A 54,824-nucleotide genomic window follows, 5' to 3' on the forward strand; every position below is an offset into this window, starting at 1 on the left:
GCGGAACTGCCCGATGGTCTCCGAAGAGGACCCGACGTTCGACTCGGGCGAGTGAACTGAAACCAGTTACGCCGACGCCGAGCGATCCCGGCAACGGTTTCTGAACACTCTCAAGCGCCTTCGGCGCGAGTCGGCTCACATCGTGGGAATCGTCGAGGCGACGCGCCGGCGCGGGATCGAGTTCGGCCCGGGATCGCTCACCGGGGCGATAGGGGATTCGATTACCGTTATCCCGCTCGTGGTCGCGCTGGCGCTGCTGACCGACGTGTCGCTGCCGCACGCGCTCGCCGGCTTCGGCGTCTTCCAGATCGTCTGGGGGGCCCGGTACGGACTGCCGGTGTCCGTCGAGCCGATGAAGGCGCTGGCGGCGCTGGCGATCGCGGGCGCGCTGACGTACGCCGAGCTCGCGCTCGCCGGGCTGATCCTCGGAGGGCTCCTCCTTGCGATCGGGCTCACGGGGACGCTCGCGCGGGTGGAGCGCTGGATCGGCGAGCCGGTGATCCGCGGGGTGCAGCTCGCGGTCGGGCTGATCCTCCTACAGACCGGGGTCGACCTCGCGATCGGCGATCCATTCCTCGCGGCCGTCGGCGTGGCGATCGCCGCGCTCGCGGCCCTCGCCGGTCACCGAACGGCGAGCGCGCTCGCGGTGGCGGTCGCGGGCGTCGCGATCGCGGTCGTGGCCGTCGGCGTGCCGGCGCCGCAGTGGCCCGGGGCGCCGCCGACCCCGTCGCTGTCGGGGCTCGCCGCGGCGGTCACCCGGTCGACCGCAGACGGGGTCGTCGCGCAGCTCGCGATGACGATCGGCAACGCCGCGCTCGCGACGTCGCTCCTCTTCGCCGACCTGTTCGACGCCGAGGTGACGCCGGACGAGCTGTCGGCGAGCATGGGCGCGACGAACCTGCTCGCGGTGCCGCTCGGCGGGATCCCGATGTGTCACGGCTGCGACGGCGTCGCCGGCAAGCACGCGTTCGGCGCGCGCACCGGCGGCGCGAACGTCGTCCTCGGCGTCGGCTACCTCCTCGCCGTCCCGTTCGCGACGCCCGGCCTCCTCGGCGCGTTCCCGGTGGCGATGCTCGGCGCGCTCCTTGCGATCGTCGCCGTCTCGCTCGCGCGCAACGCCCTCGACTCCGAGAACGTCGCGCTCTCGGTCGCGATCGGTCTCGTCGCGTTGGCGACGAACCTCGGCGTCGCGTTCCTGCTCGGGATCGTCGCCCACCTCGCGTGGGAGCGCGTCGGAGACACCGGCGACGACTGATAAATGAACGGCGGTGCGGCGGCGCGTGCCGCCGAGCGCCCTGATAAGGGCGCGAGGGGCACGCGCGAGGGAGTCGCTGGCGCGGAACGCGCCAGCGACGAGGCTGGGGAGGCGTGAGGTTCGGTGCCGTGCGGTCGGGCGGGACTCAAAGGGGCAGTCGCGAGGCGGGCGCAGGCGACGGAAGCACTGGAAGGAGCGAGCACCGCGAGCGACTGAAGCGCGCAACGAGCGTGCGTCCGCCTCGCGGCTGGGGCTTTGGAAGCGTTCACCGTTGAGTGGGAAACACTCACGTATCGCCGAGCGGCTGGAGCTTTGGAAGCGTTCACCGTTGAGTGGGAAACACTCACGTATCGCCGAGCGGCTGGGGCTTTGGAAGCGTTCACGGCGCCGTCGACACCGACTGTTTTTAAGCGAACAGCATACGCGTACCGAGCGCAGTCAGGGGAGCTAAACCGCTCGATACCCTACTGAGATACATATATGCAGTTCTGTGACGACTGCGGCTCGATGATGGTCTCCGTCGACGGCGAGATGGTGTGTCAGAGCGACGACTGCGGCGGCACCGCCGAGCGCGACGAGGCGCTCGCCGCCGACTTCGAGTCGACCACGGAACAGACCGGCGACGAGGTGATCGAGACGGAGGAGGGCGCGAACTTCGAGGGGAAGCCGACCGCGACCGACGTGGTCTGCGACGAGTGCGGCCACGGCGAGGCGTGGTACACGATCAAACAGACCGGCGCCGCCGACGAACCGCCGACGCGCTTCTTCAAGTGCAAGGAGTGTGGGCGTCGCTGGCGCGGCTACAACTGAGACGGAACGCCGACCGGGCGTCGGACGGACGCCGACCGGACCGGTCTACGGGTCGATCCGCTCTATCGCGAAACTGCTGTGGCCGTGCGTTTCCAGCGACAGGTGCGTCAGCTTCATCTCGTACTCGACGCAGAACTCGTGAACCGCGGCGATGACGCCGTACCACCGCCCCGCGGGGACGTCGCCGAGGCAGTAATCGTGTCCGGCGATGACGCCGTCGGATTTCACTTTCTCCCTGGCGATCTCCAGTTCCCTCTGTGTCTGCTCGTACGTGTGGGTGGTGTCGATGTACACCCAGTCGAAGAAGCCGTCCTCGAAGCGGTCGAGCGCGACGTCCGGCCGCTCCGGCAGGACTTCCACGGTTCCGTCCGCGATCCGGTCCGCGTATCTGTTTTCCACCTCCTCCACGCTCCGGTCACTGAACTCCTTCGACCCCCAGACGTCGATCAGGTACAGTTCGTCGGGGTCCGTTATCGAGAGAATCCTCTCGGAGAGATCCCCCTCGTCTGTCCCCAACTCCGCGACTCGTCCGCCCCGCGGGAACGCTTCCAGCATGTCCTCTCGAGCCGGGACGACCTCGGCGTTTCGGACGTGTTCCTCCGAGAGCGTCTCGGGGACGGAGTCCCTCGCGTGAGGGGTCTTGACCCGATCCGGTTCGTAATATATCGAGGCGTACGCGCCCTTCAGTAAGGGATAGGCTCGCGCCGGTACGAGATCCGCGACCCGCCCCTTCAGTTCATCGAGAAGTGTTCTCACGGGTCACGATCGTCGTCTGTGGCGGGCTTATAATTGCCCCTTCGTTCACCGGGCGACACCGACGGTCGGTCCCGCACGGGGCACCGTCGCTTCGGGCGGGCGATCTACCGTCGCTCGTCGTATCGGATCGGTAGCGACTCGACGCCGTAGATGAACGAACTTCGCGTCGGCTCGAGGGGCGTCTCCGTGAGCCGCACGCGATCGACGCGGTCGAGTAGCTCCGAGAGCCCGACTTTGGCCTCGAGCCGAGCGAGCGGTGCCCCCAGACAGTAATGGGTGCCGTGGCCGAACGCGATATGCTGGTTGGGCGAGCGGTCAGGTCGGAACGTGTCGGCTGCGTCGAACCGGCGTTCGTCGCGGTTCGCGGAGCCGATCCAAGCGATGACCCGGTCGCCCGCTTCGATGGTCTCGCCGCGCATGGTCACGTCCTCTGTAGCGACCCGGCTCATGGCCTGCACCGGCGACCGGTATCGCAGCACTTCCTCGACGGCGCTCGTGAGCGCGCGGTCGTCCCCGCGCAACTCGTCGACCAGATCCGGGTCCGCCTCGGCGAAACACCGCACCGCGTTCGCGATGAGGTTCGTCGTCGTGATGTTCCCCGCGACGAGCAGCAGGATGCACATCCCGAGCGCCTCCTCGCGGGAGAGCCGTCCCCCCGCGTCGGACTCGGCGGTGACGATAACGGAGAGCAGATCGTCTTGCGGGTTCTCGCGGCGATCTTCGATCATTTCCAGGAAGTACTGGGCCATCTCCATCTGGGTCTGCTGCTGGCGTTCGGCGAAGGCGTCCGCGCCCTCATCGTCGCTTGCGGCCTCCACGATCGTGTCCGACCACGTCTTGAACCGGTCGCGGTCCGACGGCGGGACTCCGAGCAGTTCGGCGATCACCGTCACCGGGAACGGGTACGCGAGGTCCTCGACGACGTCCATCTCTCCGTGGGTCCCGACGGCATCGTCGAGCAACTCGCCCGCCAGCTCTCGAAAGTGGGGTTCGCGGTCGGCGAGCGTCCGCGGTTGGAACCACTCGTCGACGACACCTCGGAGTTCGTCGTGGCGGGGCGGGTCCTCGAACAACATCGTGTCGAGGATCAACCCCTCCCCCGGTCCTTCGGGTTCGACGAAGTCGTCCGCCTCCCGAGGGTCCGCCGAGAACACGTCGTCGTCGTCCAACACGCGCTTCACGTCCTCGTACCGGAAGACGTCCCACGTTCGACGGTCGGGATCGTACCGGACTGGCGACCGTTCGCGCATCCGCTCGTACCAGTCGAAGGGATCCAGCCACGACTCGCGGTCCTGTAGTTCTTCGGGGACGGCTTGGAGTCCCTGGGGACCTGCCGAACTCATACCCATGGCCTTGGGGACGAACGGGATAAAAATCTCGGGCGAGGGGCTCGTCGCACCGCGGCGGTTTCCGACTAACCCCTATTTACCGTCAGCCACCAGCCGCGGCTCGAAGAACGCCGCTACCGCCTCACCCACGTCCCCCGAGCGCCCCACGAAGAAGTGGTCCGATTCGAACGTTTCCGTCTCGATTCCCAGTTCCTTCGCCCGCTCGACGACCGGCTCCCAGTCCGCCGTCGAGTCGCGGGTCGCGTACAGGACCTGCGTCGGCACGCTGAGGTCGACGAGGTCGTCGAGCGCCGCGACCGCGTCCACGTCGGGATTCAGCCGAGCGGTCGGCGCGAGCGCGCAGACGCCGGCGAGACCGGGGCGCGAGGCGGCCGTCACGAGCGCGACCGCCGCCCCGAACGAGAAGCCGAACAAGCCTACCCGCTCGTAGCGCTCGGCCGCCCACGCGACAGCGTTGTCGGCGTCCGTGCTCTCGCCGTACCCCTCGTCCCAGTCGCCGTAGTCGAACCGGAGGCAGTCGATCCCGCGGCCGGTCAGCGCGTCGCTCACCGCCTGCAGTCGCTCGTCGCCGCGGTGGCCGCGCTGCTGCGGGTGCGGGGGACAGGCGACGACGACCGCGTCGGCGCGACTCCCGTCGCTCGCGGCGGTGTCGAGCGTGGCTCGAACGTCGCGGCCGCCGGGGATGAGGACGGTTTCGCTCACGGGCGCAGGGGTAGGGGCGGATGCACCGCCGCGTCAGGGAACCTGCGTCACGCGGTCGACGTTATCGAGCGCGGTCAGGTCCGCGGCGAGCGCCTCCTGATCGACGCCGGCCTCGTAGTAGAACACCAGGTCGAAGGTGCCGTCACGGAGGAGCTGCTGGCACTCCCAGACGAACTCCTCGCCGTCGAGGGTGAGCCCCTGGAACTGGTTCGACGAGAAGTTCGTGTCGTCGTTGCCGGCCTCGATGTACGCCTCGCCCTTGTCGGCGTGGTCGGCGATGACGTCGTTGGCGGCGACCGTGAGATCGTGCATCTCCAAGTCCTCCTGGCCGCCGAGCGTCGTGTGGACGATACAGCCAAGAAGCTCGATGTCGCCCGGTTCCAGCAGGGCCTTCGTCCGCGTGTAGAGGTCGGAGTCGACGGTTTCGCTCATACCCGTTCGTTCCGGCTCCGGTGATAAACGGGTGACGGTTCACACGTTCGGCACCTCTCCGGGCGGCGAGCGGGCACGCCGAGGACTCAGTCCCGCAGGCGAACGATCGCACAGTCGTCTCCCTCGTCCACGTCGACCAGCCCGTCGTCGGCGAGGTCGTCGACGAGCCCGCGGAGCCACTCTCGCCCGTGCTCGCCGTCGGGCGCGTAGTCGACCCGGATCCGGGGTCCGAGGTCGTCGAGCGGCAGCTCGTCGTACTCGCCGAGCGTCCGGACCACGCGCCCCCGGAACTGCCGCCGGCTCCCCTCGAAGCTCGGCTGCTCGGGCACGTCGGGCGCGGTGAAGTCGCCGGTCTCGTACGCGTGACACCACCCCCGCCACGGGCAGCCCGCCTCGTCGCAGCGCGGGGTCGTGCCGCAGGCGACGCCGCCGAGCTCCATGACCGCGTTGTTCCAGACGCGGGACTCGCCGTCGGGCATGACCCGCGAGGCGACCCGACCGAACGCCGCGTCGTCGTCCGGCACCGCGAACGCGCGGTGGAGGACGCGCTTCACGTTGGTGTCGACGACCGCGTCGCCGTCGTTGAACGCGAACGACGCCACCGCGTTCGCGGTGTACGGGCCGACGCCCATCAGCTCCTGCAGTTCGCCGGGCGATTGCGGGAACTCTCCTCCGTACTCTTCCTCGACCTGTCCGGCCGCCTCGTGGAGGTACTTCGCGCGGTTGTTGTAGCCGAGCGAGTGGTCGGACCAGAACGCGACCACGTCGCCGCGGTCGGCGGCGGCGAGGTCGACCGTCGTCGGCCACTCGTCGAGGAAGTCCTCCCACGCGGGGACCACCCGATCGAGCTGCGTCTGCTGGCTCATCACCTCGCTGACGAGGACCGCGTAGGGGTCCTCGGTGCGCCGCCACGGGAAGTCGCGGTGGTCGGCCTCGTACCACTCCACGAGCGCCTCGCGGACCGCGCCGAGGTCGGCCGGCAGTTCGGGGGCGTCGCCCTCGGCGAGCCCCTCCGTGCCGCCCCCCTCTCCCGCGGTCGCGTCCGAATCGCTCATTACCGTCAGTCGGGGCGGCGGTCGTTTATCGGTGCTGGTCCTCGCCGCGTCCGACCGGAGCCATCGAGCGCGGGTCGCGGTCCGGCCCCGGATACTCGCCGCCGACCGCCTCGGGATAGAGGTTCTCGGCCGAGAACACCGCCGCGAACGCCCGCGGCTCCCGGACGCTCACGGGGAGGCGGTCGCGGAGCCCGGCGGCGGCCTCCGCCCCCGTGAGCGACGGGTCGAGGCTCACGACCTGCATCGCGGCGCCGCGGTACGCCGACGCCAGCGCAGGGTGGTCGCCCGCGGGATGCGCCGTCGGCTCGCGCCACGCCTCGACCGCGTCGCGCCAGTCGGCCGCGAGGTCGGCGTCGGAGATCTCGGCGATCACCGCCTCGGCGTCGTCGAGCAGGGCGTCGCTGGCGACGAGCGTCGTCCACGAGTGCGCGCGAAGCGCGTCGAGCGCCTCGCGGGCCGCGCCGCCGACGAGGAGGTCCGTCGCGAGGACGTCCGCGTCGGCGACGACGCGGGCGGGGCTCGGCTCGCGGTCGGCGGGGGAGACGTCGGCGTCGCTCTCGGCGTCGCCGTCGTCGGACTCTCCCCCGCTCCCGGAGCCAGATCGGCGATCCGCGATCGCGACGCGCACCGCGTCCTCGGTCGCGTCGCGGTCGGCGGCCCGCTCGAACAGGTCGGCGAAGGTCATGGCCGGACCGTGGTCCGCCACGGGTATCGGCGTTGCGACTGCGCGAGCCGTCGGTCGCCCGCGACGCCCGCGGCGTCCGTCGAAAGCGTCCTGATCGGCAGGACCGGACCGCTCACTCGAGCCGGTCCGCGAGGTCGTGGAACCCCTCGATGACGAGGTCCGGCTCGGAACCCAGCTCCTCCGTCGGGAGCGTCTCCCCGGGGCGGGAGACCCACGCGGTCGACATGCCGGCGTGTTTCGCGCCCCAGACGTCGCGCATCCCGCCGCCGGAGGCGTGCAGTATCTCCCCGATCGGCGTGTCGGTCCGCTCCGCCGCGTGTTCGTAGATCCCCGCCTCCGGTTTGTACGTCTCCACCTCGTCGGCGCTGATCGCGTCCGTCACGACGTCGCCGAGGTCCGCCGCCGCGACCAGGTGCTCCAGCATCTCAGGCGAGCCGTTCGAGACGATGTACACCTCGTACCCCAGGTCGGCGATCCGCCCGATCCCGTCCCGAACGTCGTCGAAGATCGACAGCTCGTCCTCGTACACCGTGCGCCGGATCTCGTCGCGGGTCGCCTCCGGCACGTCGTGTCCGTTCGCTTCGAGGGCGTATCGGAGGCCCTGTCCGATGAGCTCCCAGAACGGCCGGTAGGCGTCGATGTCGTTCGCGATCATCGAGTACTGGAGGTACTGCGCGCGCCACAGCTGCGAGACGCTCTCGGCGTCGTCGAGGCCGTCGACGTGCGCTTCCAGCACCGCCTCCTGCGAGCCGATGTCCACGAGCGTGCTGTATGAGTCGACGGTGACGGTCGAGACGGAGTCGAGGTCCATGGTCGTGGTACTGCGGCCCACATCATAACCGTAGTGAATCCCGCCACGACGACGGTCGCACGGTCGCCGCGGGGCAGAGCGGGGCCGACCGCGTCGCGGACGGGACCGTGTTCGCGCGGGAACGGACCGGAGAAAGAGCCTAGGCCGAGATTTGAACTCGGGGTCTCGTCCTTACCAAGGACGCGCTTTACCGCTAAGCTACCCAGGCACGCAATCAGTCGTTGACCGGATTCGACTTTATGGGTTTCGATCCGCCGCCGAGTCGTCGCCCGATCCGAGGGGACGCCGGCGACGCCGTCGCGGGGTCGGGATTCGCCTTACCGGTCCGTCTTACCGGTCCGTCTTACCGGTCCGTCTTACCGGTCCGTCGCGCTCACGGCGCGGTCCGAGATGTCGGCGATCCGGTCGGCGGTCGCGTCCGGGAGCGCACGCCCCGGCGGCGGGAACTCGCCGTCGTAGTCGGCCGCCAGCTCGCGGGCGTACGTCAGTAGCTCTTCCGGCGGGTCGCCGCCGACGGCCGTGGTGCCGGCGACGACCGCCAGTTCGAGGGCGTCGACCTCCAGGTTCCGGTCGAGCGCGGCCGCCGCGGCGGGGTCGGTCCCATCGCGGTCGCGGAGCGTCTGGTCTCGGCCGAACGCGCGCACGACCTCGACCGCGGCGCCGGCCGCGTCGGTACACGCCAGCAGCGAGAAGCCGCGCGAGACGAGCACGTCGGCCGTGAGCACGTCCATGTCGGCGTCGATGTCGGTCTCGCTGGTGGGCGCGGTCAGCCACGGCTCCTCGTGGGCCACCGTGCGGGTGAGCCGCAGTCCCTCGTAGATAAGCTGCACGCCCGCCGCCCGGTCGACGAGCTCGTCGGAGCGCACGTCGGGGTCGACCGCCCGGGCCGTGACGAGCGCCAGAACACCGGGCGTCACGGCGGCGTCCAGAATACGGCTCTCGAGGGCCTCGCGCAGTTGCTCGGGCTCGACGTCCGCGAGCGCCTCGTGAGCGGCCTCACGCGCTCGCGCGGCATCGTCCATTGCCACGAGGTAGTCGAGCGAAGGGCAAAGACCTTTGGAAACCGCCGGGATACGACGGCGTGATCCGCACCAGCACCGACGGCCGCGTCCGCGTCGTCACGATCGACCACCCGGAGCGGCGAAACGCCCTCCGTCCCGAGGACCTAGACGCGCTCCGGCGGGCCGTCGACCGCGCCGAAACGCCCGTCACGTACCTTCGCGGCGCCGGCGACGCCTTCTGTGCCGGCGCCGACCTCGACGCCGTCGCCGGCCTCGACCGAGACGACGAGGCCGACGCGACGTCGTTCGCTCGGCGGGGACAGCGCACCGCCGCGGCGATCGCGGCGGCTGACACGGTCGTCGTCTGCGGGATCGACGGCGCGGCCCGCGGCGGCGGCGTCGAACTCGCGCTCTCGGGCCGCGTCCTCGACGCCGACGAGGCGCTCCGGACCGGGCTCGTCTCCCGGGTCGTCGACGACCCGCGCGCGGTCGCCGACGTCATCGCGGACGGAAAGCCGGACGCGCTGCGGACGGTCAAGCGACGGGTGCGTGACCGGCGGGACGACGCGATGCAGGCGGACGCGGAGGCGAAGGCGTTCGCCGCCCTCGTCCGGTCGCACGGGGCGGACATCGCGGCGTCGCGGACGGAGTGAGCCGCGCGGGCGAAGCGGTCCGACCCCGGCGCAGTCCCGATGTGACAGGTTTAAGTGAGCCTCCGACCAATCTGTAAGTGCGAAGCACGCACCGGTAGTGTAGTGGTATCACGCAACCTTGCCATGGTTGCAACCCGAGTTCAAATCTCGGCCGGTGCACTTCCGACTGACTCCGTCAGTCGACGTTCGTCTCACTTCGTTCGACGAACTCCCTCCGGTCGTGCACCGCCCTGACTCCCCGCTCGCGGGGAGTCTCGGCCGGTGCATTTTCTAACTGACTCCGTCAGTTAGCGTTCGCTTCACTCCGTTCAGCGAACTCGCGAACGAAGTGAGAGAAATCACCAACTCAGTCAGCTAGCGTTCGGTCTCCTACGCGAGCGAATCGACCCCGCGGTCACCCGGGGCTCCCGGCGGCGCGAACCTGTCCGCTTAACCGGACGTGTGTCGTTGTAGCGAGTATATGATTGAGGTCTTACTTCTCGTCGGTTTCGTGGTCGCGGCGTTCGTCGGGTACAACATCGGCGGCGCCACGACCGGTCCGGCCTTCGGGCCGGCCGTCGGATCGGGAGTGCTCTCGAAGTCGGGCGCCGCGGCGCTGATGTCGATCTTCTTCTTCATCGGCGCCGGGACGCTCGGACAGCGCGTCGTGACGACGCTCGGGGAGGACCTCGTCACCGGCGGGAACGTGTTCACGCTGGAAACGAGCATCGTGGTCCTCTTCTTCATCGGCGGCGCGCTGTTCGTCGGGAACTTCGCCGGCGTCCCCGCGTCGACGTCGATGACGGCCGTCGGGGCGATCGCGGGTCTCGGGCTCGCGACGGGCACCCTCGACCGGGCGGTGATGGGCGAGATCGCCATCTGGTGGATCGTCGCGCCCATCATCGGCTTCTGGGTGTCGGGCGTCGTGGGGCGCTACTTCTACCCGGCCATCGACAACTGGGTGGCGATAGACAGCACCGAGGGGGCGCTGTTCGAGTTCGACCGCTCCGGACTGGTCCCGAAGCCGGTGGCGGGCCCGAACACGACCCGGCGCGAGCTCTTCGGCGGATTCGTCGTCATCGCCATCGGCTGTCTGATGGCGTTCTCGTCGGGCACCTCGAACATCGCGAACGCGATCGCGCCCCTCGTCGCGCTCGACAACGTCGAGATGACGCCGATGATCCTGCTCGGGAGCGCCGCCGTCGCGGTCGGCGCGTTCACGATCGCCCGGCGGACGCTCGACACGCTCGGCAACGACATCACCGACCTCCCGCTGACCGCGGCGATCGTCGTCGCCTGCGTCTCCTCCGGGATCGTCATCAGCCTCTCGGCGGTCGGGATCCCGGCGTCGTTCGTCATCATCGCGACGATGTCGATCGTCGGGCTCGGCTGGGGGCGCGCGACCCGGACCGTCACTGTGCGGCAGGGGATCAGCGGCGAGAAGGAGCCGAAGGTGTCCGTCGGCGCGCTGAAGGCGGACGGGACGGGCAAGATCGGGGAGGGCGACCCGACCGACATCCCCTCGGCGTCGGACCTGTTCAACCCGAGCACGAGCGCGCGCGTCGTCCTGATGCAGAACGTCGTTCCGATCCTCTCGACCGTCGGCGCGCTGGTCACGTTCACGATCCTGTTCCGCTTCGTCTGGTAGGGCTCGACCGCTCTTCCCGCGCCGACCCGGCTACCGTCCGAACCGCCGCTGTCGGTCCTGGAAGTCGAGGACCGCGCGCAGGTAGTCGCGGCGCCTGAAGTCGCGCCAGTTCACGTCCGTGAAGTAGAGCTCGGCGTACACCGACTGCCAGATAGCGAAGTCGGAGAGCCGCTCCGCGCCCGTCTTGATAACGAGGTCCGGCTCCTCCGGGAACACGAGCCGGTCGGCGACGTCGTCCGCGTCGATCGACGCCGGATCGAGCTCGCCGACGTCGACGTCGCTCGCGAGTTCGCGGACCGCGGCCGCGAACTCGGCCTTTCCGCCGAGTCCGACGGTGATTCTGATGGGGGCGTCGTCGCCGTCTGCGCTACCCGCCTCGCCGTCCGCGCCACCCGCCGCGCCGTCCGCGCTACCCGCCTCGCCGTCTGCGCTCTGCTCCCCGTCGGCGTCGTCCGGCCCGCGAACGACGAACGGGGCGGGCGCGTCGAGCCGCCGGAGCTCTCTCGCGAGCGTCGGGACCACTGACTCGTCGAGCACCGAGACCGAGACGGTGACGCGCCGGGCGCCGTACTCCAGCGCCCACCCGAGCGCCTCGGAGAGGGTGTCGAACGCGCCGTCGGCGAGGAGGTCCCGCTCCGTGATGACGATCGCGACGTGCTCGGGGGGGTCCCCGTCGTGGAGTCGGTGGCGGACGGCGAGATACGCGTCGTACAGGTCCACGTGAGACGCTTCCGTCGCGGGAATTTAAAATCCCACGTCCGCCGACGAGGGGTTTAATTCGGCGTCGGCCCTATCTGCGTCGATGGCAGACAGCTACCGCGGGGTGTTCGGCGCGATCCCCTACGCGATCCGGCACACCGAGTCGTGGACCATGCGCGTCTACGGGGTGGTCGGCGCGCTCACAGCCGGGCTGATCGCGACAGTCGTCACCCTCGCGCTCGTCGTCTGGATGGCGGAGACTGCCGACGTGCAGAGCGGAACGTTCCTGTTCTCGCGGTCGCTGTACGTTATCGCCGGCTTCGCCGCGGTCGCGCCGCTGCTGGCGCCGCTGCTGTTCGTCGCGCGTCGCCACCGCCGCGGCGACCCCGTGCGGTCGGGATACGACCGGAAGATGGCGTACGGCGGCTTCCTGTTCCTCCTGTCGCTGTACGTCGGCATGGTGATCTCCGCGCCGGCGGCGCTGCGAGACCCGACCGAGTCCGCGGTCGTGAACGCCCTCTACGCGCTCCCGCGGCTCGCCGGCTTCGTCCCCCCGGCCGCCGCCGCGGTCACCGTGTTCGCGATCCACTACCGGCTCCGTGTCACCGGCGACGGCGCGGCCGACAACGCGGACAGCGCGGGCGAACCCCCGACTTCGGCGGACGACCCACCGGTCGACGACGACTGACGCGGCTCGAAACCCCGAAAAGGGTCGGCCACCTACCACGGAGCAATGACCGACGAGCCGGAGCGCACCGACGCGGATGGGCCGGACGACGCCGACGGGACGGAGCCGACGGACGGCAAGGAGAGCACGTTCCTCGTCACGCACGTCGAGAGCGGCTCGGCGGTGCTGAAAGACGTCCACGACGGACAGGTACACACGCTGAGCTCGAACCCCGGACTCGAGGCCGACGATGCGGTCGAGGCCACCGTCGCGCCCGATCCGCCGATGGAGGTCACGTATCGGGTGATCGACGTCGCGGAGCGCCGACGCCTTTCGATCGAGGAGAGCGAGGAGCCGCCCACCGTCCACGAGCGCGAGCTCGCGGCGGAGACGCCGACGGGAGAGCTCGCCCGTGAGCCGCGCGCGGGCGAGGGCGAGGTCCACGTGTTGACGCCGCCAGAGTCGGACACCGAGAGCGCGGTCGCCGACGTGATCGAGGACCGCGAGGCGACGCTCTCCCGCGCCGCCCGGCTCGGCGTGAACCGCGTCGAGATCCGGTCGGAGCCGGGCGTGGTCAGCGTGCGCTACATGCCCTGACTCAGTCGACTCCGGCGGCCGGGTCCGACGGACCGGCGGCGCTCTGCACCCGCCAGCCGCCGTCGACGTCGCCGGTACGCGCCTCGTAGTCGACGGTCGTCTCGGCCGTCACGGCCGCCGCGTCGACCGGGTCGCCGTCGACCTCGATCCGCTCCACGCGGAACGGCACGTCGAGGCTGTCTCCGCAGCACCCGACGTCGACGAACTCCTCGCGGACGTCGCCGACCGCGACATCGTCCATGACCCGCGCGAAGTACGACCGGTAGCGGTCCGTCTCGATCTGGTCGCGGCCCCAGTCGCTGAGCCCCTCGGGATACGAGAGGACGACGCGGGCCGCTTCGGGTGTACTCATGGGTGATGGTAACACGCCGTTCGGTTAGTTCGTTTCGGCGATCCGCGCCGCGCTCGCCCGAGCGGGACCGACCGAACGCGCCGGCTCGCGGCCGAGTGAGAAGGCTTATTCGCGCCCGCGCAGGAACCGGTATTTATGGTAGCGATCGAGGCACCGGAGGTCAACTACACCGAGTACTCGAACCGGCAGCTCGTGGCGATCCCGCTCGCCGTCCTCGTTCTCGCGCTCGCGATCATCTTGGGATGGTATCTCGTCACGGGAGCGCCGGCGAACCTGGGACTGGCGTTCACGGGCGGCGTCGAGCTCCGGATCGCCGACGACGGTGGTAACGTCGAGGAACGCATCGAAACAGAGTTCGACAGACGGCCCGACTCGATCCGGTCGATCCCCGCCGACGACGTGTACGTCGTCACCTTCCGCGCGGCCGACGAGGACCCCGAGGGACTGGCAGACGAGCTCGCGCAACAGGCGGACGACGCGGGGCTCGCCACGACCGCGGTCGACCAGGTGTCGCCGAGCTTCGCCAGCGACACGGCCCGGACCGCGGTGTTCGGGGTCGCGCTGGCGTTCCTCGGGATGAGCGTGCTCGTGTTCGCACTGTTCCGGACGTTCATCCCCTCGCTCGCGGTGGTCGCCTCGGCGTTCTCCGACCTGGTCATCCCGGTCGCGGTGATGAACCTGCTCGGGATCCAGATGACGCTCGGGACGATCGCGGCGCTCCTGATGATCATCGGGTACAGCGTCGACTCCGACATCCTGTTGAACAACTCCGTGTTACGCCGGACGGGCGACTTCTACGAGTCGGTGAGCCGCGCGATGCGGACCGGTGTCACGATGACGCTCACGTCGATGGCCGCGATGATCGTGATGGCGATCGTCGCGACCCTCTTCGGCGTCGACCTGCTGCGTAACATCGGGATCATCCTCGCGGTCGGCCTCTGTGCCGACCTGATGAACACGTACCTGCTGAACGTCTCGCTGCTCCGCTGGTACAAGTTCGAGGGGGTGAAGCGCTGATGTTGGAACCGATCAAGAACAACTGGCGCATCCTGCTGCTCGTCGTCGTCGTGGTCGGCGCGTCGGTCGCGCTGTTCGCCCCGCAGTTCGCCCCGGAGACCGCGCCGGGCGAGAACCAGAGCGAGGCGAGCCAGGGAATCACGAACCTCCAGTACGGGCTGGACCTGGAGGGCGGCACCCGCGTCCGGGCCCCCCTGAAGGGGTACACCGCCACCGGCGTCGACTTCGCCGGCGACAATCCCCCGGCGGTCGAACGGGCCGTCGCCGACGAGCTCGACGGGGTGCAGCTCCGCGACGTCGGATCGAGCTTCGGCGAGGACGAGCAGGCCGTCGAGGTCACCGACCCGTCCGTGAGCGAGGAGGAGTTCCGCGCGGCGATGGACGCCTCGGGCTACTCCTACGAGAGCATCCGCCCCGGCGTAACCGCAGAGACCCGCGACCTCACCCAGAGCATCATCGAGGGCAAGATCAACGAGGCGGGGCTCTCGGGCGGGAGCGTCCAGCAGGTCCAGTCGCTCACCGGCGAGTACTTCATGCTCGTCGAGGTGCCTGGCGAAGGCCGGAGCGACGTCGTCTCGCTGCTGCAGGAGCGGGGGACGGTCCAGATCGACATCGCGTATCCGAGCGATAACGGCACCGCCGTCGATGAAGCGGTGCTCACGCAGGAGGACTTCGAGAACATCGGGACGGCGTCGCAGCGGGACCGCGGCACGGGATCGTACGTCCCCGTGACGGTCAGGAACACCGCCTCCGACGGCCAGCCGTCGCCCGCGGAGCAGTTCCAGCAGGCCGTCGCCGACCGCGGCTTCGCCTCGGCGTACCAGTCCCAGGCGGACCGCTGCGAGTACAACCCCGAGACGGGCGAACTGGGGAACTCCAACCCCTGCCTCCTGCTCACGGTCGACGGCGAAGTTGTCAACTCCTTCGGGATGGACCCGGGGCTCGCCGACAGCATGGCGAGCGGCTCGTGGGCCGACACCCCGAACTTCGAGCTGACCACGCCCGAATTCACGACGGCGCAGGAGATATCGGTCAACCTGCGCGCCGGCGCGCTGCCGGCCGAGCTCGACATCAGCGGGGAGGGGACCTCCAGCACCATCTCGGCCGCACAGGGGGAGAACTACAAGAACTACTCGCTGGTGACGGGGATCCTCGCGGTGTTCGCGGTCGCGGGCATGGTGTTCCTGCGCTACCGCGAGCCCGCGGTGGCGCTGCCGATGATCGTCACGGCGCTCGCGGAGGTGTACGCCCTGCTCGGCTTCGCCGCGCTCGTGAGCTATCCGATAGAGCTGGCGGTCATCGCCGGCTTCATCGCGGTCGTCGGGACAGGCGTCGACGACTTGGTGATCATCGCCGACGAGGTGATGAGCGAGGGCGAGGTGAACTCACGAAAGGTGTTCAACTCCCGGTTCCGCCGGGCCTTCTGGGTCATCGGCGCCGCCGCCGCGACGACGATCGTCGCGATGTCGCCGCTGATGGTGCTCTCGCTCGGGGACCTCTCCGGGTTCGCGATCTTCACCATCCTCGGCGTCCTGATCGGGGTCCTGATCACCCGGCCCGCCTACGGCGATATCCTCCGCCGTCTGCTGACGATCCGGTGAGGGGACGCGGGAGCGACGCGGTGCCGCTCCGCGTCGCGTGCGGATCGCCGGCGCGAATCGAGAGCCGACAAACTATTGTTTTAGACCGATCTAACCGCCACGTGACGACCGACGACCGCCCCGAACCGATCGACCGGACGGATCCGCGGACCGATCCGCGGACCGGAACGACGGCCGCCGGACAGGCGGGCGCTCGCGATCGGACCGCCGCGACCGGCGAGTGCGGGGGATCGGGGGACGCATGAGCTACTCGGAGATACTGATCGTCGCGTTCGTGGCCCAGCTCGCCGTGCTCCCCGGCGAGAAAGTTCAGTTCATGATCGCCGCGCTGTCGACGCGCTACGACCCGAAGGTCGTCGTCGCGGCCGCCGCGTCGGCGTTCGCCGGGTGGACCGCGATCGAGATCGTCTTCGGGCAGGCGCTGCAGTCGGCGCTGCCGGGGGTGGTCCTCGACGTCGTGACCGCGGCTCTGTTCTTCGCGTTCGCGTACCTGCTGTACCGGTCGATGCCGGATCGCGACCCCGGACGGGTCGCGTCCAGCGACGGCGGCACGGAGCCACCGGCCGCCGGCGCCGAGACGCCGGACTCCTCGGCGGCCGACGCCGACTACGCCGACCTCGACTCGGTTTCGCTCCCCGGTCCGCTCGACCGGTACGAGGGGTCGTTCGGCGGCTTCCTCCCGATATTCGTGCTCATGGCCACCGGCGAGTTCGGCGACAAGACGCAGTTGGTCACGATCGGGCTGGCGGTGCAGTACGGGGCGACCTCCGCGATATGGGTCGGCGAGATGCTCGCGATCGTTCCGATCAGCCTCGCCAACGCGTACTTCTTCCACACGTTCGCCCACCGCTTCGACGTGCGGCGCGCACACATCGCGTCCGCGGTGCTGTTCGCCTTCTTCGGGGCGGACACCGTCCTCTCGATCGTCGCCGGCTTCTCGGTCTGGGAGACGTTCATCGGCGCCGTGAGCGAGGCCGTCTCGGCGCTCGTCTAGAAGTCGTCGAGCCCCGACTGCTCGGCGGCCGCCAACACGTCGTCGCAAGTCGACCACGTCCGGCGCGCGCACTCCGGGACGTCGCCGTTGTCGGCGACGTACGCCCGCAGGAACGACCGCGTCGTCGGGTCGCTCGGGTAGCCGCTCCCGACGGCCTCGTATCCCGGATACCCGTCGTCGATCGCCGCCATCCGGTCGTCGCGCGCGACCTTCGCGACCACGCTCGCCGCGCCGACGACCGGGTCGGCCTCGTCGGCGCCGTGGAAGGCCTCGACGTCGACCGGAGGGAGGGCGGCGGACTCGTCGCCCTCGGAGTCGACGACCACTCTTCCGCCGTCCTCGGGGTCACCGCCGCCGGTATCGTTACCGCTGAGGTCGTCACCGCCCTCGGCGAACGCACCGAGCCGACGCGCGAACCGCGCCTCGCTGGTGTCTCCAGCGTCGGCGACGACGCGGACCGGTTCCGCCGGACGTTCCACGCCGGTGACGCCCGCTATCTCGCCGAGCGCGGCTCGCACCGCCCGCGCCTGCCCGCGGACCGTGAGCGTGTTCATGTCGGTGTCGGGCCGGTCGATCTCCGCGGGCTCCACGAACGCGACCCCGACCGCGACGCGGTCGCTTCCGCGCATCGTCTCGGCCATCGCCTCGCGTCGCTCGGGGGAGAGCCGCTTCGAGTCGTCGACGTCGGCCGGGAGGCTCGCCGGGTCGGCGAACACGGCCGCCGAGACCATCGGTCCGAGCACGGGCCCCTTGCCGGCCTCGTCGACGCCGAGGTACACGCGTCGCTCGTCGTCGTCGAACGGTAAATACGTTCAGAAAGCGAACGGGCTCAGTCGATGAGGACCGCGTTGACCTGCCCGGTCTGGCCGGGACGCGAGGTGACGCGGGCGCGGCCGGCGGACGTGTCGATGACGGCGCCCTTGGTGACGATGTTCCGTCGGGCGTAGTTGACGTTCGAGGGGTTGTCGACGACGTTCTCGATCTCGGCCTCGCTGACCTCGCCGCCGTCGGCGACCTGCGCGACGTTCGTCGAGAGCGCGCGGACCTTCCGCTCCGTGCCGCGGGAGTCGATGTACTGGACCCGCGTCTCGCCGACGGTGGTCTCGGCGGGCTCTCGGCCGAGCTGGTGGCGCTTCTTGTTCGAGGCGTGCTTGAGTCGGCCGCCCGTCCGCTTGCGCGTGGAGCGTCCCTGGTCTTTCATACAGGTACGAACAGCCAGCGAATACTTGAACCGTTCGACTCGACTCGGTCCCGAGGCGGCGCGTGACGGGTCGGACGGGACGCGACGGCCCCGCGCACGGATTCGCCGGGAGCGCCGAACGCGGCCGCGGGGACCGGCACGCGAGTCAGCGCGAACCGGCGAGCGGGGTCACGCGAACCGGCGCTCGAACTCCCGGATCCCCTCGTCGGTGCCGACGACGACGAGCTCGTCGCCGTCGCCGATCCGCGTGTCGGGACCGATCTCGGTCAGGGTCTCTCCGTCGCGCTCGACCGCGATGACGGTGCAGCCGGTCGCCTCGCGCACGTTCGCCCTGCCGACCGTCCGCCCGACGAGCCGCGGCACGCGGCTCTTGACGACCTCCACCTGCTGGTCCAGGGAGAGCACGTCGCGTCCCTCGATGACGGTCGAGGCGGACATCCGGCCGGTGACGGTCGCGAGAGAGAGCACGTAGTCGGCGCCCGCGCGGTGCATCTTCCGGACGCTCGCGGCCTCCTCGACCCGTGCGAGGATCTGCGTGTTCGGCGCTAAATCGCGGATCACGAGCGTCGTGAACTCCGTCGTGGTGTCTTCGGGCAGCGCGAGCACGACGGTCCGCGCCGACTCGACGCCCGCGGCCCGCAGCGTCTCCGGCTCGGTGGCGTCGCCGACCACGTCGACGCCCTCGGCGTCCGCCCGGTCCACGACCGTGACGGGCAGGTCTGCGTCTTCGAGCGTCTCGGCGACGGTCCGGCCGACCTGCCCGTACCCGATCACCACGGTCTCGCCCGCGCCGAATCGCCGCGTGGCGGAGTTCGTCAGCTCGACGAGCCGCTCCAGCTGATCCGGCCGCCCGGAGACGAGCAGGACCGTCCCGGCCGACAGCGTCGCGTCCGGCGGGGGCGCCGCGTCGAACTCGCCGTTGAACCACACGCCGATGACGTTGACGCCGGCGCGTTCGCGGATCCCGCTATCGCCGAGGGCCGACCCGGCCAGCGGACTCCCGTGCGGGACCGACACCTCCGCGAGCTGCAGCGAGTCGCCGATGGCGACCGCCTCGCCGAGATCGGTCTGCAGCGCGGTCGTCACCTTCGCGGCGAGGCTCTCGCCGAGCAGCGACCGCGGCGAGAGCACCTCGTCCGCGCCGGCGAGGCGGTGGTACCGCTCGCGCTCCGGGTCTTCGACGATGCTGATGACCCGCACCTCCGGCGACAGCTCCTTCGCGGCGAGCACGATGCTCGCGTCGACCTTGTCGGAGACGTCCGTTATCAGCGCCCGCGCGTCGGGCAGGTTCGCGGCCGCCAACCCGTCCGTCGACTCCGGGTCGGCACGGATCGCGGTCTGCCCCGCTTCGTGGAGCCGTACCGCTCGGTCGTTGTCCGGCTCGACGATCGCGTACGGTATGTCCTTGGAGTCGAACTCCTCGATGAGCGCCATCGACCGGGAGGTGTCCGAACAGACGACGACGTGACCCGACAGCGCTCCGTCCACCGACGTGGGGGCGCTCGTCGAGAACGCCTCTTCCAACAGCGGCGTCACCACGACCGGCAGCGCGCCGATCAGGAGGACCATCCCGACGAGGTCCATCACCGCGATGAACGCGTTCAACTGCTGGCTCTCCCAGGGCGCGTCGCCGCCGAATCCGGTGGTGGTGAACATCTCGATCGAGAAGCGCAGCGCCTCGATCATCGTGCGCGGGTCGCCCTCGTACACCCGCATCCCGTATCGGTAGGCGATCGCGGTGAAGATCAGCACGAAGAGGACGAAGGCGAAGTACCCGACGACGCGTCGCTTCCACGAGTCCATCGGTCCGTTGTACGCCGCCCACCCACAAAAACGGGCCGCGTCCGGCCGCGTGACGGATGCGGTTGCGGTCGCGACCGCGGCCGGGCCGAAGTTCGATGGTTTAAGACACGGGGGGCCCAACTGGGGAACATGGTGCGGGACCCGTCGCGCGAGGAGGATCCGCCGTCGGTCGACGACGTGCTGGACGCACTGGCCGACGACGCCGCGCGCCGGATCGTGACGGCACTCACCGAGCCGAAGACGGCGAGCGACCTCTCCGAGGAGTGCGACATCCCCCTGTCGACGACGTATCGGAAGCTGGAGAAGCTCACCGACGCCTCCCTGCTCCGGGAGTCGACGGACATCCGCCGCGACGGGCAACACACGACGCGCTACTCCGTCTCGTTCGACTCCGTGACGGTCTCGATCGACCACGCGGACGACGAGGCGGACGAGTCGCGCGATCTCACCGTCGAGTTCTCCCGTCCGGAGCGCACGCGGGACGAACGGCTGGCCGACCTGTGGTCGGAACTGCGAGAGGAAACATGACAACGCACATCGACCTCGCCATCATCGTGGCAAAGACCGCCATCCTCGTGCTCGGTGGCAGCATCACCTACTACGCGCTCCGCGCGTACGGCAGGACCGGCGACCCCTCGCTGCGCGCGCTGGGGCTCGGCTTCGGGATCGTGACGATCGGCGCGCTGATCGGCGGCGTCTCTCACCAGATTATCGGCGCGTCTCTGGCGGCGGGGATCGCGATCAACAGCCTGCTGACCGCGGTCGGCTTCGGCGTCATCGTCTACTCGCTGTACGTGGAGTGACCCCGCTCGCGGGGCCGCTCCGGATTAGACGTCGAGCCGGGAGAAGTGGGGCCGGTGGACGTCGAGCCCGGTGGATGTCGAGCCCGGTGGAGGTGTCGACGTCCGACGAACCCCGCTTTCGGTAGCCTTTTGCGGCGCTCCGCCCTCGGACCGCCTAATGAGCGACGCACGCGAGGAGCTCTCTCGCCGGATCGCCGGCGAGATAACGCTCAGCGACGACCCCGGAGCGACGCTCCGGAAGTGGCGGACCGACTTCGACGTCTCACAGACCGAGCTCGCCGAGCAGCTCGACGTCTCCTCGTCGGTGATCTCCGACTACGAGAGCGGGCGTCGGGAGAGCCCGGGGATCGGCATCGTCCACCGGATCGTCGACGGCCTCCTCGATATCGACGAGCGGCGCGGAGGCGGGCGCCTCCGACAGTACGCCCGCGTGCTCTCGGCGGGCTTCGAGAGCGACATCGTCCACGCCCTCCGCGAGTACTCGACCGCGGTGCCGGTCGAGGAGTTCTACGAGGCGATGGACGCCACGGAAGTCGTTCGCGGCGACCAGGACCACGTCAACGGTCACACCGTCATCAACTCTATCGAGGCGATCACGCGGCTCTCCAGCGAGGAGTTCTACCGGCTGTACGGTCAGTCGACGAACCGCGCGCTCGTGTTCACGGGCGTGACCCGCGGCGAGTCGCCGCTGGTCGCCCTCCGGGTCGTGAGCCCGACGCCGAACGCGGTCGTCCTCCACGGCATCGAGTCCGAGGACCTCTGGGAGCACGCGGCCGACCTCGCCCGCGTCGACCGCTTCTCGCTGGCGACGTCGACGCGCGACCTCGACGACTGCCTGGCCGACCTGCAGGCGCTCTGAGCGCCCCGGCGAGCTGTCTCCCGGCCTCGGGACCTGACCCGCCCGAACCGCGGGCCTGAAACCGCCGGCGCTCCTTCGACCGCGTATGACCGACGAGTACGCCGAGCGGCTCCGCGCCAACCGCCGCGAGAAGGACGAGTTTTTCGCCGAGCACCCGCAGTCGCCGATCCCGCCCGAGCACCGCGACGGGTTCGACGGGCTCGACTACTTCCCGCCGGACGAGGACTACCGCGTCGAGGCGACCGTGACGGTCCACGGCGACCCCGAGCCCGTCGAGATGGAGACCACCGCGAGCAACCCGGTCCGATACCTCAGAGTCGTCACCTTCGCGTTCGAGGTCGACGGCGAGGAGCACGCGCTCGCCGGCTACCGACAGGAGGGCGAGGACGGCGAGATATTCGTCCCGTTCCGCGACAAGACGACCGGCCAGCAGACGTACTACCAAGGCAGGTACATGGAGCTCGAACCGGAGGGAGAGCTCGCCGACGGCGACGTCGTCGTCCTCGATTTCAACCTCGCGTACAACCCCTTCTGCGCGTACAGCGAGACGTTCGCCTGTCCGCTCCCGCCCGAGGAGAACTGGCTGGAGATCGTCGTCCCGGCCGGGGAGCGCGCACCGGATATCGAGTAGTCGGGGGCTCGTCACCGCCGCGTCGCCGTCGGCGGCGACGCGGCCCACCGCACGTCGCCGCGCGGCGTTCGGTGCGCTGAAACCGCGCTCGGAGCCGACCGCTTTCGAAGGAGAGACTCGACGCTCGATGCGGAGTAGAGAAGACGAGAGAGGGTCGTTCGCGCCGCGCTACCGCTCTAACTCGACCGTCAGGTCGGTCGCGATCCACGCGTCCGTGTTCCCCTGCTCCGTGAAGACGGTTCGATCGGGCGAGCAGCGGCTCGCCGCGACGATCGGCCGTGCGTCCGTCGACTCCTCTGTGCCGTCTTCGATCCGGTCCTCGGCGCTGCGCCCGATCCGGTCCCCAGTGCTCATTACCAGTCTGTCAGAGGCACGGGTGGTTATAGGTTTCGGTCGGCCTAAACCCTCGCCGCGATCGGGGCGATCCCCGCACCGGTGCGATCGCGGCGATCCGCGCGGGGAATCGGAGCGCATTACCAGCCGGCGGCACTCCGGTGTCTCGATGACGGATTCGCTCTTCGCGCCGCTCACGCTACGCGACACCGAGCTCCGGAACCGCGTCATGCTGTCGCCGATGTGCCAGTACTCCGCGGACGACGGGTTCGCGAACGACTGGCATCGGATCCACCTCGGCTCCCGCGCGGTCGGCGGCGCCGGCGCCGTGATGACCGAGGCGACCGCGGTCGAGGAGCGCGGTCGGATCACCCCGGGCTGTCTCGGGATCTGGTCCGACGAACACGCCGACGCGATCGAGCCGATCGTCGACTTCGTCCGGTCGCAGGGCGCGACGCCCGGTATCCAGCTGGCCCACGCCGGCCGCAAGGCCTCCCACCGCCCGCCGGCCGAGGGCGGCGATCCGATCCCCGCGGACGACCCCGCGGGCTGGGAGACGATATCCGCGACCGACGAGCCGTACCCGGACGGCGACCGCTCCGAGACCGGCGAATCCGCGGCGACCCGCCGGATGGACGGTGACGACATCGCCGACGTGACCGAGTCGTTCGCCGACGCCGCGGCGCGCGCGCTCGACGCCGGCTTCGAGATCGCCGAGGTCCACGCGGCCCACGGCTACCTGCTCCACCAGTTCTGCTCGCCGGTCACCAACGACCGCGACGACGAGTACGGCGGGAGCTTCGAGGACCGGACCCGACTCCTCCGGGAGGTCGTCGCGACCGTCCGAGACGTCTGGCCCGAGGAGAAGCCCGTCTTCGTCCGGATCTCCGCGACGGACTGGCTCCCCGACCGCGACTCGTGGGATGTCGACGACTCCGTGCGGCTGGCGCCGCTGCTCGCCGAGCCCGGCGCCGACCTGATCGACGTCTCCGGCGGCGGGATCCACCCCGACCAGCGGATTCCGGGGACCGGACCGGGGTACCAGGTGCCGTACGCCGAGGCGATCCGCGAGGGAACCGACCTGCCCGTCGCCGCCGTCGGCGGGATCACGGAGCCGACCCACGCCGACGCCCTCGTCCGGAACGGTCGGGCCGACCTCGTCGCGCTCGGCCGCGAGCTGCTCCGGCACCCGTACTGGCCGCTGGAGGCCGCCCACGAGCTCGGCGCGGACGTCGAGTGGCCGGTGCAGTACCGCCGCGGCCGGTTCGACTGAGGTCGGGTTCGACCGGGTCGACTGCGATCGGTCGCGGCCGATTCGACTGAGGCCCCCTCTCACGCTCCGGGAAGACTTATTCCGCTCCCGCGAGCCGACCGCGTATGGAGTACCGACCGTTTCCCGAGGAGCGCGCCGACGAGTTCGGCGCGTTCATGCGGTACGCCTTCGCTCCCGCGGACGGCCCCTACGACCCCGACGAGGCCGACGACCACGACACGATCGCCGAGCGGCGCGGTCTCTTTAACGCGGCCGACGACACCGTCGTGGTCTGCGCGCACCACCTTTTCGCGCTGCGGATCCGCGGCGCCGACCGCGAGGTCGCCGGGCTCTCCGCGGTCGCCTCCTCGCCCGAGCACCGCCGCCGGGGACACGTCGCCCGGCTGCTCCGCGAGTCGCTCGCGGAGTACCGCGACCGCGGCGTCGACGTCTCGGTGCTGTGGCCCTTCGAGTACGCGTTCTACGCGAACTACGGCTGGGCGACCGCGAGCCGCTACCGCTATCTCACCGCGCCCCCCGAACAGCTCGGCTTCGTCGACGACCTCGTCGCGACGACGGGCGACGCGGCCGGGGCCTTCCGCCCGCTCGACGAGGGCGACTTCGCGGCGGTCGAGCCGGTGCTCGCGGCGACGGCGGACCGCTACGACCTCACCATGGACTGGACCGAGGAGTGGTGGCGCGAGCGGACCCTCTCGGGCTGGACGACCGACCCGTTCGTCTACGGCTGGGAGCGCGACGGGGACCTCCGCGGGCTCTGTCGGTACGAGTTCGACGACGACCCCGACGACGCCGGGGAGACCGTCATGCGCGTCTCCGACGCCGCCGCCGTCGACGACGAGGCGTGGTTCCAGCTGCTGCGGTTCTGCCGCAACCACGACTCGCAGGTCGCCGAGGTCCGGGTCCGAGCGCCGCCGGACGCCCCGCTGCTCGACCTCGTCGAAGACCCCCGCGCCGTCGACTGCGAGGTCCGGACCGGGCCGATGGTCCGGCTCGTCGACGTCGCCGGCGCCGTGGAGGCGCTCGACCCGGACCCCGCCGTCGAGGCGACGCTCTCGCTCGCGGTCGTCGACCCGCTCGCGGCGTGGAACGACGCGACGTTCCGGGTCGCGGTCGTCGACGGAGACGTCGCGGTCGAGCCGCTCGACGCCGCGCCCGCGAGCCCGGACGCGACCGTCGACGTCGGCGCCCTCTCGCAGCTGTACGTCGGCTACCGCTCCGTCGACGAGGCGGTCCGAGCCGGGAGACTCGCGGCCGGCGACGGGACCGACTTCGACGACGGCGTCGCCGCCGCGCTCCGCGGCCTGTTCCCGCCGCGGACGACGCACCTCCGCGAGGGGTTCTGAGTCGCCGCGTCGGCGACGTCACGCGCCGGGACGCGACCGTCAGCGCCGGCCGGGCTTTTTATCCGCGCGCCGCGTACTCGGTGGTATGAGTTCCCGCGACGATCGACGCGACGACGAGCTCGAGGAGCGGCTCGACGAGCTCGAAGACGTCCTGACCGAGCTGCGGCGCGACCTCGGGGAGAGCGAGCGGGACCGACGGGGGCCGCCGCGACCGCCCCGCCTCTCCGAGCTACTCCGGTTCACCGAGCAGTACACGATCCCGACGGTCATCGCGCTCCTGGAGACGACGATCAAGTCGCTCGAACTGCTCCGGGGGACGCTCCGGCTCGCCGACCCCGGCCGGAGCCTCGCCGACGAGTCCGGCGCGACTGCCGACCGCCTCGCCGACGTCCGCGACGGCGCGAGCGCCGGCCTCGCCCGGTCGCTCTCGGAGCTTCGGACCGCGCTTTCGGAGGCCGACCTCCCGGAGGAGGCCGCCTCGCGCTCGATCATCACCGACGCCCGCGACCTCACCGCCGAGATCGAGTCGCGGATCGAGGAGGGCCGTCGGGAGGCCGACGCCGCGCGGCGACCCGGGCGGGACGACGACCGCCGGAAGGACCGCGGGGCGGGCGGCCCCGAGTCCGACGCCCGAGACGGTGGCCGCGCCCGCGACGACGACTCCCCCGGCCGGGACCGCGGCGTTCGGATCGACGTGACCGACCCCGACGCGGAGCCCGAAGCGAGCCGGGCCGACGAGGAGACGGAGGACGACCCGGCGCCCGAGGTCGACGTCGAGTCCGAGCTTGAGTCGATCAAGCGACAGATCGACGGCGACGAGGCGGACGACGCCGACGCCGTTGCCGAGGCGGACGCGAGCGATGACGCGGGTGCCGGTTCGGACGCCGGCGACCCGGCCGACGCCGACGGCTCCACCGATGACGACCGGGACGACGCGGCCGAGGAGGGCGACGGAGACGGCCGCGACGCGAACTGACCCGCTCGCCTCCCGCGCCGCTCTCGCCGTTCGTTTTTAAAAGTCCACGCCGAGCCGGTCGGCGACGCGCTCCGCGGAGTCGACGAGCAGGGCGTCGTCGTCGGTGAACACCTCCAGCGCGACGGTGCCGTCGAACTCGTCGAGTTCGGCCGCGACGGCCCCGTAGTCCACCTCGCCGGCGCCGACCGGGAGGTGGGTGTCGCCGCGGCGGCGCACGTCGTGACAGTGGAGGTGCGAGACCCGGTCGCCGTGGGCGCGGAGGAACCGCGTTATCGCCCTGTTGTCGCCCTCCATGTACGCGTGTCCCACGTCGAAGCAGATCGGGGTGTCAGTCTCCCGGGCGATGTCGCCGAGGACGGAGAGCTGGAGCCCCGCGTGCTGGTGGCCGACGTTCTCGACGACGACCTCGACGCCCGCCTCGCGGCCGGCGTCGGCGACCCGTCGGAGCTGGTCGGCGGCCGTCTGCCGGAACTCGATGTCGTCGCGGTCGGCCGACGTCGCGTGGAGCACCGCCTTCTCCGCGCCGAGGTCGCCGGCCGCCTCCAGGAGGCGCCGCTGGTAGTCGACGATGGCGTCGTTGACCTCGGGGACGTAGCTGGCCAGTCGCTGGCTGTACGGGAGGTGGACGAGCAGGTCGCGGCCGGCGAGCGCGTCGGTCAGCCGCCCCCGGTCGATCTCTCCCGGGACGAGCGTCGGCTCGCCGACCCCGAGCTCGCAGAAGTCGAACCGCGACGGCGACGCCGCGAGCCGGTCGAGGTCGTCGCCGACGGTGAGACCGATCTCCATGTCGGCGGTGGGTGCGGCGGCGATTTATAAGTAGTGGCGCTGGCGGTGCGGCCGGCGGTGTCGCCGGGGCGGTCGCGGATCGATCCCCGCCTCAGTCGCCGAGGCGGTCGCGGATCGATCCCCTCCTCAGTCGTCGAGCGGGTTCTCGACGTCGATCTCGCCGGAATCGATCTCTGCTTCGACCTCGCGAACCGCGGTCACCATGTTCTCCATCTTGCCGTACGCGATCTCCCGGGGCAGGAGCTTCAGCCCGCAGTCGGGCGAGATCGTGAGCTTCTCCGGCGGGACGACGCGGAGCCCCTGCCGGACGTTCTCCTTGATCTCCTCGACGGACTCGATCTCGGCCGTGTGCGCGTCGACGACGCCGAGCGCGAGGTCGGGCTCGAACTCGGGGTCAGTGAACGTCGGGATCTGCTCGAAGTCGCCGTTACACAGCTCGACGTCGAACTCGTCGATCGGGTAGTCGTTGATCTCGGGGTAGATCCGCGAGTAGTCGCCGTAACAGACGTGGAGCCCGATGCGGACCTCCTCGTCGATACCCGAGACGATCCGCTCTAAGGCCTCGCCGACGATGGCGTGGTCCTCCGGCGTCGTCGCCAGCGCGGGCTCATCGATCTGGATGTAGCGCGCGCCCGCCTCGACCAGCTTCTCGACCTCTTCGTTGACGAGGTCGGCGAGGTCGTAGACGAGCTCCTCGGTGGAGGGGTACGCCTCGTTGAACGCCCAGAAGCCGAGCGTGTACGGCCCCGTGATGGGGACCTTGACGGGGCGCTCGGCGACGTTCGAGGTGAAGTCGAACTCGTCGACGAGCCACGGCTCGTCGTACTCGACCTCCTCGACGACCGACGGCTTGTCGAAGTAGTTGTGACCCCACACCTTCACGGGGCCGTTGAACTCGTAGCCGTCGATGCGGTCGGCGAAGAACTCCACCATCTCGTTGCGGCGCATCTCGCCGTCGACGACCGTGTCGAGCCCGGCGCGCTCGTGCTCGTGCGTGATGAGCCGACAGGCGTCGTCGTGGGCCTCCTCGAGGTCCGCGGCGTCGAACTTCGAGTCCGGGTCGTCGACGAGCTCGTCCGCCCGGTTCAGCCACTTCGGCTTCGGGTACGAGCCGACGACGGTCGTCAGCAGGAACGCGTCGTTCGGGTGGTCGTTCGGGCGGAACTGTTCGCGGTTGGCGTCTGGGTTTCGGACCATTAGTCGAGCACCTCCGCGGCGGCGGCGAGCGCGTTCAGCTTCGCGCGGTACTTGTTGGCGGGCAGGTAGAACAGCTCCGTATTAGGGGTGAGGTAGGTCCGGTCGAACCCCTCGGCGGGGATCTGCGACTCGAACCACTCGACCCGCTCCGCGACCGTCTCCGGCTCCTCGACGAGCGTGTTCTGCCCGTCGACGAGCCCGAGCGCGAGCGAGTCGGTGGAGCCGAACTCCTGGACGTTGTACACCGTGTCGTCGCGGTCGCCGGCGACGAGGTCGAGCCCGAGCGCGTCGGCGCCGGCCTCGTCGACGAGGTGCGCGTACAGCTTCTCGCCGAGCGCGCCGTACGAGGTCTGTACCACGACGTCCGCGTCGGTCGCGTCGGCGACCGTCGCGATGGCGTCCGTCGCGGTCGACTCCGCTCCCTCGGCGGGCGGGTTCGTCACCAGCGACGGTTCGAGGAGGAACAGCGTCTCGTGGGCGGGGAACGCCTCGACCTCGCCAGCGAGGAACTCGGCGATCGCGGCCTGGAACGCCGCCTCGTCGCCGTAGTGCTCGTCGCTCGCGAGGTCGGCCAGCGAGTACGGACCCGGCAGCGTCGCGGCGAGGGGCGCCTCGCCGTCGATCAGGTCGGCCGCGGACTCCAGCTCGCGCGCCACGTCGCCGGAGAAGTCGAGGTCGGCGACCACGCGGGGGTCGCGGTAGAAGTTGTTGTTGTCGTAGTACCGCACGATACCGCCGGTCTCGACGCCGTCGTGCACCGTCAGCGGGTGCGCGATCATGTCGTCCCAGCGGCCCTGCCCCTCGACGACCCGGTCGAGGCCGGCGTCCAGCTGGTCGTCGACGAACTCCGCGCGGACCTCGTCGTACTGCTCGACGATCGCCTCGCTCTCGTCGCCGCTCAGTAGGTCGCCCTTCTGGTGACCCTTGAGGTCCGAGAGCGTCTCTTTCGCCCAGTCCGGGAGCGGGTACAGTCCCGGCGTGGCCGCGACACGTTCAGTCATCACCAGTGGTTCGATATGCCGCCGTATAATATTTGCTAATGCGTATTATGCCCGGTAGTTATTAGCGGCGGTCGGCCGAACGGTTAAGCCGACGGTCGGGGATCGGTACCCATGACCGTCGTCTCCCTGTTCCCCTCCGCGACCGAGCTGGCGGCCGCGCTCGGCGCGACGCCCGCCGCGGTCTCGCATCAGTGCGACCGCCCGCCCGCGGTCGAGGACCGGCCGACGCTCACCGGGCTCGTCCGCGACCTCGACGCCGACCCCGCCGACCTCGACCGAGTCGCCGCCCACGACGACACCTACTACCTCGACGGCGACCGACTCGCCGCGGCCGACCCGGACGCGGTCCTCACGCAGGGCGTCTGCGCGGTGTGCGCGCTCGACGCCGGGCTCGCGCGCCGCGCGGTGGAGCGGCTCGACCTCGACGCGGCGGTGCTCGACGTCCACGCCGACGACCTCGCCGATGTCCTCGCGAACGTCGAGCGGGTCGGCGAGGCCGTCGGCCGTCCGGCGGCCGCGGCCGCGCTCCGCGACGACCTCGACGCCCGGATCGACGCCGTCGCCGGCGCGGTCCCCCGGGCCGACGCGACCGCCTCGGCCAGCACGACCCCGTCGACCGCCTCCCGCCCCCGCGTCGCCGTCCTCGACTGGACCGACCCGCTGCGCCACGCCGGGCTCTGGGTCCCCGACCTGATACGGATCGCCGGCGGGGAGGCCGGGCCCGTCGCGGCCGGAGAACGGTCGCGGAAGATCGGGCTCGACGAACTGCGCGCCTTCGACCCGGAGGTCGTCGTGATCGGTCCCTGTAGCGCCGACGTCGGCGAGGCCCGGCGCGCGGCCGCCGACCTGCTGGAGCGCGAGTCGATCGGCGACGTGACGGCGGTGCGCGACGGGCGGGTGTACGCGATGGACGGCACCGCCTACCTGAACCGCCACAGCCACCGCGTCGTCGACACGCTGGAGGCGCTGGCGGCCGTGATCCACCCGGACCGATTCGGGGAGTACGGCGAGAAGGTGCGGCGCGTCGGCTCGGGTGCCGTCGGGAACTCGACGAGCGGCTAGCGCGGCTTATTCCCGTCGGTCGAGCCGCAGCACGGAGAGCGTCTCGAACGGGAACGACTCCTCGACGGCGACCTCGTGGTCGAAGCCGGCGTCGTCGATCAGCCCGAGCACCTCCTCGTAGCCGGTCAGCGAGGAGACGAGCAGCAGGACGACGCCGCCGGGCGCGAGGACGCGCCCCACGTCGTCGAGGAACGGCTCGATCAGCTCCCGCCCCGACTCGCCCCCGGAGAGCGCGTGCTCCATCCAGTCGCCCCACTCGTTGTCGGGGTCGGTCGGGAGGTACGGGGGATTGAAACAGACGGTGTCGAAGCCGTCCGCGCGGAACGGGGCACAGAGATCGGCGACGACGGCCTCGACGCCGCGTTTGCGGGCCTCACGCGCCGCGTGCGGGTTGAGGTCGGTGCCGACCACGTCCAGGTCGCGCTCCGCGGCGATCCGCGCCGCGACCCAGCCGGAGCCGGTGCCGACCTCCAGCACGCGGCCGCGAGCGGCCTCGACCGCGGCCTCGGCGAGGAGGCCGGAGTCCTCGGCGGGCTGGTAGACGACGGCGTCGTCGACGCCGCGCCGCGCGGCGAGGTCGGGCCCGGGATCGGAGTCCCCGTCCGGCACGCTCCCGTCGCTCACTCGTCTGCCCCCTCGGCGGCGTTGCCGGACCCGGCACTCGCGTCGTCGCCTCCGTCACTCGACCCGTCGGCCGGCTCGCCGCCGTCGCTTCGGTTGCCGCCACCTCGGGTCGCCGCCCGCCCCTCGACCGACGCGTCGAGCTGCGGGCCGGACGCGCTCTCTTCCCGGGCGGAGAGCGTCTGCTGCGGGAACGGGATGACGATCCCCTCGGCCTCCAGCGCGGACTTGATCGCGCCCATCGCGGCCGTCTGGGTGCGCCAGCGCTTCCGCATGCTCGGGTTCCGGATCCAGTACCGGGCGCCGAAGACGACCGCCGAGTCGTCGAACCGCTTCGTCACGGCATCCGGCTCGGGCATCGCGGCGATGTCGTCGACGCCGGCGATCGCCTCCTCGATCACCGCCGCCGCGCGCTCGAGGTCGGTCGCGTAGTCGACGCCGACCTCGACCTCGATCCGCAGGCGGTTCCGGCGCGACCGGTCGATTATCGAGCCCGACCGCACGTCGTCGTTCGGCAGCGTGACCATCTCGCCGTCGAAGGACCGGAGGCGCGTGCTCATGATCGAGATCTCGGTGACCGTCCCCTCGTGGTCCCCGACCTCGACCCAGTCGCCGACCTCGAAGGGGCGGGAGAACATGAGCACGAACCCGGCGAGCACCGCGCCGAGCGTCTGGCGGGCGGCCATCCCGACCACGATCCCCAGAAACCCCGCGCCGACGAGGAGCCCGCCGACGTTGTCCGTGAACAGGCCGACCACGACGAGCAGCGCGAGGGTGTACACCGTCAGCTGCGTGAGCCGCCGGACCACCTCCTCTTGATGGTCGGTGAGGACGGTGCTGTCGGCGGAGATCTCGCGGATGACGCCGCCGAGGAAGTCGGTGACGGCGTAGGCGCTCGCCAGCAGCACCACCGCGATCACGACGTTCGACAGCTGGTCCGTGATCGCGGCCGCCTCGAACGCGTCGAGGAGCGCGCCGCTGCGGTCCCACACCGCGAGCAGCGAGATCGCGCCGACGGCGGTGGCGGCGCCGACCGACGCCGAGAGCAGCAGGCGCTGGGTCGAGGTGAGCTCGCCGTCGCGCCGCTTCGCCCACGCGGTGAGCAGCCGCACGCCGAAGACGGCCGCGATGATGAGGACGGAGGCGAGAGTGCGCTTGACGTTCTCGGTCAGGGCGTCGTACACGCCCCCCGCCGGACCGGCGGCGTCGCCGCCGGCGGTCAGCAGTTCCGGGAGGGTCGCGGCGGAGAGCGGGCTGACGGAGAGCGGGCCGACGGAGAGCGGGTCAACGGGAAGCGAGCCGACCGCCAGGACGGCGTCTACGAGCGCCATCCCCGCGATCACACCTCGGTCGGCGCGCCGTGCTCGCGGGCCAGCTCCGCCAGCGCGGCGAACGCGCTCGGCTCCAGCGTCCCGGGTCGCCGGCGGAGCAGCTCCTCGTCGGCGGCCTCGACGACCGCGTCCGGGTCGTCCAGCCCGGAGATGTGGCCGGTGTTCCGGATCGCGTTCCGCACTGTCTTGCGCCGCTGGGTGAACAGCGCCTTCACGAACCGGAGGAAGAACGCCTCGTCGCCGACCGCGTAGTCGGGGTCCCGGGGCGTACACCGGACCACGGCGCTCTCGACCGCGGGCTGCGGGTCGAACGCCTCCTTCGGGACGCGCTCGACGATCTCGACGGCGGCGTAATGCTGCGCCGAGACGGAGAGCCGGCCGTACTCGGACTCGCCCGCGGACGCCACCATCCGGTCGGCGAACTCTGCCTGGAACATCAACACGAGCGGCTTCCTCTCGGGGAGCAGTCGGAAGGCGATCTCGGAGGAGACGCCGTACGGGAGGTTGGCGACGCAGGCGGTGAACGGCGGGAGCTCCACGTCGAGCGCGTCGCCCTCGATCACGTCGAGGCGACCGTCGTCGACCGCGGTCGCGAACTCCTCGCGGAGGAAGTCGGCGAAGGTCCCGTCGCGCTCGACGACGGAGAGGCGGCCGGGAGCGTTGCCGTCGCGGTCGGCGCGGTCGCCGTCGCCGACACGGTCACCGTCAGCCGCGACCGCCGCCGCCAGCAGTCGGTCGGTGAGCGCGCCGGCGCCTCCGCCGATCTCCAGCAGGTGGCTCGCGTCCGCGTCGTCCGGAAGGTACCCCGGGATTCGGTCGAGGACGCGGTCGTCGACGAGGAAATGCTGGTCGCGGTCGGGGTTCGCGCGCTCCCCGGCGCGCCGCGCGAGGGCGTCGGGGTCGCGGTCCCCGTACGCCGCGCCCTCACCCGTCGATAGGTCGGTCATGGCCGCGATAGGCCGGCGCTCCGGGTAAAAGTCCCGTTTCGAGGCTCACTCCTCGCGCCCGGCGAACGTCCGGTACTTCAGGTCGTCCTCGCGGACCTCCTCGACGACGCGTTCGACGATCACCTCCCGCGGGCGGTGGAGCCCCGAGACGCGCTCGGACACCTCGTCGAAGCTCTCGAAGGGACCGCGCTTGCGCTCGTCGAGGACGTTGTTCCGGAGCTGCTTGCCCACCCCCGGAAGGAGGTTGAGCTGGTGGAGCCGGAGCGTGATCGGTCCGGCCTCGTTGTAGAAGTCGACGAAGCGCTCCTCGTCGGACTCGACGATCGCCTCGACGGCGTACTCCACCTCCGCGGCCGCGTTCCTGGTGAGGTCGTCGTACGACACCTCGCGGTACCGGCCGACTGCCGGGCCGTCGAGCGCGACCCGGTCGCTCACGGAGACGTCGGTGTCGTCGTCGACCGAGAGCTCGTACAGGCGGAACGAGTCGGTCCCGAGGCCGTACGCGATAGGGGACTTCCGCGACGGGGGCCGGTCGTCGTCCGGCCGCCCGTTCGGCAACACGTCCAGCAGGACGGCGGCGGGACCGTCGTCGGCGTCCGCCGCGTCGGGCGCGTCGGCGTCGGGATCGCTCATACACGTTTTACGGCGCCGAACGGTGAAAAAACCGCTGCCGCGTCGGGCTATCGCGAGAACTCGATCGCGGCGCCCTGCCCGAAGCCGACGCAGAGGGTCGCGAGTCCGCGGTCGGCGTCGCGCTTCTCCATCTCGTGGAGCAGCGTGACGGGGAGCCGTGCGCCGGAGGCGCCGAGCGGGTGCCCGATGGCGATGGCGCCGCCGTTGACGTTGTACCGCTCCTCGTCGACGCCGAGCTCGCGCCGGGAGTACTCGCACTGCGAGGCGAACGCCTCGTTGAGCTCGACCAGGTCGTAGTCGTCGATGGTCGTCCCGGCGCGGTCGAGCAGGCCCCGCGTCGCGGGCACCGGACCGATCCCCATCACGGTCGGGTCGACGCCGGCGACGTTGTTCGTGCCGACCTCCGCGAGCACGTCGAGCCCGTGGTCCTCGGCGAACGCCTTGCTCGTCACCAGCGTCAGCGACGCGCCGTCGGAGATCTGCGAGGAGTTCCCCGCGGTCACCGTCCCGTCGCCGGTGAACGCGGGCGAGAGATCGGCGAGCTTCTCGGCCGTCGTGTCCGGGCGGATCCCCTCGTCCGCCTCGACGAGTCCGTTGTCCGTCTCGACCGGAACGATCTCGTCGTCGAACCGGCCCGAGTCGGTCGCCTCGGCCGCCCGCTGGTGGCTCCGGGCGGCGTACTCGTCTTGCGCCTCGCGGCTCACACCGTACTCCTCGGCCACCTTCTCGGCGGTCATCCCCATCTGGAGCTGAAAGACGTTGTACTGCTCCGACAGCTCGGGGTGCAGGTGCTGGTAGGAGTCGCCGTCCATCGGGACGCGGCTCATGTTCTCGACGCCGCCGGCGACGACGCAGTCGCGATTCCCGGCGGCGATCGCGTCCGACGCCGAGATGATCGCCTGCATCGAGGAGGCGCACCAGCGGTTGATCGAGGTGGCGGGCACCGACTCGCCGAGCTCCGAGAGGAGCGCGATGACGCGGGCGACGTTGTTGTCCTGCTCGGTGCGCTGCTGGGCGACGCCCCACATCAGGTCGTCGACGTGGTCGCTCGTTAACCCCGTCTCGTCGAGCGTGTGGTCGATGAGCGTCGTCGAGAGGTCCTCGCTCCGGACGTCTTCGTAGACGCCTCCGTCTCTCCCCTGCGGCGTCCGATATGCGGCGGCGATCACCGGCGTGGTCTCATCTGTCATGAACGATCACAGACCGGTAACGCTCTTAAATGGTCATGGAACCGGCGGAAATATACCCGGAGTTTACGGTTTATCGCATCTGTTGATATTTGAACACATTCAGCACGACCGATAACCGAACGCCGCCGACCGAACTCGACAGAGCCTTTTTTACTTACGTTCGCAAGTAGTTACCATGGTAACTGACGCGATCGTCGAGTCGGTCGAAAGCCGCCGGGACCGGCTCACCGACCTCGCGCTGGACATCTGGGATCACCCGCAAACCGCCTTCGAGGAGACGTACGCCGCCGGTCGACTCGTCGAAGCACTGGAAGAGCGAGGGTTCGACGTCGACGTCGGCGTCGGCGGTATCGAGACCGCCTTCGTCGCCCGGTACGGCGACGGCGACCCGGTCGTCGGAACGATGGGCGAGTACGACGCGCTCCCGGGGCTCTCCCAGCGCGTGAGCGCGACCCGCGAGCCGGTCGAACGGGGCGGGAACGGCCACGGCTGCGGACACAACCTCTTCGGCGTCGGATCGCTCGGGGCCGCCGTCGGGGTCGCCGACCTGATCGACGAGGGGGTCGACGGAACCGTGGTGTACGTCGGAACCCCCGCGGAGGAGGCCGGCGCCGGAAAGACGTACCTGACCCGCGCGGGCGCGTTCGACGACGTCGACGCGGTCGTCTCGTGGCACCCGGGGTGGTTCAACGCGCCCACGAAGGCGTCGTGTCTCGCGGTCGACGCCTTCGAGGTGACCATGGAGGGGACCTCCTCGCACGCCGCCGCCGCGCCGGAGGCCGGGCGAAGCGCGCTCGACGGGATCCAACTGCTCAACACCGGCGTCGAGTACATGCGCGAACACGTCCCCGACCCCGTCCGGCTCCACTACGTGATCACCAACGGCGGCGACGCCCCCAACGTCGTTCCGCCGGACGCGACCGCGGAGTACCTCGTCCGCGCGCCGAGCCGCGACCTCGTCGAGTCGGTGACCGAGCGGTTCCGCCGCGCCGCCGAGGGCGCCGCCCTGATGGCCGACGTCGACGTCGAGATAACGAAGACGAGCGGGGTGTACGGCGTGCGAGCGAACGAGACGCTCGGCGACGCCATCTACGAGACGATGGCCGACATCGGCTCCTTCTCGGTCTCGGACGAGGCGCTCGCGTCGGACCTGCGCGACTCGCTCGGGGACGTCTCCGACGCGCTCGAGGAGCTCCCGCCGGAGGTCCGGGACCGCGCGGCGGACCGGTCGTACTTCACCGAGCCGATCGAGGCGCCCGACGCCGGGGAGGTCGGGGCCTACTCGACGGACTCCGGCGACGTGAGCCAAGTCGTGCCGCTCGGTCGGATGCGCACCGCGACGTGGCCGGTCGGCACGCCGGCGCACTCGTGGCAGGCGGTCGCCGCCAGCGGCTCGACCGGCGTGGACGGCATGCTGTACGCCGCGAAGTCGATCGGCGGAACGCTGGGCCGACTGCTCACGGACCCCGAGCTCCTCGCCGACGTCGTCGACGAGTTCGAGCGGCAGGGCGGCGCCGACGAGTACGAGTCGCCGATGCCGGACGACGCGGATCCGTACGAACTGCTCGGCGTCGAGCGACCGACGTTCGATCCGAGCGACGGCTCCGCCGGCGACTCCTCGGGCGCGGAGGCTGCCGACGACGACTGAGCCGCGTTCAACGGCCCCGAGTTACTCCGAGAGGAGCGGCTCGCCGGTCATCTCCGCGGGGCGGTCGAGCCCGATCAGGTCCACGAGCGTCGGGGCGATGTCGCACAGCGACCCGCCCTCGCGGACCGCGCGCCCGCCGTCGTCGCCGTCGGGGGTCAGGTAGACGAACGGGACCGGGTTGAATGTGTGGGCGGTGTGGGGGTCCTCGGGCGTCCCCATGTCGTCGGCGTTGCCGTGGTCGGCCGTCACGACTGCGTGCCCGCCCGCGTCGGCGACCGCGTCGAGGAGCCGGTCGAGCCCCGCGTCGACCGCCTCGACCGCCTCGACGGCGGCGTCGAAGTCGCCGGTGTGGCCCACCATGTCCGGGTTCGCGTAGTTGAGGACCATCAGGTCGGGGTCATCCTCGTCGATGATCGCGATCGCCTCGTCGGTGAGCTCCGGCGCCGACATCTCCGGCTGCAGGTCGTACGTTGGAACGTCCGGGCTCTCGACGATCTCTCGGAGTTCGCCCTCGAACGCCACCTCGCGTCCGCCGTTGAGGAAGTAGGTGACGTGCGGGTACTTCTCCGACTCGGCGATCCGGAGCTGCGTGCGCCCCGCGTCGGCGACGACCTCGCCGATCGTGTTCTCGGGGATCTCCGGCGGGAACGCGACCGGGAACTCGAACGTCTCGTCGTACTCGGTCGCCGTCGTCATCCGGACGTCGGGCTGGTCGACCTCGGACCCCCACTCGGGCCGGGTGTCCGTGAGCAGCCGGACGAGCTGGCGGGCGCGGTCCGCCCGGAAGTTGAAGAAGATCACGGCGTCGCCGTCGGCGAGCGCGGGCTCCTCGTCGACGAGCGTCGGCTCGATGAACTCGTCGGTCACGCCGCGCGCGTGCGCCTCGGTCGCGGCCTCGACCGCCGTCTCGGCCCGGTGGGGCGCCTCGCGCTCGACGATCGCGTCGTACGCCTTCCTCGTCCGCCCCCAGTTCTCGTCGCGGTCCATCGCGTGGTACCGGCCCGTGACGGTCGCGACGCGGCCGGTCCCCCGCTCCTCGGCCTTCGCCTCCACCTCGGCGAGGAAGCGGTCGGCGATCTCCGGGGCCGTGTCGCGGCCGTCGGTGAACGCGTGGGTCGTCGCCGGCACTCCCGCGTCGGCCGCCGCGTCGATCAGCGCGAGCAGGTGCTCGACGTCCGAGTGGACGCCGCCGTCGGAGACGAGGCCCATGAGATGCACCCGCCCGCCGGTCGACTTCGCGTGTTCCAGCGCCCCCGCGATGGCGTCGTTGTCCGAGAGCGACCCCTCGGCGAGCGCGTCCGTGATCCGGGTGTACGCTTGCTTGACGACCCGCCCCGCGCCGATGTTCAAGTGGCCGACCTCCGAGTTCCCCATCTGCCCCTCGGGGAGCCCTACGCGCCGCCCGTGGACGACGAGTCGCCCGTCCGCGCCCCGCTCGCTCGCGTCGTCGAACGCCGGGGTGTCGGCGGCCGCGACCGCGTCTCGGCCGGCCGGTCGCCCCGAGGGATCGACCGTCTCGCCGTCCTCGCCGTCGCCGCCTCCCGCGCCGCTCCCGAGTCCCCAGCCGTCGAGGACGATGAGTGCCGTCTCCATACCCCCCGTTCCGCTCCGCGGGGTAACTACCCTTCGCTCCGGGCGAACTCCCGGCGGCGACCGGCCGGCGGCGACGGTTCGGCGGCGACTGTTCCGTGGCGATCGCCCGTCGGCGACAACGTGGCCGCGGGGAACGACCCCCGGGAGGCGACCCGGTCGGGTCGCCCTCCGTAAGTCAGCCTTTTACGCTCTCGACGCTAACTATACGTTAATGGACTCCGCGGTACTGCTCGATCTCCTCGGGAACGAGAACCGGCGGCGCATCCTCCGGCTGCTCGCCACCAAGCCCTGCTACGTCACGGAGATCTCGGAGTACCTCGACGTGAGCCCGAAGGCCGTCATCGACCACCTGCGGAAGCTGGAGGAGGCGGGCCTGATCGAGTCGACGACGGACGACCAACGCCGGAAGTACTTCCGGATCACCCGCAGCCTCAGACTGGAGGTGAGCGTCTCCCCGTACGGGTTCGGCGCGAAGAGCGCGTACCCCGCCAAGAACAGCCTCGACATGTCCGGCCGGTGTCCCCACCTCACCATCGAGGCGCCCGACGGGTCTGGCGCGTCGAACGACATCGGCGACCTCGCGGGGGAGTACGCCCGCCTTCAGGACCTCGACCGCGAGCTCTCGCTGGCCCAGCGGTGGGTGCAGGGGCGGGTCGAGGACACGCTCGCGAAGATCGACGAGCGGCTCGGCACCGAGGCCGACAGCCGATTCTACGCCGCGATCCTCGCCGCGGTGATCGAGACGGACGGCACGCCCGCGGCCGTGGCCGAGGAGGTCGGCGCCCGCGAGGAGACCGTCGACGACGCGCTCGGGCGCCTCGCCGACGTCGGCGTCCTCGCCCGCGAGGCCGCCGGCGACGACGACCGGTACCGAGTCCGGTAGCGGGTCGGCGTTTCGGGCTCTCCCTGCACGTCCGGCCGCTTCCGGAACCTTTTGAACCGCGCCCGGAGGAGGGGGCGTGTGAGCCGAGCACGGGACCTCGCGCTGTTCCTCGTCCTCGCCGCCGTCTGGGGGTCCGCGTTCATGGCGATCAAGGCCGGATTGGCGTACTTCCCGCCGGTGCTGTTCGCCGCGCTCAGGTACGACATCGCCGGCGTCGTCATGCTCGCGTACGCCGCGTACGCCGTCGACGACCCGGTCCCTCGCGGGCGAGACGAGTGGGCCGTCGTCGCTGTCGGCGCGACGCTGATCATCGCCGGCTACCACGCGTTCCTCTTCGTCGGCGAGAGCGACCCCGCCGTGACGAGCGCCGTCGCGGCCGTGATCGTCAGCCTCTCGCCCGTGCTGACGACCGTCTTCGCCCGCGCCTTCCTCCCGTCCGAGCGGCTGACCGTCGTCGGGGTGATCGGCCTCCTCGTCGGCCTCGTCGGCGCGGTCGTGCTGGCCGCGCCCGACCCCGCGAACCTGACCGGCGGCGGCACGGTCGCGAAGTTCCTCGTGTTGCTCGCGGCGGCCTCGTTCGCACTCGGATCGGTGCTCACCCGGGCGTCGGACGCCGACCTCCCGATCGAGACGATGGAGGCGTGGTCGATGCTCGCGGGCGCGCTGTTGATGCACCTGCTGTCGGTCGGGCTCGGCGAGTCGGTCGCCGACGTCGCGTGGACGAGGGAGGGCGTACTGGCGCTGGCGTACCTGTCGGTCGCCGCCAGCGGGCTCGGCTTCCTCATCTACTTCGACCTGCTCGACCGGCTCGGACCGATCGAGATCAACCTCGTCTCCTACGTCGCCCCGATCTTCGCCGCGCTCGCCGGGTGGGTGTTCCTGAGCGAGGGGATCACGGTCAACACGGTCGCCGGCTTCCTGATCATCTGCGTCGGGTTCGCCCTCGTGAAGCGGGCGGCGCTGCGGTCGGCGCTCCGCGAGTACGGGATCGCCGCGTGAGGTCGCGCTCCCGGCCGCTCTCCCGCCCGCCGCCGGGGGATGCGAACAGCCCTCACACTCGGCGATCCTTTTAGGCGTTCCCACGAGACGGGCCGCCATGTTCCCCGAGACGATCGAGACGGACCGGTTGCGACTGGAGCCCCGACGGCCCGAGAACGTCGACCTCGACGCCTGTTACCGGATCTGCTCGTCTGACCCCGCGATCGACGAGGTGACCGAACACGTCACGTGGGACCCCCACGAGACGAAGAAGGAGACACGCGAGTTCCTCGAACGCGGCCGCGAGCGCTGGGAAGACCACGAGGCCGCGAGCTACGTCATCCGCCCCCGCGAGGGCGAGGAGGGCGCCGGCGATATCGCCGGCTTCGGCGGCTTCTCCGTCGACTGGGAGCGGCGAACCGCCGAGCTCGGGACGTGGCTCCGCAAGCGGTTCTGGGGGCGCGGCTACTCGGGCGAGCGCGCCGCGGCGCTCGTCGAGGTCGCCTTCGACGACCTCGACCTGGAGGTCGTCGCCGTGAGCCACCACCCCGACAACGACAACTCGCGGCGGGCGATCGAGAAGTACATCGAGCGCCTCGGCGGCCGCCGCGAGGGCCGCCTGCGGAACACCCTCACCTTCCTCGACGGGAGCGTCCACGACGAAGTCCGTTACACGATCTCACAGGCGGAGTGGCGCGAGGCGACGAGCTGACGCGCATCCGTTGTTTCGGCGCCTGAAACGAGTTTTTTACTTGCTCATCGCGAGCCAACAAACACTTACCACGGCCGAAACGACTGCGGGTGCATGTCAGTCACCGACCGAACGAGCGGGACGAGCGGAATCGTCGGCGGGGCGGCCGCGGGCGCCGCCGCCTACGTCCTCGGCTACCTGTTCGCGTACGTCACGCAGGGGAGCGCGATAGAGGACCAGCTGGCGGGGTTCAACGTCTTCGCCGACCTGTTCGGCGGCGATCCCATTCCGACGTGGAAGGCGGTCGGGTGGGTGTTCTACAACGGCCACTTCGCCGACACCCGAGTACCGTCGCTGGTCGGCGGCTCGCAGATGACGAACATCATCTCGCAGGCCGACGGCGGCTCGCTGACGCTGCTGTTCGTCGTTCCGCCCGTCCTGCTGGTCGTCGCCGGACTCGTCGCGAGCCGGATCGCTGGGGCGACGGAGCCGGTCGACGGCGCGCAGGCCGGCGCGTCCGTCCTCGTCGGGTACCTCCCGCTGGCCGTGATCGGCGCGTTCCTCTTCCGGCATGCGGTCCGAGAGGCGACGATCGCCCCCGACCTCCTCACGGCCGTGCTGCTCGCGGGCGCGGTATACCCGGCGGCGTTCGGCGCGATCGGCGGCGCGGGCGCGACGCTGCTGAGCGACTGAGAGAGTCGAAAGAGCGGTCGGTCGTTTTCTCGGCGTTCAGTAGTCGCCCTCGTCGGGCTCGACGCGGTCGCCGTACTCCCGGACGGGATCGACCGGCCGGCCCTCGTCGGTCTCCGGCGCGACGTAGTCAATGAACGACTCGACGTCGGGCTCGCGGACGCGGACGTCGACGTCGATCTCGCCGAGCTCGTCCGGCTCGCCGACGGCGAAGTTGACGACCCCCTCGAACGCGGCCTGCTTCTTCAGCGAGAAGGCGAACCCCTCGTCGGTGCTGTTGCGCAGGAACACCCGGCGGGCCGTGTCGAGGATCTCCTGCTCGTGGAGCACGTCGGAGAAGGCGTCGAGGGTGTGCGCCTCGGCGACGAGACTGCCGTCCTCGTGGACCGGCTCCGCGTCCGGGAACACGTTCCGGACCGCGTCGAAGACCCGGTCGGTCACCTCCGTGTCGCGGACCGGGACCTCGATCCGCACGTCGACGCTGTAGATCACGCGCCGTCACCTCCGGCGTTCGCGGTCGCCGTCGACTCCGCGCTCGCTTCCTCGCCCGACTCGCCGGCGACGCCGAGCGCCTCGCGGACGCGACTCCGGAACTCGTCGAGCGTCCCCGTGTTGTCGATCTCGACGTCGGCGCGGTCGAGCGTCTCGCCGAGGCCGAGTTCGATCTCTCTCGCGTCGCGCTCGCGGAGGGCCTCGAGGTCGGAGTCGGAGTCGTCTCGTCCCCTGTCGTCGAGGCGCTCGGCGCGCACCTCGAAGGGGGCTCGGACCGCCACGAGCGTGAAGTCGTCGCCGAACGCCTCGCGGAAGCGCTCCAGCTCGACGGTGGAGCGCAGCCCGTCGACGAGGACGGCGTCGCGGTCGCTCTCGGCGGCGGCCTCGCGGATCAGCGGGAGCGTGCGGGCGGCGATGGCGTCGTCGCCCTCCTCCTCGCGGAGCGCCCGCGCGATCCGGCCGTGGTGCTCGGCGGGGTCAAGCCCGCGGCGGCGGCACTCCGTCCGGATCACGTCGCCCATGACGACGACCGGGATCCCAGCCGCCTCGGCCACGTTCGCCGCCTCCCCCTTCCCGCTTCCGGGGAGCCCGACGGTTCCGATAACGTTCATTGACGCGGAGTAGTCTCGTGTCGGACTTAGGTCTGCTGTTGGCGCCGCCCGCCGGCGCGAACCGTCGGCGTTTTTTATATCGGGCGGTAGAGGAAGATGTGAGGGCACATAGCTCAGCTCGGATAGAGCGTCGGACTTCTAATCCGACGGTCGTGGGTTCGAATCCCACTGTGCCCGTACAGCGAGAAGCGGAGCGACGAGCGAACCGGCACGCAGGGGATTCGAACCCTGGGAGTCGCGCGCAGCGAGCGAAGCGAGGTGCGAACGGAGTGAGCACCTCGGTAAGCGAGCAGCGGAGGCGCGAGCAGCGAGCGAGCACGTCTGATATCGGTTCGAATCCCACTGTGCCCGTTCCTCACTTCGTTCGTCACGGGCACAGTGTACGCCCCCTCGCTCCCGTCGGTCGCCCGCGGGAGTCCCACTGTGCCCGTACCCCGCTTCAGTGAAACCGCCTCCCGTTACGCCCGTGAGAGACACGCTGAGGGCCTCCAAAACGGCGTTTCCGATCAAGCGTGTCGCTGCGCGCGACCGCGGTCCCGTTCGGGTCGCGCTCACGCGTACTCCGCCGGAAGGCGGTCGGACCGCCGACGCAGACGCGCAGGACGTCGATATCGACGCTCGCACCGTCGCCGACCGCGCGCCGCTCCGCGGTCGTAACGTAACCGCTACCGGTATCTAAAAACAGTTTTGTGGCCGGTGACGTTTACTCCGACAATGGACCGGCGGCGCTACGTGGAACTGGTCGGTGTCGGCGGCGCCCTCTCGCTCTCGGGTTGTCTCGGCGGGACGCCGGCGTCGGCCTCCGAAACGGCCGATTGCGGAACGAACGGGAAGACGCTGACGGTCGCGACGGCGACGACGACCCGGGACAGCGGGCTCCTCACGGAACTGGTCCCCGGGTTCGAGGAGTCGTTCGGCGTGACGGTGGACGCGATCGCCCGCGGCACCGGCGGGGCGCTCCGGACCGCCCGCAACGGCGACTGCGACGTGGTTCTCGTCCACGCTCGGCCGCTGGAGGACGAGTTCGTCCGCGCGGGACACGGGATCAACCGGCGCGCGGTCATGGTGAACGACTTCCTGCTGGTCGGTCCCCCGGACGACCCCGCCGGCGTCGCCGGCGCCGGCCCGGCCGAAGCTGTCGCGGCGATCGCCGGGAGCGAGGCGTCGTTCCTGTCGCGGGGCGACCGCTCGGGGACGCACCTCCGAGAGCGCCGCCTCTGGCGGGAGGCGGGGATCGACCCCGCCGGCTCCTGGTACCGCGAGTCCGGCCAGGGGATGGGGAACACGCTGGTGATGGCCGCGCAGTCCGGCTCGTACACCCTCACGGACCGCGGGACGTTCCTCAACGTCGACGCGGGCGGGCTGGCGGCTCACGTCGCGCGCGGCGTCGAGGACCCGCCGCCGCTGCTCCGGAACGAGTACGCCGCCATCCCGGTCAATCCGGCCCGGCACGACGCGGCGTATCCGCTGGCGATGGCCTTCCTCGGCTACGTCACCGGGCCCGGGCAGACCCGGATAGACGAATTCCGCGTGGGCGGCGAGCGGGCGTTCAGACCGCTCGCCCGGTCGCGGGAGCCGCGGTTCGACCAGTACGTGCCGAGCGACTGGTCGAACATGGAAGCGGACTGACTCCCTCGTCTCTCGGCTCTCTCGTCTGTCTCCTCCCTCGTCTCTCGGCTCTCTCGTCTGTCTCCTCTCTCGTCTCTCGGCTCCCTCGTCCCTCGACTGGCCGCGGCGCGGCCCCGGCCGACGGTTCCGCGAGCCACACGCCCAAGTACCCGCTCGCCCGAGACTCACGCGTGTACCGACGAGACCTCAGAGACGCCGACCACGACGGCCTCCTCGCCGACATGGCCGTCGCGGACCGCGTCGTGCAGGCCGCTGTCGGCCCGGACGGCCGGATCGCCTACGCGAAGAACCGCGAACTGACCACCGACCTCTGGCTGGCGACCGACGGCGGCGACGTCCGACTCACCAGCGAGGGCGTCTCCGCCATGCGCTACGGCCGGACCGACGCGCGGTGGCTCGACTGGAGCCCCGACGGCGACCGGATCGCCTTCGTCACCGCGGACGCCGAACTGGCGACCGTCGACGCCGACACCGGCGCGGTCGACGTGCTCACGGACCTGTCGGGAGGCATTTCAGGCCTCGCGTGGGGCGAGCCCGGCATCGCCGTCGTCACGGACGGCTTCTCGCGGGCGAGCCTCGCGGTCGTCTCGCCGGACGGCGACCGCGTCGAGGCGATCGCGAACGACGAGTACCTCTACGCCGACCCCCACTGGCAGGGCGACACCGTCGTCGCGACCCGATCGCGACACGCCGACCTGTTCGACTACGAGGCCGCGCTCGTCCGCGTCCCCCTCTCCCCCGCCGGCGAGAGTGAGGGCGACGAGGAGGGGGTCACGGAGCTGTTCGCCGAGCCGGGCGTCCGGGCGGCCTGCCCGCGCCCGCGCCCCGGCGACGACGGGGCGGTCGCGTTCGTCCACGACGGGAGCGGGTACGACGCGGTGTACGGAATCGACGGCGTCGCCGGAGGCGACCACGGCGGCGGTGACGCCGAGGGCGGCTCGCCGATCCCGATCTACGGCGTCTCGGAGACGGAAGTCGCGGCGCCCGAGTGGAACGACGCGGGCGACCGGCTCGCCGCGACCGCCACGAGCGGCGGTCGAACCCACGTGCACGCGGTCGACGTCGACGGACCGCTCGCGGACGCCGGCCTCGGAACCGAGGTCGATCCCGCGGACGCCGAGGACGCGATCGCGCTCGCGACGGGCGACGCGATCCACGGCGCGCCTCGGTGGGACGGCGACCGGGTGATCTCGGTTCGAGAGACGCCGACCGACCCCCCGGCCGTCGTCGACGCGGCGACCGGGGAGCGGCTCACGCCGTCGGCGACGGCGGGGTTCGGGGCGCGGCTCCCCGAGCCGGAGGCGTTCACATACGACTCGGCCGGGACCGAGGTCCACGCGGTGGTCCACCCGCCGGAGTCGGGCGCCGAGAGCGGGTCAGACGCCGAGAGCGGGTCAGACGCCGAGCCTGACACGGTCCCGCTCCTCGTGAAGCCGCACGGCGGCCCCACCGCCTTCGACGGCTTCGGGTTCGACCACCGCGCGGCCTACTTCGCGGCGCTCGGCTACGCGGTCGTCCGCCCGAACTACCGCGGCTCCGACGGCTTCGGCCGGGCGTTCCGGATGGCGAACGACGGCGACTGGGGCGGCGGCGACCTCGACGACGTCGTCCGGGCCGCGGACGCGACGGCGACGCGGTACGACGCCGTCGACGGCGACCGCGTCGGGATCTTCGGCGGCTCCGGCGGCGGGCTGATGACCGTGAACGCGCTGGGTAACAGCGACCGGTTCCGCGCCGGCGCCGCCTTCTACGGCGTGTACGACTACGAGACGTTCGTCGACGACACCGACGACGTGGGCTGGCAGCTCCTCAAGCGGGAGCTCGGCGACTTCGTCTCCGACCTCGACGCCTACCGCGACGCGAGCCCGATCCGGACCGTGCCCGACATCGACGACCCGCTCATGGTGCTCCACGGCGAGGAGGACGCCCGCGTCCCGATCAGCCAGTCGGAGCAGCTGGTCGAGGAACTGGAGCGCCACGACGTCCGCCACGAGCTCCGCCGGTACGAGGGCGAACCGCACGGCTTCGGAGAGCGAGCGCACGTCCTCGACGCGTACACGCGGGTCGCGGACCTGTTCGCGAAGTACTTGCAAGAACTCCCGGACGACGGGAGCAGTCGGCCGTACGAGCCGCCGGAGTAGCTCGCGGCGCGGCTCCGCTACCGCTCGCGACGCGGTCCCTCAGTCTGCGACGCGGCCTCAGTCCGCGATGCTCGGCGTCCCGAGGTACTCCTCGTTGATCTCGTACTCGCCCTCCTCGTTCTCGACCAGGTACTCGCCGTAGTAGGGGACGCGGTTGGCGACGACGGCCTCGAACGTCTCCGCGATCTCCTCGCGCGTCATCTCGCCCATCGACCGGAGGTCGTCGTTGCGGTTGAGACACCCCTTCAGGTACCCCTCGTGGGTGACGCGGACGCGGCCGCAGTTGGCGCAGAACTCCTCGTTCTCCACGGGGTCGACGATCTCGACCATCCCGCCGCCCTCGCCGTCCGCGTCCTCGCCGACGAAGTAGCGCTTGCGGTCGTGCATCTCGCGGTGCTCGATCCGGTCCGCCTCCTCGGCGAGCCAGTCGTGGACGCGCCCGATGTCGATGTTCCACTCCGGCTTCCCGGTGAGCTCCGGCATGTACTCGATGAGCTGGAGCTGGAGCCCCTCGTTGTCGGCGACGTGGTCGACCATCTCCTCGACGTAGCCCGCGGTGTGCGTGAACACGACCATGTTCAGCTTCACGGGGTCGAGCCCAGCGTCGACGGCGGCCTTGACGCCCTCCAGCACCCGTTCGTAGGCGCCGGACTTCGTCACCTCCGCGAAGTCGTCGGGGTCGAGCGCGTCCTGCGAGACGTTCACGCGGCTGAGCCCGGCCGCCTTCAGGTCCTCGGCGCGGCCCGGCAGGAAGGTGCCGTTCGTCGTCATCGACACCTCCATCGAGTCGGGCGTGCGCTCGACGATCTCCTCGAGGTCCTGGCGGAGCATCGGCTCGCCGCCGGTGAACTTCACGGAGTCGACGCCGTACCCCTCCGCGACCTCCAGGAAGCGGACCACGTCGTCGGTGCTCATCTCGTCGTCGCTCGGCTCCATCGGCCCCCGCGTATCGCCCAACCCCTCGTTGTGACAGTAGACGCAGTCGAAGTTACACCGGTCGGTGAGCGAGACCCGGACCCCCGTCACCTCCCGTCCGAAGTCGTCCGCGAGCGGCTCGGTCATGTCCGAACCGTGCGGCTATGATCGCTTAAATATCAGGGTCGTTCACGGGTTCAGGTAATCACCAACGGTTACGTTTTCGGCGGAACCGCCGACGATCGGGACCGGATCCGGGCCGAGGGCCGATCAGAGTTCGACGCGCAGCCCGTCGCTCGCGACGTCGACCTCGCCGTCGAACCCCGCCTCGCGGACGCTCCGAGCCATCTCGCGCTCTCGACCGCCCGTGTGCGGGTAGAGGTGCGACAGGAGCAGGGTGTCGACGTCGACGCCCGCGAGCGACGCGCCCAGCTCCGCGGGGTTCGGGTGGTTCGACACGTCGGTGCCGTCGGGGAACGAGCAGTCGTGGACGAGGAGGTCGCTCCCGTCGGCGAACGCCGCCATCCCCGCGAACGCCTCCGTGTCGCCGGAGAGCGCGAGCGGGCCGGCGGCGGGATCCGTGTCGGAACTCGGCGGCGAGAACCGATAGGCCAGCCCGTCCATCGAGTGGCGCGTCTCGCGGGCGGCGACGTCGAACCCGGCCGCCGCGAACGGGCGCGCCGCAGACACCTCCCGGACCGCGAGGTCGACCCGTCCGTCGAGGTAGTCGTGGACGTCGAGGAGTCCGTCGACGAGCGACTTCGTCCCTGTCGGGCCGACCACTTCGAGGTGTTCGGCGCCCGCCAGCCACCGGGCCTTCAGCAGGGGGAGGAGGGCGGAGACGTGGTCGAGGTGGTGATGCGTGAGGAGGACGGTCGAGACCCCCTCGTAGCCGGTCTCGGTGCCTGCGAGCCGCTGGAGGACGCCGCTGCCGCAGTCGACGAGGAGGGAGCGGTCGCCGTCGTCGAGGAGGTAGCCCGCCTGCGCGCGGTCGGGGACCGGCATCGCGCTGCCGGAGCCGAGGACGGTGAGCTCCATCACCCGAGCGCCCCCGCTCCGTCGGCCCCGCGTTCGTGCGGCGGTCGCCCCCCGGTTCCGGAGCCGCGCGGCGATTCGCTCCCGGTTTCGGAGCCGCGCGCCGGTCGCCTCCCGGTTCGGTGTCGGCGTCTCTCGCGGCACATCGTGGCTAACCGACGGTGACAGGCACGGTTAACTGTGTTGCGACGTCGGTCTCCGACCGACTTCGGGTCGGCTCGGCACCGACCGGACGGCGACCGCGTCTGTCGATCGGCCACCATTCCGCGGAACCGTTATGTGGGCCGACCGAAAGGGTCGGGGTATGCCAACGCACGTCGCGGTCGTCGGCGCGTACGGGAGCGCCGGTGTCGCCGCCGCCGAGCGGCTCGCGGACGCCCCGGACGTCGAGCTGACGCTGATCGACGACGGCGACCCCGGCGGGGGGCTCTGTATCCTCCGCGGCTGTATGCCCTCGAAGGAGGTGCTGTCGGCGGCCGAACACCGGTTCGCGGCGCGACACGACGACCGCCTCTCCGGCTCGCTCCCGGACGTCGATCTCGAAGCGGTCGTGGCGCGGAAGAACGAGCACACGTCGAGCTTCGCCGCTCACCGCCGCGCCGCCGTCGAGGAGCTCGCGGAGCGGGACGGGGTCGCGTTCCACCGCGAGGCCGCGCGGTTCGTCGGCGACCGCCGCCTCGCGGTCGGCGACCGGACCATCGATCCCGACTACGTCGTGATCGCGACCGGCTCGACGGTGAACCTCCCGTCGCTGCCCGGGATCGACGACGTCGAGGTGACGACGAGCGCGGACGTGCTCGACGCGGCGGCCTTCGGCGACTCCGGCGTCGTCATGGGGTTCGGCTACGTCGGCATGGAGCTGGTGCCATACCTCAGCGAGGCGGCGGGGATGGACCTCACAGTGATCGAGCACGACGCCCGCCCGCTCGACGAGGCCGACGCACCATTCGGCGACGCGCTGCTCGACTACTACCGGGACGCGTTCGACGTCGACGTGCTCACGCACGCGAGGGAGCGGCGCGTCGAGCCGACCGACTCCGGCGGCGTCAGGCTCCGCGTCGATCGCGACGGCGAGGAGACCGCGGTCGAGGCCGACCAGCTGTTCGCGTTCACGGGTCGCCGCCCGGCGCTCGACCGGCTCGGTCTGGAGGAGACGCGCCTCGACCCGGGGCGGGGGTGGGTCGACGACGCGATGCGGGTCCGCGACGACGACCGCGTCTTCGTCGTCGGCGACGCCAACGGGAAAGAGCAGATCCTCCACGTCGCCAAGGAACAGGGGGCGACGGCGGCAGAGAACGTCCTGCGGCACCGCGACGGCGACCCGCTCGTCGACTACGAGAACGTCCACCACCACGTCGTGTTCTCCGGGCTCGGCGTGCTCCCGTTCGCCCGCGTCGGGCACTCGGCGGCGTCGGCCGAGGCGGCCGGCCTCGACCACCGCGTCGTCACCCGCGAGGCGGCGGACGACGGCGTGTTCAAGACGAAGAACGTCCCGGAGGGGCTCGCCCGGCTCGTCGTCGGCGCCGACGGGGCGGTCCTCGGGTACCAGGGGCTGCACTACCACGCCGACGCGATGGCGAAGACGATGCAGGTGATAATCGAGACCGGGACGGACGTCCGAGACGTGCCCGACCGCGCGTACCACCCCACCACGCCGGAGATCCTCGACGGCCTCCTCCGGGAGGCGGCGGCGACGCTCGCGGAGTAGCGGCCGCCAGGCTCCCCGGTCCCGCGCCGTCGGCCGCCGCCGGACTCCCGCGCCGCCTACTTGATCAGGAACACCGGGACGCTCGCGTCGTCGGCGACGCGGTCGGAGACGCTGCCGAGCGACCGGATCCGCTCGCGCGGCGACTTCCCCTCCGGGCTCATCACGATCACGTCGATCCCGTTCTCGTCGGCGTAGGAGACGATCTCCGTGTCGGGCGTTCCCCGGAGGACGCTCGTCTCGACGGCGAGTCCATCTCCCTCGGCGCGCTCGGCGACCGCGGCGACCGCGTCCTCGCCCTGCGCTTCCAGGTCCTCGACGATCTCGTCGTGGAGGTCGCCGGAGTTCGCGGTCGCGATCCGCCGGTCGACGACGTACAACGCGTGGACCGTCGCGTCGTGGTCGCTCGCCAGCCGCAGGGCGTGATCGAGCGCGCGGTCGACCGCCTCACTGCCGTCGGTCGGCACCAGGATATCGTCGTACATACGCGACGGTTCGACGGGCGCCACAATAACGATGGGGTCTCGGATCCGGAGCGGCGGTCATATCGACCGGGCCTCGACGGTGGTCGCGGTCCGGAGCCGCGCGTCACCGATAGCGGGGCCACCGAAATAATTAAGCAGACTGTTAATTTATCAGTTAGATATTATATAATACATATAGCGCTGTTCCGACCGCCCCGCTTCGCGTCGGAGTCGGCGCCCGTGACGGCGACGTGCAACGCGGGGTCACGGAACCCAGTCGCCGGGGCGGACCGCGGCTTCCACCCGACGTTTCCCGCGGAGTTCGGAACGGACCGTTTCGGCAGTCACTCGAGTAATTGACGCATAACGCGCGTTTGGGCCGATACATCGCCGACTTCGCATCGACGGCGGCGTCCGACCGATCCAGCGGCCCGTCGATGCGATTCTGGCTTCTACCGGCCGCGACACGCTCTCGACGCGTTCGGTCCGCGGGCTGCCGGTCGGCGCTCCGGAGCCGACCGCGAACGGGTGACCGACTGGCCGATCGACGAAATATAAAAAGTAATGATAGTATATAAGTCTGATACGATGTCGTGTAGCGGCGATTCCCGACCCCGACAGCGCGCACGGACCCTCTCGCTCAGCGACGTCTCGTTCGACCCGGTCGCTATCTCCGGCGAGGCGGCCGGTTCCGGGTCCGCGTACACGGAGCCGTACCGCTTCGTTCCTCGCGCCCACTCGGAACGGTGCCGGTCCAGAGCTACGGCCTGACACGGATAAGTTGTTGGAGTACGGTACTCCGAACGGAGAGCCGGGTCAATCTTCTTTACGCCTTCGAGCCAAAGACGGGCCGCATGCTGCCGAGCACGTTATTCAGTGGCATTGATCCGGGGTGGGTGGCGCTCCTCTCTCCGGAGCTCGCGAGCCGCGCACAGTTCGGCTGGACCATCTCCGTTCACATCATTTTCGCGTCTCTCTCGATCGGTCTCGCGCCGTTTATGATCTATTTCACTTGGAAGGACGTGCGGACGGACGACGAGCGGTTCGCGCGACTGCGCTCGTTCTGGGTGAAGGTGTTCGCCGTCGGCTTCGTTATGGGGACGGTCACCGGGATCCCGATGAGCTTTCAGTTCGGGACGAACTTCCCGCAGTTCTCGGCGGTGGCCGGAGAGCTCATCGGCGGTCCGCTGGCCTTCGAGGCGAAGATGGCCTTCTTCCTCGAGGCCGTGTTCCTCGGCGTGCTGCTGTACGGCCGCGAGCGCGTCCGGGACGGGACGTACGTCCTCTCGTCGGTGCTCGTCGGCGTCGGCGCGTGGCTGTCGGGGTTCTGGATCCTGATCGTCAACGCGTGGATGCAGACGCCGAGGGGATACGAAATGGTCTCCCGGAACGGGATGGAGGTCGCCAGGCTCACGGACCCGAGCGCCGCGTTCCTCACCCCGCGCATGCCTTGGATGTACGTTCACATGATCAACGCGTCGCTGATCGCGGTCGCGCTACTGGTCGCGGGCGTCTCGGCGTACATCGTCTGGAAGACCCGCGAGTCGGCGGCGTGGAACACCGCGCTGAAGCTCGCCGTGGTGATCCTGCTCGTCACTGCGCCGGTGCAGGCCGTCCACGGCGACGCCTACGCCCGTCACGTCGAGGACACGCAGCCGCAGAAGTTCGCGGCCATGGAGGCCCACTACGAGACGGACGAGGCCGACTTGCACCTGCTGGCGTTCCCGAGCGAGGTCGACGCGCTCACCGACCCCCGCGCCGAGAACCTCGTCACGGTGAGCCTGCCCAGAGTCGGGTCGTTCCTCGCCAGCGGGGGCGACTTCGACGCCGAGGTGACCGGGTTGAACGAGTACGAGGAGAACCCGCCCGTCGCGCTCGTGTTCTGGTCGTTCCGCGCGATGGTCGGACTCGGCTTCCTGTTCATCGCGCTGGCGCTGTGGGGCGGCTACCTCACGTACGGCGGGCGGCTCTCCGACAGCGACCGCTACCTGAAGGCGATGGTCGCGGCGTCGCCGCTCGGATACGCCGCCCTGCTCACGGGCTGGTACGTCACCGAGATCGGCCGCCAGCCGTGGGTCATTCAGGGCGAACTCAGAACCGGTGAGGCGGTCTCCTCGACGCTGACCGGGGCGGAGGCGACCCTCACGCTGGCCGCGTTCGTCGTCGTCTACGTCGGGCTGGTGACGACGGCGCTGTACGTCCTGAAGTGGCTGATCCAAGACGAACTCCGAGCGCTCGGCGTGAACGAGCCGAGCGGCGACCGCTGGCGCGGTCCGCTCCCGGAGGTGAGCGACGATGACTGAGTCGCTGCTGCCGGTCGACGCCTATCTCGTCGCGTCGCTGCCGGAGATCTGGTTCGCCGCCGTCATGTTCGCGCTTGGGATGTACGTCGTCCTCGACGGGTTCGACTTCGGCATCGGGATGCTGTACGCGACGCGGACGACCGAACACGAGCGAGAGACGTTCCTGGCGGCGTTCGGTCCGGTCTGGGACGCCAACGAGGTGTGGCTGATCGCCTTCGCGACGATGCTGCTGGCGGCGTTCCCGCGCGTGTACTCCGCGCTGTTGGCCGACCACAATCTGCTCGCGATCGGGCTCGTCTTCGCGCTGCTGTTCCGGGGACTCGGTCCGGAGCTACGCGAACAGCGCGACGACGAGCGGTGGGAGCGGTACTGCGACTACGCGTTCGTCGGCGGCAGCGCCACCGCACCGCTGCTGTTCGGGATGCTCGCGGGTCGTTGGGCGTTCGACGTCGCGACGCTGTCGCTTCCGGCACTGCTCACCGGCGTCGACCTCGTCGCGGTCTCGATCGCCACGGGAGCGGCGTTCCTCGCGGCGAAAAGCGACCCGGACGTGGCGTCGGAACTGCGGGGGTACGGAACCGCCGCGACGCTGGCGTACCTCGGCGGGACGGTCGCGCTGCTGGCTTCCGTCGTCGCGACCGACGCGGGCGGCGCCGCCGAGGCGATCCGCTCGCCGCTCGCGGTGGCGGTCGTCGCCCTTTCGATCGCCGCGGGGCTGGCCGGGACCGTTCTGGCCAGACGCGGCGCGTACCGCGCCTGGCTGGCGAGCGCGCTGACGCTTCCCGCGCTGTTGAGCGTGCTGCTCGCGCTCCTGCTGTACCCGACGCTCTACCCGTCGACCGGGCTGAGCGTCAGGGGAGCGGTCGTCTCGCCGCTGGCGCTGAACCTCGTGACCGTCCTCGGGTTCCCCGTGTTGCTACTGGTGTTATGGTACTTCAAATTCCTCTACGGCGTGTTCAGCGGCCCCGTCGACGCCGAGGGGTACGGGAGCTAACCCGTCAATCGTCGACCGCGGGACCCCGACGCGGGATCCCGCTCGCTTCGGCGCGGGGAACGCCTCAGAGCGAGACCGTCTCTGACACCTTCCACCCGCCGTTCCGCCAGATAGCGTGGCCCTCGACGCCGTCGCCGCCGACGTGGTACCCCCGGTCGTACTCGCAGGCGCCGTCGACGGCGGTGAGGTCCGTCGGCAGGATGACGCCGTGAGACCGCGCTCGGGCGTTGCCGTTTCGCGTCGGGTCGCGGGCGAAGAGGTCGGTCTCCTCGAGATGGTGCGAGGCGGCGTACACGTCGGCGTCGACGCACCCGAACGTCGCGACGAAGCCGTCGCCGTAGCGCCGCCCGACGCAGTCCCGGACCGTCAGCTTCTCCGAGTCGTGGACGTTGACGGCGCGCTGGACGCGGTCGTGACCGTGCTCGGCCCCGCGGGGGTTGATCCCGTGGAAGTACGTGTTCTCGACCGTGAGGCCGTCGGCCCGCTTGGCGTACACCTCGACGGGGAAGTCGTTGCCGCGGGCGTTCCCCTCGACGTACGCGCCGGAGACGAGGGTCGCGTTCCCGCCCCGCGTCTCGACGCCGTAATCGTAGTTGAGCTGGCTCGTGCCGCCGACCATCTTACAGGCGGCGCCGCGGAACCGGACCCCCGCCCCGCGGTTCGCGGTGAACCGGCACCCCCAGAGGGTCGTCCCGTGCGGCGCCGCCGAGCGGTCGGTCCTGATCCCGTCGCCGCCACAGTTCCACGCTTGCACGTTGTACCAGTTCGTGCCGAAGGTGCCGGAGTCCGGGTGACCGTCGACGAGGACGGCGTGGTCGGCGGTCCGATAGAAGGTGAGGTTCTCGAACGAGGCGAACGGCGCGGCGCGGAGCCGCAGACCGATCCCGCCGCCGACGACCTTGAGGTCCTTGACGAGCGGGTTGTTCTGGTAGTCGCCGCTTCCGGCGCCGACGACCTCCAACACCGTCTCGTCCGTCTCGCCGGCGTCGATGACCGACG

The 54,824-nt window shown here is 70.6% G+C and carries 58 protein-coding genes and 3 tRNA genes (1 of these 61 running past the window's edge); 31 read left to right on the forward strand and 30 right to left on the reverse strand.

Annotated elements, in window-relative coordinates:
* The first annotated feature begins 142 nt into the window (after nt 1-142).
* Both DJ74_RS11585 and DJ74_RS11595 read left to right on the forward strand, forming a co-directional pair.
* Complete coding sequence (locus DJ74_RS11585) at nt 143-1,255, forward strand: putative sulfate/molybdate transporter (RefSeq protein WP_094527344.1); 1,113 nt, start codon at nt 143-145, stop codon at nt 1,253-1,255.
* A 480-nt stretch (nt 1,256-1,735) separates the two neighbouring features.
* Entirely contained in the window at nt 1,736-2,065 is a 330-nt protein-coding gene (locus DJ74_RS11595; RefSeq protein WP_094525670.1) for a transcription factor S, read from the forward strand.
* Between the two features lie 45 nt (nt 2,066-2,110).
* Here DJ74_RS11595 and DJ74_RS11600 read toward each other — a convergent pair whose 3' ends face one another.
* From DJ74_RS11600 to DJ74_RS11640, 9 genes are all read right to left on the reverse strand, one after another.
* Complete coding sequence (locus DJ74_RS11600) at nt 2,111-2,821, reverse strand: class I SAM-dependent methyltransferase (protein WP_094527346.1); 711 nt, start codon at nt 2,819-2,821, stop codon at nt 2,111-2,113.
* Nucleotides 2,822-2,925: 104 nt separating this feature from the next.
* The gene (locus DJ74_RS11605) at nt 2,926-4,164 is read right to left on the reverse strand and encodes a cytochrome P450 (RefSeq protein ID WP_094525674.1); all 1,239 of its coding nucleotides are present in this window, start codon (nt 4,162-4,164) and stop codon (nt 2,926-2,928) included.
* 78 nt (nt 4,165-4,242) lie between these two features.
* On the reverse strand, nt 4,243-4,872 hold the full coding sequence (locus tag DJ74_RS11610) for an alpha/beta hydrolase (RefSeq protein ID WP_094527347.1): 630 nt from the start codon (nt 4,870-4,872) through the stop codon (nt 4,243-4,245).
* Nucleotides 4,873-4,905: 33 nt separating this feature from the next.
* Nucleotides 4,906-5,304, reverse strand: a complete 399-nt coding sequence (locus DJ74_RS11615) for a DUF5778 family protein (RefSeq protein WP_094525678.1) — start codon at nt 5,302-5,304, stop codon at nt 4,906-4,908.
* Between the two features lie 86 nt (nt 5,305-5,390).
* The gene (locus DJ74_RS11620; protein WP_094527348.1) at nt 5,391-6,359 is read right to left on the reverse strand and encodes an A/G-specific adenine glycosylase; all 969 of its coding nucleotides are present in this window, start codon (nt 6,357-6,359) and stop codon (nt 5,391-5,393) included.
* 25 nt (nt 6,360-6,384) lie between these two features.
* On the reverse strand, nt 6,385-7,044 hold the full coding sequence (locus DJ74_RS11625; RefSeq protein ID WP_094527349.1) for a hypothetical protein: 660 nt from the start codon (nt 7,042-7,044) through the stop codon (nt 6,385-6,387).
* A 112-nt stretch (nt 7,045-7,156) separates the two neighbouring features.
* Nucleotides 7,157-7,855 (reverse strand): haloacid dehalogenase type II, encoded by a 699-nt coding sequence (locus tag DJ74_RS11630; protein WP_094527350.1) that lies wholly within the window; start codon nt 7,853-7,855, stop codon nt 7,157-7,159.
* Between the two features lie 136 nt (nt 7,856-7,991).
* A tRNA-Thr gene (locus tag DJ74_RS11635) sits at nt 7,992-8,063 on the reverse strand.
* A 148-nt stretch (nt 8,064-8,211) separates the two neighbouring features.
* The gene (locus DJ74_RS11640; protein WP_094525686.1) at nt 8,212-8,877 is read right to left on the reverse strand and encodes a hypothetical protein; all 666 of its coding nucleotides are present in this window, start codon (nt 8,875-8,877) and stop codon (nt 8,212-8,214) included.
* 59 nt (nt 8,878-8,936) lie between these two features.
* On the opposite strand from DJ74_RS11640, the gene DJ74_RS11645 reads away from it, so the two are divergent.
* The 3 genes from DJ74_RS11645 (at nt 8,937) to DJ74_RS11655 (ending at nt 11,136) form a co-directional block, all read left to right on the forward strand.
* Nucleotides 8,937-9,509: an enoyl-CoA hydratase/isomerase family protein gene (locus DJ74_RS11645; RefSeq protein WP_094527351.1), complete on the forward strand. Its 573-nt coding sequence runs from the start codon at nt 8,937-8,939 to the stop codon at nt 9,507-9,509.
* Between the two features lie 88 nt (nt 9,510-9,597).
* Nucleotides 9,598-9,668, forward strand: a tRNA-Gly gene (locus DJ74_RS11650).
* 301 nt (nt 9,669-9,969) lie between these two features.
* Complete coding sequence (locus tag DJ74_RS11655) at nt 9,970-11,136, forward strand: inorganic phosphate transporter (protein ID WP_094525690.1); 1,167 nt, start codon at nt 9,970-9,972, stop codon at nt 11,134-11,136.
* A gap of 30 nt (nt 11,137-11,166) precedes the next feature.
* Here DJ74_RS11655 and DJ74_RS11660 read toward each other — a convergent pair whose 3' ends face one another.
* Entirely contained in the window at nt 11,167-11,856 is a 690-nt protein-coding gene (locus DJ74_RS11660; protein ID WP_094527352.1) for an undecaprenyl diphosphate synthase family protein, read from the reverse strand.
* Nucleotides 11,857-11,938: 82 nt separating this feature from the next.
* On the opposite strand from DJ74_RS11660, the gene DJ74_RS11665 reads away from it, so the two are divergent.
* Both DJ74_RS11665 and DJ74_RS11670 read left to right on the forward strand, forming a co-directional pair.
* Entirely contained in the window at nt 11,939-12,523 is a 585-nt protein-coding gene (locus DJ74_RS11665) for a hypothetical protein (protein WP_241881530.1), read from the forward strand.
* A gap of 45 nt (nt 12,524-12,568) precedes the next feature.
* Nucleotides 12,569-13,099, forward strand: a complete 531-nt coding sequence (locus DJ74_RS11670) for a DUF5812 family protein (RefSeq protein ID WP_249269059.1) — start codon at nt 12,569-12,571, stop codon at nt 13,097-13,099.
* A gap of 1 nt (nt 13,100) precedes the next feature.
* Here DJ74_RS11670 and DJ74_RS11675 read toward each other — a convergent pair whose 3' ends face one another.
* Nucleotides 13,101-13,451: a hypothetical protein gene (locus DJ74_RS11675; protein ID WP_094527353.1), complete on the reverse strand. Its 351-nt coding sequence runs from the start codon at nt 13,449-13,451 to the stop codon at nt 13,101-13,103.
* A 135-nt stretch (nt 13,452-13,586) separates the two neighbouring features.
* Here DJ74_RS11675 and secF point away from each other — a divergent pair, with 135 nt between their 5' ends.
* The 4 genes from secF (at nt 13,587) to DJ74_RS11690 (ending at nt 17,063) form a co-directional block, all read left to right on the forward strand.
* Nucleotides 13,587-14,468 (forward strand): protein translocase subunit SecF, encoded by an 882-nt coding sequence (gene secF, locus DJ74_RS11680; RefSeq protein ID WP_094525696.1) that lies wholly within the window; start codon nt 13,587-13,589, stop codon nt 14,466-14,468.
* Complete coding sequence (locus DJ74_RS11685) at nt 14,468-16,069, forward strand: preprotein translocase subunit SecD (protein WP_094525698.1); 1,602 nt, start codon at nt 14,468-14,470, stop codon at nt 16,067-16,069. The genes secF and DJ74_RS11685 overlap by 1 nt, the downstream gene beginning before the upstream one ends.
* Nucleotides 16,070-16,170: 101 nt before the next feature.
* Nucleotides 16,171-16,314, forward strand: coding sequence for a hypothetical protein (locus tag DJ74_RS19220; RefSeq protein WP_176451343.1), 144 nt, complete (start codon nt 16,171-16,173; stop codon nt 16,312-16,314).
* On the forward strand, nt 16,311-17,063 hold the full coding sequence (locus tag DJ74_RS11690; protein ID WP_094525784.1) for a TMEM165/GDT1 family protein: 753 nt from the start codon (nt 16,311-16,313) through the stop codon (nt 17,061-17,063). Before DJ74_RS19220 ends, DJ74_RS11690 begins: the two co-directional genes overlap by 4 nt.
* On the opposite strand, the gene DJ74_RS11695 is transcribed toward DJ74_RS11690, so the two are convergent.
* The 3 genes from DJ74_RS11695 to DJ74_RS11705 all read right to left on the reverse strand — a co-directional run bounded on the left by DJ74_RS11695 (nt 17,060) and on the right by DJ74_RS11705 (nt 20,067).
* Nucleotides 17,060-17,842, reverse strand: coding sequence for a ribonuclease HII (locus DJ74_RS11695; protein WP_094527354.1), 783 nt, complete (start codon nt 17,840-17,842; stop codon nt 17,060-17,062). The two genes, DJ74_RS11690 and DJ74_RS11695, sit on opposite strands and share 4 nt — an antisense overlap.
* Before the next feature lie 50 nt (nt 17,843-17,892).
* Entirely contained in the window at nt 17,893-18,264 is a 372-nt protein-coding gene (locus DJ74_RS11700) for a 30S ribosomal protein S8e (protein WP_094527355.1), read from the reverse strand.
* A 168-nt stretch (nt 18,265-18,432) separates the two neighbouring features.
* On the reverse strand, nt 18,433-20,067 hold the full coding sequence (locus DJ74_RS11705) for a TrkA family potassium uptake protein (RefSeq protein ID WP_094527356.1): 1,635 nt from the start codon (nt 20,065-20,067) through the stop codon (nt 18,433-18,435).
* Nucleotides 20,068-20,196: 129 nt separating this feature from the next.
* Between DJ74_RS11705 and DJ74_RS11710 the strand changes: the two genes are divergently transcribed.
* The 4 genes from DJ74_RS11710 to DJ74_RS11725 all read left to right on the forward strand — a co-directional run bounded on the left by DJ74_RS11710 (nt 20,197) and on the right by DJ74_RS11725 (nt 22,360).
* The gene (locus DJ74_RS11710) at nt 20,197-20,595 is read left to right on the forward strand and encodes a helix-turn-helix domain-containing protein (protein WP_094525706.1); all 399 of its coding nucleotides are present in this window, start codon (nt 20,197-20,199) and stop codon (nt 20,593-20,595) included.
* On the forward strand, nt 20,592-20,870 hold the full coding sequence (locus DJ74_RS11715; protein WP_094525708.1) for a hypothetical protein: 279 nt from the start codon (nt 20,592-20,594) through the stop codon (nt 20,868-20,870). The genes DJ74_RS11710 and DJ74_RS11715 overlap by 4 nt, the downstream gene beginning before the upstream one ends.
* 157 nt (nt 20,871-21,027) lie before the next feature.
* Nucleotides 21,028-21,729 carry a helix-turn-helix domain-containing protein gene (locus DJ74_RS11720; protein WP_094527357.1) on the forward strand — a complete coding sequence of 234 codons (702 nt, stop codon included), beginning with the start codon at nt 21,028-21,030 and terminating at the stop codon, nt 21,727-21,729.
* Between the two features lie 85 nt (nt 21,730-21,814).
* Nucleotides 21,815-22,360 carry a DUF1684 domain-containing protein gene (locus DJ74_RS11725; protein ID WP_094525712.1) on the forward strand — a complete coding sequence of 182 codons (546 nt, stop codon included), beginning with the start codon at nt 21,815-21,817 and terminating at the stop codon, nt 22,358-22,360.
* Between the two features lie 168 nt (nt 22,361-22,528).
* Here DJ74_RS11725 and DJ74_RS11730 read toward each other — a convergent pair whose 3' ends face one another.
* A complete protein-coding gene (locus DJ74_RS11730; protein WP_094525714.1) occupies nt 22,529-22,714 on the reverse strand; it encodes a hypothetical protein in 186 nt (61 codons plus the stop codon).
* A 148-nt stretch (nt 22,715-22,862) separates the two neighbouring features.
* Between DJ74_RS11730 and DJ74_RS11735 the strand changes: the two genes are divergently transcribed.
* The 3 genes from DJ74_RS11735 to DJ74_RS11745 all read left to right on the forward strand — a co-directional run bounded on the left by DJ74_RS11735 (nt 22,863) and on the right by DJ74_RS11745 (nt 26,285).
* Entirely contained in the window at nt 22,863-23,966 is a 1,104-nt protein-coding gene (locus tag DJ74_RS11735) for an NADH:flavin oxidoreductase/NADH oxidase (protein ID WP_094527358.1), read from the forward strand.
* Nucleotides 23,967-24,070: 104 nt separating this feature from the next.
* A complete protein-coding gene (gene eis, locus DJ74_RS11740; RefSeq protein WP_094527359.1) occupies nt 24,071-25,309 on the forward strand; it encodes an enhanced intracellular survival protein Eis in 1,239 nt (412 codons plus the stop codon).
* Between the two features lie 85 nt (nt 25,310-25,394).
* The gene (locus DJ74_RS11745; RefSeq protein ID WP_094527360.1) at nt 25,395-26,285 is read left to right on the forward strand and encodes a hypothetical protein; all 891 of its coding nucleotides are present in this window, start codon (nt 25,395-25,397) and stop codon (nt 26,283-26,285) included.
* A gap of 36 nt (nt 26,286-26,321) precedes the next feature.
* Here the strand turns inward: DJ74_RS11745 and DJ74_RS11750 are convergent, their stop codons facing one another.
* The 3 genes from DJ74_RS11750 to DJ74_RS11760 form a co-directional block, all read right to left on the reverse strand.
* The gene (locus tag DJ74_RS11750; protein WP_094527361.1) at nt 26,322-27,071 is read right to left on the reverse strand and encodes a sugar phosphate isomerase/epimerase; all 750 of its coding nucleotides are present in this window, start codon (nt 27,069-27,071) and stop codon (nt 26,322-26,324) included.
* Nucleotides 27,072-27,197: 126 nt separating this feature from the next.
* The gene (locus DJ74_RS11755; RefSeq protein ID WP_094527362.1) at nt 27,198-28,268 is read right to left on the reverse strand and encodes a methionine synthase; all 1,071 of its coding nucleotides are present in this window, start codon (nt 28,266-28,268) and stop codon (nt 27,198-27,200) included.
* Nucleotides 28,268-29,269 (reverse strand): 5-methyltetrahydropteroyltriglutamate--homocysteine methyltransferase, encoded by a 1,002-nt coding sequence (locus DJ74_RS11760; RefSeq protein WP_094527363.1) that lies wholly within the window; start codon nt 29,267-29,269, stop codon nt 28,268-28,270. Before DJ74_RS11760 ends, DJ74_RS11755 begins: the two co-directional genes overlap by 1 nt.
* Nucleotides 29,270-29,380: 111 nt before the next feature.
* On the opposite strand from DJ74_RS11760, the gene DJ74_RS11765 reads away from it, so the two are divergent.
* On the forward strand, nt 29,381-30,331 hold the full coding sequence (locus DJ74_RS11765; RefSeq protein WP_094527364.1) for an ABC transporter substrate-binding protein: 951 nt from the start codon (nt 29,381-29,383) through the stop codon (nt 30,329-30,331).
* 6 nt (nt 30,332-30,337) lie between these two features.
* Here the strand turns inward: DJ74_RS11765 and DJ74_RS11770 are convergent, their stop codons facing one another.
* From DJ74_RS11770 to DJ74_RS11790, 5 genes are read right to left on the reverse strand one after another with little or no spacing between them, the layout of a single operon-like run.
* Nucleotides 30,338-30,955 (reverse strand): HemK2/MTQ2 family protein methyltransferase, encoded by a 618-nt coding sequence (locus tag DJ74_RS11770; RefSeq protein ID WP_094525725.1) that lies wholly within the window; start codon nt 30,953-30,955, stop codon nt 30,338-30,340.
* The gene (locus tag DJ74_RS11775; RefSeq protein ID WP_094527365.1) at nt 30,952-32,283 is read right to left on the reverse strand and encodes a mechanosensitive ion channel family protein; all 1,332 of its coding nucleotides are present in this window, start codon (nt 32,281-32,283) and stop codon (nt 30,952-30,954) included. Before DJ74_RS11775 ends, DJ74_RS11770 begins: the two co-directional genes overlap by 4 nt.
* Nucleotides 32,284-32,291: 8 nt before the next feature.
* Nucleotides 32,292-33,230, reverse strand: coding sequence for a 16S ribosomal RNA methyltransferase A (locus DJ74_RS11780; RefSeq protein WP_094527366.1), 939 nt, complete (start codon nt 33,228-33,230; stop codon nt 32,292-32,294).
* 45 nt (nt 33,231-33,275) lie between these two features.
* Entirely contained in the window at nt 33,276-33,863 is a 588-nt protein-coding gene (locus tag DJ74_RS11785) for a DUF655 domain-containing protein (protein ID WP_094525728.1), read from the reverse strand.
* Between the two features lie 47 nt (nt 33,864-33,910).
* Nucleotides 33,911-35,053 carry a thiolase family protein gene (locus tag DJ74_RS11790; protein WP_094527367.1) on the reverse strand — a complete coding sequence of 381 codons (1,143 nt, stop codon included), beginning with the start codon at nt 35,051-35,053 and terminating at the stop codon, nt 33,911-33,913.
* A gap of 175 nt (nt 35,054-35,228) precedes the next feature.
* On the opposite strand from DJ74_RS11790, the gene DJ74_RS11795 reads away from it, so the two are divergent.
* Nucleotides 35,229-36,701 carry an amidohydrolase gene (locus DJ74_RS11795; RefSeq protein WP_094527368.1) on the forward strand — a complete coding sequence of 491 codons (1,473 nt, stop codon included), beginning with the start codon at nt 35,229-35,231 and terminating at the stop codon, nt 36,699-36,701.
* A gap of 21 nt (nt 36,702-36,722) precedes the next feature.
* On the opposite strand, the gene gpmI is transcribed toward DJ74_RS11795, so the two are convergent.
* Nucleotides 36,723-38,294 carry a 2,3-bisphosphoglycerate-independent phosphoglycerate mutase gene (gpmI, locus tag DJ74_RS11800; RefSeq protein ID WP_094527369.1) on the reverse strand — a complete coding sequence of 524 codons (1,572 nt, stop codon included), beginning with the start codon at nt 38,292-38,294 and terminating at the stop codon, nt 36,723-36,725.
* Nucleotides 38,295-38,505: 211 nt separating this feature from the next.
* Here gpmI and DJ74_RS11805 point away from each other — a divergent pair, with 211 nt between their 5' ends.
* From DJ74_RS11805 to DJ74_RS11820, 4 genes are all read left to right on the forward strand, one after another.
* On the forward strand, nt 38,506-39,177 hold the full coding sequence (locus tag DJ74_RS11805; protein WP_094525732.1) for an ArsR family transcriptional regulator: 672 nt from the start codon (nt 38,506-38,508) through the stop codon (nt 39,175-39,177).
* Between the two features lie 78 nt (nt 39,178-39,255).
* Complete coding sequence (locus DJ74_RS11810; protein WP_094527370.1) at nt 39,256-40,176, forward strand: DMT family transporter; 921 nt, start codon at nt 39,256-39,258, stop codon at nt 40,174-40,176.
* A gap of 97 nt (nt 40,177-40,273) precedes the next feature.
* Nucleotides 40,274-40,867, forward strand: a complete 594-nt coding sequence (locus tag DJ74_RS11815; RefSeq protein WP_094527371.1) for a GNAT family N-acetyltransferase — start codon at nt 40,274-40,276, stop codon at nt 40,865-40,867.
* A gap of 93 nt (nt 40,868-40,960) precedes the next feature.
* On the forward strand, nt 40,961-41,539 hold the full coding sequence (locus DJ74_RS11820; protein WP_094527372.1) for a transporter: 579 nt from the start codon (nt 40,961-40,963) through the stop codon (nt 41,537-41,539).
* Between the two features lie 36 nt (nt 41,540-41,575).
* Here DJ74_RS11820 and DJ74_RS11825 read toward each other — a convergent pair whose 3' ends face one another.
* Both DJ74_RS11825 and DJ74_RS11830 read right to left on the reverse strand, forming a co-directional pair.
* Nucleotides 41,576-42,028 carry an RNA-binding domain-containing protein gene (locus DJ74_RS11825; protein ID WP_094525736.1) on the reverse strand — a complete coding sequence of 151 codons (453 nt, stop codon included), beginning with the start codon at nt 42,026-42,028 and terminating at the stop codon, nt 41,576-41,578.
* A complete protein-coding gene (locus DJ74_RS11830) occupies nt 42,025-42,639 on the reverse strand; it encodes an AAA family ATPase (protein WP_094527373.1) in 615 nt (204 codons plus the stop codon). The genes DJ74_RS11825 and DJ74_RS11830 overlap by 4 nt, the downstream gene beginning before the upstream one ends.
* Before the next feature lie 102 nt (nt 42,640-42,741).
* On the opposite strand from DJ74_RS11830, the gene DJ74_RS11835 reads away from it, so the two are divergent.
* The 4 genes from DJ74_RS11835 (at nt 42,742) to DJ74_RS11845 (ending at nt 46,409) form a co-directional block, all read left to right on the forward strand.
* Nucleotides 42,742-42,816: transfer RNA gene (locus DJ74_RS11835), tRNA-Arg, on the forward strand.
* A 289-nt stretch (nt 42,817-43,105) separates the two neighbouring features.
* Complete coding sequence (locus DJ74_RS18780) at nt 43,106-43,318, forward strand: hypothetical protein (RefSeq protein ID WP_141212703.1); 213 nt, start codon at nt 43,106-43,108, stop codon at nt 43,316-43,318.
* A gap of 35 nt (nt 43,319-43,353) precedes the next feature.
* Entirely contained in the window at nt 43,354-44,268 is a 915-nt protein-coding gene (locus DJ74_RS11840) for a substrate-binding domain-containing protein (RefSeq protein ID WP_094527374.1), read from the forward strand.
* 170 nt (nt 44,269-44,438) lie between these two features.
* Nucleotides 44,439-46,409, forward strand: a complete 1,971-nt coding sequence (locus DJ74_RS11845) for a prolyl oligopeptidase family serine peptidase (protein WP_094527375.1) — start codon at nt 44,439-44,441, stop codon at nt 46,407-46,409.
* 57 nt (nt 46,410-46,466) lie between these two features.
* On the opposite strand, the gene moaA is transcribed toward DJ74_RS11845, so the two are convergent.
* On the reverse strand, nt 46,467-47,471 hold the full coding sequence (moaA, locus tag DJ74_RS11850) for a GTP 3',8-cyclase MoaA (protein ID WP_094525740.1): 1,005 nt from the start codon (nt 47,469-47,471) through the stop codon (nt 46,467-46,469).
* Between the two features lie 123 nt (nt 47,472-47,594).
* A complete protein-coding gene (locus tag DJ74_RS11855) occupies nt 47,595-48,362 on the reverse strand; it encodes an MBL fold metallo-hydrolase (RefSeq protein ID WP_094527427.1) in 768 nt (255 codons plus the stop codon).
* 301 nt (nt 48,363-48,663) lie between these two features.
* Here DJ74_RS11855 and DJ74_RS11860 point away from each other — a divergent pair, with 301 nt between their 5' ends.
* Nucleotides 48,664-50,067, forward strand: coding sequence for an NAD(P)/FAD-dependent oxidoreductase (locus DJ74_RS11860; RefSeq protein ID WP_094527376.1), 1,404 nt, complete (start codon nt 48,664-48,666; stop codon nt 50,065-50,067).
* Nucleotides 50,068-50,123: 56 nt separating this feature from the next.
* On the opposite strand, the gene DJ74_RS11865 is transcribed toward DJ74_RS11860, so the two are convergent.
* Nucleotides 50,124-50,549, reverse strand: a complete 426-nt coding sequence (locus DJ74_RS11865) for a universal stress protein (RefSeq protein ID WP_094525742.1) — start codon at nt 50,547-50,549, stop codon at nt 50,124-50,126.
* 833 nt (nt 50,550-51,382) lie between these two features.
* Here DJ74_RS11865 and DJ74_RS11870 point away from each other — a divergent pair.
* Nucleotides 51,383-52,831, forward strand: coding sequence for a cytochrome ubiquinol oxidase subunit I (locus tag DJ74_RS11870; RefSeq protein ID WP_094527377.1), 1,449 nt, complete (start codon nt 51,383-51,385; stop codon nt 52,829-52,831).
* On the forward strand, nt 52,824-53,825 hold the full coding sequence (locus DJ74_RS11875; RefSeq protein ID WP_094527378.1) for a cytochrome d ubiquinol oxidase subunit II: 1,002 nt from the start codon (nt 52,824-52,826) through the stop codon (nt 53,823-53,825). The genes DJ74_RS11870 and DJ74_RS11875 overlap by 8 nt, the downstream gene beginning before the upstream one ends.
* A 64-nt stretch (nt 53,826-53,889) precedes the next feature.
* Here the strand turns inward: DJ74_RS11875 and DJ74_RS11880 are convergent, their stop codons facing one another.
* Nucleotides 53,890-54,824, reverse strand: the 3' portion of a protein-coding gene (locus DJ74_RS11880; RefSeq protein ID WP_094527379.1) for a right-handed parallel beta-helix repeat-containing protein. It continues 307 nt past the right edge of the window; the window shows 935 of its 1,242 coding nt (coding positions 308-1,242); its start codon lies off the right edge, out of view; it ends in the stop codon at nt 53,890-53,892.

The organism is Halorubrum sp. Ea8 (assembly GCF_002252925.1).
In the GTDB taxonomy this organism is placed as follows: Archaea; Halobacteriota; Halobacteria; order Halobacteriales; family Haloferacaceae; genus Halorubrum.

Coding starts and splice junctions, on each gene's coding strand:
- DJ74_RS11595 (WP_094525670.1), top strand. CDS start 1,736: ATGCAGTTCTGTGACGACTGCGGCTCGATGATGGTCTCCGTCGACGGC.
- DJ74_RS11605 (WP_094525674.1), bottom strand. CDS start 4,164: ATGAGTTCGGCAGGTCCCCAGGGACTCCAAGCCGTCCCCGAAGAACTA.
- DJ74_RS11615 (WP_094525678.1), bottom strand. CDS start 5,304: ATGAGCGAAACCGTCGACTCCGACCTCTACACGCGGACGAAGGCCCTG.
- DJ74_RS11620 (WP_094527348.1), bottom strand. CDS start 6,359: ATGAGCGATTCGGACGCGACCGCGGGAGAGGGGGGCGGCACGGAGGGG.
- DJ74_RS11625 (WP_094527349.1), bottom strand. CDS start 7,044: ATGACCTTCGCCGACCTGTTCGAGCGGGCCGCCGACCGCGACGCGACC.
- DJ74_RS11630 (WP_094527350.1), bottom strand. CDS start 7,855: ATGGACCTCGACTCCGTCTCGACCGTCACCGTCGACTCATACAGCACG.
- DJ74_RS11640 (WP_094525686.1), bottom strand. CDS start 8,877: ATGGACGATGCCGCGCGAGCGCGTGAGGCCGCTCACGAGGCGCTCGCG.
- DJ74_RS11655 (WP_094525690.1), top strand. CDS start 9,970: ATGATTGAGGTCTTACTTCTCGTCGGTTTCGTGGTCGCGGCGTTCGTC.
- DJ74_RS11665 (WP_241881530.1), top strand. CDS start 11,939: ATGGCAGACAGCTACCGCGGGGTGTTCGGCGCGATCCCCTACGCGATC.
- DJ74_RS11670 (WP_249269059.1), top strand. CDS start 12,569: ATGACCGACGAGCCGGAGCGCACCGACGCGGATGGGCCGGACGACGCC.
- DJ74_RS11675 (WP_094527353.1), bottom strand. CDS start 13,451: ATGAGTACACCCGAAGCGGCCCGCGTCGTCCTCTCGTATCCCGAGGGG.
- secF (WP_094525696.1), top strand. CDS start 13,587: ATGGTAGCGATCGAGGCACCGGAGGTCAACTACACCGAGTACTCGAAC.
- DJ74_RS11685 (WP_094525698.1), top strand. CDS start 14,468: ATGTTGGAACCGATCAAGAACAACTGGCGCATCCTGCTGCTCGTCGTC.
- DJ74_RS11690 (WP_094525784.1), top strand. CDS start 16,311: ATGAGCTACTCGGAGATACTGATCGTCGCGTTCGTGGCCCAGCTCGCC.
- DJ74_RS11700 (WP_094527355.1), bottom strand. CDS start 18,264: ATGAAAGACCAGGGACGCTCCACGCGCAAGCGGACGGGCGGCCGACTC.
- DJ74_RS11705 (WP_094527356.1), bottom strand. CDS start 20,067: ATGGACTCGTGGAAGCGACGCGTCGTCGGGTACTTCGCCTTCGTCCTC.
- DJ74_RS11710 (WP_094525706.1), top strand. CDS start 20,197: ATGGTGCGGGACCCGTCGCGCGAGGAGGATCCGCCGTCGGTCGACGAC.
- DJ74_RS11715 (WP_094525708.1), top strand. CDS start 20,592: ATGACAACGCACATCGACCTCGCCATCATCGTGGCAAAGACCGCCATC.
- DJ74_RS11720 (WP_094527357.1), top strand. CDS start 21,028: ATGAGCGACGCACGCGAGGAGCTCTCTCGCCGGATCGCCGGCGAGATA.
- DJ74_RS11725 (WP_094525712.1), top strand. CDS start 21,815: ATGACCGACGAGTACGCCGAGCGGCTCCGCGCCAACCGCCGCGAGAAG.
- DJ74_RS11730 (WP_094525714.1), bottom strand. CDS start 22,714: ATGAGCACTGGGGACCGGATCGGGCGCAGCGCCGAGGACCGGATCGAA.
- DJ74_RS11735 (WP_094527358.1), top strand. CDS start 22,863: ATGACGGATTCGCTCTTCGCGCCGCTCACGCTACGCGACACCGAGCTC.
- eis (WP_094527359.1), top strand. CDS start 24,071: ATGGAGTACCGACCGTTTCCCGAGGAGCGCGCCGACGAGTTCGGCGCG.
- DJ74_RS11745 (WP_094527360.1), top strand. CDS start 25,395: ATGAGTTCCCGCGACGATCGACGCGACGACGAGCTCGAGGAGCGGCTC.
- DJ74_RS11750 (WP_094527361.1), bottom strand. CDS start 27,071: ATGGAGATCGGTCTCACCGTCGGCGACGACCTCGACCGGCTCGCGGCG.
- DJ74_RS11755 (WP_094527362.1), bottom strand. CDS start 28,268: ATGGTCCGAAACCCAGACGCCAACCGCGAACAGTTCCGCCCGAACGAC.
- DJ74_RS11760 (WP_094527363.1), bottom strand. CDS start 29,269: ATGACTGAACGTGTCGCGGCCACGCCGGGACTGTACCCGCTCCCGGAC.
- DJ74_RS11765 (WP_094527364.1), top strand. CDS start 29,381: ATGACCGTCGTCTCCCTGTTCCCCTCCGCGACCGAGCTGGCGGCCGCG.
- DJ74_RS11775 (WP_094527365.1), bottom strand. CDS start 32,283: ATGGCGCTCGTAGACGCCGTCCTGGCGGTCGGCTCGCTTCCCGTTGAC.
- DJ74_RS11780 (WP_094527366.1), bottom strand. CDS start 33,230: ATGACCGACCTATCGACGGGTGAGGGCGCGGCGTACGGGGACCGCGAC.
- DJ74_RS11785 (WP_094525728.1), bottom strand. CDS start 33,863: ATGAGCGATCCCGACGCCGACGCGCCCGACGCGGCGGACGCCGACGAC.
- DJ74_RS11790 (WP_094527367.1), bottom strand. CDS start 35,053: ATGACAGATGAGACCACGCCGGTGATCGCCGCCGCATATCGGACGCCG.
- DJ74_RS11795 (WP_094527368.1), top strand. CDS start 35,229: ATGGTAACTGACGCGATCGTCGAGTCGGTCGAAAGCCGCCGGGACCGG.
- gpmI (WP_094527369.1), bottom strand. CDS start 38,294: ATGGAGACGGCACTCATCGTCCTCGACGGCTGGGGACTCGGGAGCGGC.
- DJ74_RS11805 (WP_094525732.1), top strand. CDS start 38,506: ATGGACTCCGCGGTACTGCTCGATCTCCTCGGGAACGAGAACCGGCGG.
- DJ74_RS11815 (WP_094527371.1), top strand. CDS start 40,274: ATGTTCCCCGAGACGATCGAGACGGACCGGTTGCGACTGGAGCCCCGA.
- DJ74_RS11820 (WP_094527372.1), top strand. CDS start 40,961: ATGTCAGTCACCGACCGAACGAGCGGGACGAGCGGAATCGTCGGCGGG.
- DJ74_RS11830 (WP_094527373.1), bottom strand. CDS start 42,639: ATGAACGTTATCGGAACCGTCGGGCTCCCCGGAAGCGGGAAGGGGGAG.
- DJ74_RS11840 (WP_094527374.1), top strand. CDS start 43,354: ATGGACCGGCGGCGCTACGTGGAACTGGTCGGTGTCGGCGGCGCCCTC.
- moaA (WP_094525740.1), bottom strand. CDS start 47,471: ATGACCGAGCCGCTCGCGGACGACTTCGGACGGGAGGTGACGGGGGTC.
- DJ74_RS11855 (WP_094527427.1), bottom strand. CDS start 48,362: ATGGAGCTCACCGTCCTCGGCTCCGGCAGCGCGATGCCGGTCCCCGAC.
- DJ74_RS11860 (WP_094527376.1), top strand. CDS start 48,664: ATGCCAACGCACGTCGCGGTCGTCGGCGCGTACGGGAGCGCCGGTGTC.
- DJ74_RS11865 (WP_094525742.1), bottom strand. CDS start 50,549: ATGTACGACGATATCCTGGTGCCGACCGACGGCAGTGAGGCGGTCGAC.
- DJ74_RS11870 (WP_094527377.1), top strand. CDS start 51,383: ATGCTGCCGAGCACGTTATTCAGTGGCATTGATCCGGGGTGGGTGGCG.
- DJ74_RS11875 (WP_094527378.1), top strand. CDS start 52,824: ATGACTGAGTCGCTGCTGCCGGTCGACGCCTATCTCGTCGCGTCGCTG.